We start from the raw sequence: 57,671 nt of genomic DNA, 5'->3' as shown, positions 1-57,671 counted from the left end.
GGCAGGGACGGGTCCGCTTCGCCGGCGGCTTGATGGACGAGCTGATGGCCAGCCTGAATGGCCGGTTGGAACTGGCGCTGTCCGGAGGCCGCCTGGACATGCTGCTGGTAGAGGCGCTGGGCCTCGATGTCAGCGAAGCGCTCATGGCTGCGCTGTATGATGCCGACAAGGTGCCCATGCGTTGTGCCTACACCCGGCTGGATGCGGATAGCGGCGTTGCCGCGGTCGAGCAGTTCTTCCTCAGCACCGCCGACTCGAACATCACCGGCGGCGGGGAGATCGACCTGGATCATGAGCGATTCGATCTGGTCTTCGAGGCGCACCCCAAGGACCCCAGTCTGCCGGCCTCCGACTCGCCGGTCAGGTTGCAGGGCACCATCACCAACCCGCAAGTGGATGTGGTCTCCCGTGAACTGATCGTGCGCGGAGTGCTGTCTGTCCTTGGGGCGCTGGCGGCGCCTCCGCTGGCCATTCTGCCCTGGGTGGAACCGGGGCTTGGGGAGGGAGCCGGCCCCGGCTGTCGACAGGTGCTCGACGCAGCGCACAAGGCGCAGGAGTCGACCGGGCACTGAGCCCACGGAGCGCGGGGCTTCTGTTAAGCTGCAGGGAAGCTGTCCTTGAGCGACGAGGAAAACCGTGTGACCCGGAGCGATACAGCAAACGAGGCCGAACTGCAGACGCTCAGCGAGCGCCTGCAGCATGCCTGCCTGGCGCATTGCCTGTCGGTGACCGCCGCCGAGTCCTGCACCGGTGGCGGCGTGGCCAGCGCGATTACCGATATTGCCGGGAGCTCCGGCTATTTCGAGACCGGCTATGTGACCTATTCCAACGCCGCCAAGACCCGCTTGCTGGGCGTGGCGGAAGCGATCCTCGAGGCTCACGGTGCGGTGAGCCGCGAGACGGTCGAGGCGATGGTCGCCGGGGCCTGTCGCGAGAGCGGGGCCGATGTCGGCGTGGCCATCAGCGGCGTCGCCGGGCCCGGCGGCGGCAGCGCGGAGAAGCCGGTGGGAACGGTCTGGTTCGCCTGGGGAAGCGCCCTTGCGCAGCAGGCCGAATGCCGGCGCTTCGACGGCGACCGCCGGGCGGTTCGCGAGCAGGCGGTACGCGTGGCTCTCGAAGGATTGGTCCGCTGGCTGGAAGCGCCGTGAATGGTTCTCGAGAAGATGGATTTTATCCTCGCCAGGAGTAGGCGAGTGGCGATTTTTTCGTCATAATACTGTCTAGCTATACAGTGATTGGATAAGGCCAGACGATGCTGGCGATGCGAGCCCAGAACCGGGTGTCGCGCCAACCTACACGTGCTATCAGGAGACATTCATGGCACAGGACGATAACCGTTCCAAGGCACTCAACGCAGCGCTGTCGCAGATCGAGCGGCAATTCGGCAAGGGCACCGTGATGCGCCTGGGCGACACGCCACGGGTGACCATGCCGTCGGTATCTACCGGCTCGCTGGGCCTGGACATCGCGCTGGGCATCGGCGGCCTGCCGCTGGGCCGGGTCGTCGAGATCTTCGGTCCCGAGTCGTCGGGCAAGACCACGTTGACGCTGTCGGTGATCGCCCAGGCGCAGAAGCAGGGCAAGACCTGTGCGTTCGTCGATGCCGAGCATGCGCTGGACCCCAGCTACGCCGAGAAGCTCGGCGTCAACCTCGACGATCTGCTGGTCTCGCAGCCGGACAACGGCGAGCAGGCCCTGGAGATCTGCGACATGCTGGTGCGCTCCGGCGGGGTCGACGTGATCGTCATCGACTCGGTGGCGGCACTCACGCCGCGCGCCGAGATCGAGGGCGAGATGGGCGATTCCCACGTCGGTCTGCAGGCGCGCCTGATGTCCCAGGCGCTGCGCAAGATCACCGGCAACATCAAGAACGCCAACTGCATGGTGGTGTTCATCAACCAGATCCGCATGAAGATCGGCGTGATGTTCGGCAGCCCCGAAACCACCACCGGCGGCAACGCGCTGAAGTTCTACTCCAGCGTGCGTCTGGATATCCGCCGCACCGGCTCGGTCAAGCAGGGCGACGAGGTGACCGGCAACGAGACCCGCGTCAAGGTGGTCAAGAACAAGGTGTCGCCGCCGTTCCGCCAGGCCGAGTTCCAGATCCTCTACGGCAAGGGCATCTACCATGCCGGCGAGGTGGTCGATCTGGGCGTGCAGTGCAAGCTGGTCGACAAGGCCGGCGCCTGGTACAGCTACCAGGGCAACAAGATCGGCCAGGGCAAGGCTAACGCCGCGCAGTATCTCGAGGACAACCCTGCGGTCATGGAAGAGATCGAGAGTCAGATTCGCGCGCAGTTGCTGAACATCACCGACGGCAAGCCCAAGGAAGAGCCCGAGGCGCCGCAGGCCGAGGCGGCCGGCGAGGAGCAGGACGACCTGCTTTGATCCGACAAGTGTGACGAATGCGCAGCGAGGAGGAGCGCCGAATCATGTGTGCCGCGCCGGGTGGGGAGTCCACACCCCGTGACGACGCCGTTCGCCTGTTGGCGCGCCGCGAATACTCGCGGGCCGAACTGGCGGGGCGGCTCGCTGCCAAGAATCACGCTGCCGAAAGCATCCAGCAGACGCTGGACGCGCTCGAGGCCGAAGGGTTGCAGTCCGACGCGCGGTTCGCCGAAAGCTTCGTGCGCTCGCGTCTGGTTCGTGGCCAGGGGCCGATGAAGGTGCGCGCCGGGCTCCACGAGCGTGGCATCGAACGTGAGCTGGCCCGTGTGGCGCTCGACGAAGCGCAGGGCGAGACGGACTGGCGCGCGCTGGCCTGCGAGGCGCTGGCCAAGCGCTTCGACGGGCCCGGCGCTACGCCGCGCGAGCGGGCCCGGCGCGAACGTTTCCTGGCCGGGCGCGGCTTCGACTTCGAGCAGATGAAATACGCGCTGGCGCATGCCTGGGATGCGCCGGATTAAGGCGCCGGCGCCGATCCTTCGGGCCTGCGTGATGGCTGGCCACTTCGCCGATCACCGTCGCTGAAGCTCTTCGCGGTGCGCCTTGGCGAAGTTGCACCTTGGCCCCGCCGCGTTGGCGGCTTTGGCACCCTCTGCGGCCTTCTTCCAAGCCTTCCCCTCAGGGCCCCTCCCTTTAGTCCCGCGCTGAACGCGTTATACTAGTGCGCTTGCGACGGCTGCTTGCGACGGCTCGGGACGTCACTTTCCCGCCATTTTCAACACGCCGCCACGACGTTTTGCGAAGACCACGTTCCTAAGCCAGTTGCACGAATGACGGTCGGTCGTGTCCCGCAGCGCCCCAATCACATTGCCACGGGTTTGCCATGAAAAGTGCAGATATCAGACAGGCCTTTCTGACCTTCTTCGAGGAGCAGGGGCATACCATCGTGCCGTCGAGCTCGCTGGTGCCGCACAACGATCCCACCCTGCTGTTCACCAACGCCGGCATGGTCCCGTTCAAGGATGTCTTCCTGGGACGCGACCCGCGGCCCTACGTGCGCGCGACCTCGGCCCAGCGCTGCGTGCGCGCCGGCGGCAAGCACAACGACCTGGACAACGTCGGCTATACCGCGCGTCATCACACCTTCTTCGAGATGCTCGGCAACTTCAGCTTCGGCGACTACTTCAAGCGCGACGCCATCCGCTTCGCCTGGTCGTTTCTGACCGAGCGGCTGGGGCTGCCCGCCGACAAGCTGTGGGTCACCGTTCACGTCAGCGACGACGAAGCCGAAAGGATCTGGAAAGACGAAATCGGCATCGACCCGCAGCGCTTCTCCAAGCTCGACGAGGACAACTTCTGGCAGATGGGCGATACCGGCCCCTGCGGACCCTCCTCGGAGATCTTCTTCGATCACGGCCCCGAGGTCTGGGGCGGGCCGCCGGGCAGCCCCGAAGAAGACGGCGATCGCTACATCGAGATCTGGAATCTGGTGTTCATGCAGTTCGATCGCGACGCCGCCGGCAACCTGAATCCGCTGCCCAAACCGTCGATCGATACCGGCATGGGGCTCGAGCGGGTCGCCGCGGTGCTTCAGGGCGTGCATTCCAACTACCAGATCGACCTGTTCGAGAACCTGCTCAAGGCCGCCGGCGAGATCATCGGTCACGCCGATCTCGAGGCACCGTCGCTGCGCGTCATCGCCGACCATATCCGCTCCTGCGCGTTCCTGATCGTCGACGATGTGCTGCCCTCCAATGAAGGGCGCGGCTATGTGCTGCGCCGGATCATCCGTCGCGCCATTCGCCACGGCCACAAGCTGGGCGCCCGCGAGGCGTTCTTCCACAAGCTGGTCGCCGCGTTGGACGCCGAGATGGGCGAGGCCTACCCGGAACTGCGCCAGGCGCGGGGACGCATCGAGAAGGTCCTGCTCAAGGAGGAAGAACAGTTCGCCCGCACGCTGGACCATGGCATGGGCCTGCTCGAGGCGGCACTCGCTGAACTAAGCGGCGACACGCTGTCCGGCGAGACGGTATTCAAGCTCTACGACACCTACGGCTTCCCCTATGACCTGACCGCCGACATCTGTCGCGAGCGCGGCGTGACCCTCGACGAGGCCGGCTTCCAGCGCGAGCTCGAGGCGCAGCGCGAGCGCGCCCGGGCGGCCAGCCAGTTCGGCGCGGATTACAGCGCGGCGATCGAGGTCGAGGGCGAGACCGCCTTCACCGGCTACGAGCGGCTCGAGGACGAGGCGCGGGTCACCGCGCTGGTCGACGAGTCGGGCAACGCGCTGGCCGCGCTGGAGGCGGGCCAGAGCGGGGTGGTGGTGCTCGACCGGACCCCGTTCTATGGCGAATCCGGCGGTCAGATCGGCGACAGCGGCTATCTCGAGGCCGACGGTATCCGCTTCGAGGTCCGCGACACCCAGAAGCAGGGCGGCCATCATCTGCACCACGGGGTGCTGACGGAAGGGCGCCTGACGGTGGGTTCCGCGGTTGCGCCCAGGGTCGACGCCTCGTTGCGCGCGGCGATCATGCGCAACCACTCGGCGACCCACCTGCTGCACAAGGCGCTCAGGCAGGTGCTCGGCGAGCACGTCCAGCAGAAGGGCTCGCTGGTCAGCGCCGAGCGGCTGCGCTTCGATTTCAGCCACTTCGAGGCGATGAGCGCGGAGCAGCTCGCCGAGGTCGAGGCGATCGTCAACCGCCAGGTGCTGGCCAACGCCGACACGCGCATCCAGCAGATGACCCTCGACGAGGCCAAGGCCAAGGGCGCGGCGGCGCTGTTCGAGGCCAAGTACAGTGACAACGTGCGCGTGCTGACCATCGGCGCCGACGATTTTTCCATCGAGCTGTGCGGGGGTACCCACGTGGCTCGTAGCGGTGACATCGGGGCCTTCCACGTGCTGGCCGAAACCGGCATCGCCGCCGGTGTGCGGCGTATCGAGGCGGTCACCGGCGAGGGTGCGCTGGCCTATTTCCGCGAGCAGGAAGCCCGTGTCACGCGCCTTGCAGAACGCATCAAGGCCAAGCCGGAACAGCTCGAGGAGCGCGTCGAGACCCTGCTCGAGCGCAATCGCACCCTCGAGAAGGAACTCGAGCGGCTCAAGGCCAAGCTGGCCAGCGCGGCGAGCAGCGACATGCTCGGCGAGGCGCGCGAAGTCGCCGGTGTCCGGGTGCTGGCCAAGCAGGTCGAGGGCGTCTCCGGCAAGGAGCTGCGCGGCTTGATGGATCAGCTCAAGAACAAGCTGGGCTCGGGCGTGCTGGTGCTGGGCGCCGCCGATGGCGGCAAGGTCAGCTTGATCGCCGGGGTCACCGACGACCTCACCGGCCGCGTCAGGGCCGGCGAGCTGGTCAACCATGTCGCCGCACAGGTCGGCGGCAAGGGCGGTGGTCGCGCCGACATGGCCCAAGCCGGCGGCAGCGATGCCGCGGCGCTCCCGCAGGCACTCGCCAGCGTTCCGGATTGGCTGGCAGGCCAACTGGGCTAGAATCATCCATCGCTGGGCCGTAACGAACATCGTCCGGCCCTTTCTTATAGGTTCCTGTTTATAGGTTCCTGCTTATGGTCCTGATGGGCCCTTGTAGATATCTGGAACTCACGACGCATTCACTCAACACACTTCACGGATAGACAACCTATGGCGCTATACGTACAGAAGTTTGGTGGCACCTCGGTGGGCTCGGTCGAGCGCATCAAGGCCGTCGCCGATAAAGTCAAACGCTACCGCGACGACGGCCATCAGGTCGTGGTCGTGGTCTCGGCGATGAGTGGCGAGACCAACCGGCTGATCGAACTCGCCGGCCAGATCAACGACGAGCCGACGCCGCGCGAGATGGATATGTTGGTGTCCACCGGCGAGCAGGTCACCAGTTCGCTGCTGGCCATGGCCCTGCACAAGCTGGGCGTGCCGGCGACCTCCTACACCGGCGGCCAGGTGGGCATCCAGACCGACAGTGCGCACACCAAGGCGCGCATCCAGCGCATCGAGACCGATGAGCTGCGCCAGGATCTCGACGAGGGCCAGGTGGTGGTGGTTGCCGGCTTTCAGGGGGTCGACGAAGAGGGCAATATCACCACCCTGGGCCGCGGTGGCTCGGACACCACCGGGGTCGCCCTGGCGGCGGCGCTCAAGGCCGACGAATGCCAGATCTACACCGACGTCGACGGTGTCTACACCACCGACCCGCGGGTCTGCTCCAAGGCGCGCCGCCTGGAGTCGATCACCGTCGAGGAGATGCTCGAGCTGGCCAGCCTGGGCTCCAAGGTCCTGCAGATTCGTGCCGTCGAGTTCGCCGGCAAGTACAACGTCCCGCTGCGCGTGCTCTCGAGTTTCGAGGAGGGCGCCGGCACCCTGATCGTCGCTGATTCAGATGAAGAAGAGGATTCCATGGAAGAGCCGCTGATCTCCGGTATCGCCTTTACCGCCAACGAAGCCAAGCTGACCCTGCTCAACACGCCGGATGTGCCGGGTGTCGCCTCGCGCATTCTGGGGCCGATCGCCGACGCCAACATCGAAGTCGACATGATCGTGCAGAACGTGGCCCCGGCCGGCGATTACACCGACTTCACCTTCACCGTGGCCAAGGGCGACTTCAAGCAGACCCAGCGCATCCTGCAGGACGACGTCATCCCGGCGCTGGGTGGCGGCGAGCTGCGCGGCGACGACAATATCGCCAAGGTATCGCTGGTCGGTGTCGGCATGCGTTCCCATGCCGGTGTCGCTTCGAAGATGTTCCGCGCGCTGTCCGACGAAAACATCAATATCCGCATGGTTTCCACGTCCGAGATCAAGATTTCCGTAGTGATCGACGAAAAGCACATGGAACTCGCGGTGCGTGCACTGCACAAGGCGTTCGGTCTGGACAAGGACGACATCGAAAGCGAGTGAAGCGGGCAGAATGTGCCATGCGTTCTACGCTAGTAGGGTGTAAGGAAACGCAAACGGGTCGCGCGGCTTTCATTCAACGTGGCGATAGGGTTTCATGGCACGCTGAATTTGGCTCAGACAAGCGTATGGCGCATAATCGTGCGCCATGCCTTTTATTGGCTGTAAAATCGCGCGCATCCCGTTGGAAGAACGTCTGAAAGGAGATCAGTCATGCTCATCCTGACCCGCCGAGTCGGCGAGACCTTAATGATCGGCGATGAGATTACCGTCACGGTTTTGGGTGTCAAAGGTAATCAGGTCCGTATCGGTGTAAACGCGCCCAGGGACGTCGCCGTCCACCGCGAAGAGATTTACCAGCGCATCCAGCGTGAGCAGACCGGTAACGACAGCAGCGAGTAAGGGTCAAACGTGTCTGGGAACGCCTTTCAAGCGATTTGATGGGTCGATCCCCATGCCTGTAAGCCCGGTCCGGGGCGTTTGGGAGCGTTGATCACCCGGTACGAGGCCGACCGTCCGCCGAAAAAGACCCTGGCAAGGGTGGACAAGATTCAACAGAAACGGTAACATACGCGCCGTGTTGATGAGGGAGAGGTGGCCGAGTGGCTGAAGGCGCTCCCCTGCTAAGGGAGTATAGGGCTTATACCCCTATCGAGGGTTCGAATCCCTCCCTCTCCGCCATTCAAGAGCTTGAATGCGCCCTCGACACGATCGTGAAGATGCATCTAAGATGCGCCCGTAGCTCAGCTGGATAGAGTACCTGACTACGAATCAGGTGGTCGGAGGTTCGAATCCTCCCGGGCGCGCCATCTTCCCGCCGATAGACGCTCTTTTCTTCGCGTCTATGTTGCGTTCGGCAGCGAATCGGCGAGTTCGATTCAGCCAGCGTGAATCGTACTGCAGGCGAGTATTGCAGACGAAAGAGTTGTACAGCATCGCACCGTTTAGCGCCCGTAGCTCAGCTGGATAGAGTACCTGACTACGAATCAGGTGGTCGGAGGTTCGAATCCTCCCGGGCGCGCCAGATTCCGATCCGCTCTCCCCATCAAGGGAGGGCGGATTTTCGTTCGTAGGACGTTTTTTGGATCGCTTGCCAGAGCTTTTCGAGGCGTTTCCTTCAGGGGTTTCCTTGGCAGCTTCAAGGGTCGTCGACGAGCGTCGCGACCCCGAGCGGTCGTTTCGAGGCGCACTGCCAAGCAGTGCGCCTCTTTTTTTGCTCGTCAGCTCGCCGGGCCGTTCAGTCGACGAACGCCGGCATCGCTGCCGGCGGGGTTTCGGGGGCGGCGTGCAGGCCGGCGAGGAACGGTGCCAGGCGCGTCTCGCGACGCAGCGCCTGGAAACGCCGGGCGGCTTCGCTGTCGCGGCCGCGCATCTGGTTGAGCCACTGCTTCAGCAGCGACACCACCACCTTCTCGGGTAGCTCCTTGCGCTGGCGCTGGGCATACGCGTCGAGAATGTCCGCGCGGCGCTGCCAACCCGTCGCCGGCAGTTGCTCGCCGGTGCGTTGCCAGTGGCGAATACGCGCCGGCAACGCCGGATCGGCGAGCACCGCACGGCCGAGCATCACGTCCTCGCACCCCGACAGACTGCGCGCCTTCCAGTAATCGGCGAGCGTCCAGATGTCGCCGTTGGCGATCACCGGAATCGTCAGGCAATGACGGATGCGCGCGATCCATTCCCAATGCGCCGGAGGGCGATAGCCCTCGTTGCGGGTCCGTGCGTGGACCACCAGGTGGCGGGCGCCGCCGTCCTCGGCGGCCTGGGCGCAGGCCAGCGCCAGGCGCCGATCGGCGAAGCCCAGACGAATCTTGGCGGTCACCGGTATCTGCTCGCCGACCGCCTCGGCCACCGCCGACACGACCCGGTAGACCCGCCGGGGATCGCGCAGCAGCGAGGCACCGCCATCGTGGCGATTGACGGTCTTGGCCGGGCAGCCGAAATTGAGGTCCAGGCCGATGGCGCCCAGGCGCAACGCCTGGCGGGCGTTGGCCGCCAGTGCCTCGGGGTCGGACCCCAGCAGTTGCAGGTGCACCGGCACACCGCTCGGCGTCGCCACCGCGTCCTGGTGATGCGCCTGTCGCTGCTCGGGGTGGAGTTCGGGGCAGTGCTTGTAGAATACCCGCGGCGGCAGTCGTGCATCGACCACACGCACGAACTCGGTCACCGTCCAGTCGAGGCCTTCGTCTCGCGTCAACAGGTCGCGGGTCACGGCATCGATGACGCCTTCCATGGGCGCCAAGCCCAGACGCCCTCGATGAAGTAGATCAACCACAAGAAAGCCCAACCCTGGTGTGATGCATGGAGCAGCCATTCAGCCGGGTATTGTATCAGCCAGGGCTAGACTCCCGACCATAAAGCGGCGGTGATTACGCTTCCAGAAGGGCGACGCGGCCCTTGAGCCGGGCTTCGAGCGCCGTCAGCTCGAGGGGCTTGTCGCTCGGCCAGCCGACGCTGAGCGTGACGCCGTCGCCGGCGTAGTCGGCGGCCTCGACGGGGATGTCATGGCTGGTCAGCCAGGCGCGGGCCTCGGCCTCGCCGGCGAAGTCGACCTTGAGGCGCCGGGTGCATCGCTCGGTGAAGTCCGTGAGCGGCAGGCTGGCGAGCGCCGTCTGCACCGCCTGCGAGTAGGCGCGCACCAGCCCGCCGGTGCCCAGCTTGGTGCCGCCGAAGTAGCGCGTCACCACGCAGCCGATCTGGCCCAGTCCGCTGCCGTCGAGCACCTGGAACATCGGTCGCCCGGCGGTGCCGCCGGGCTCGCCGTCGTCCGAGAAGCCGATCGCCGTCTGCTCGCCGGGCGGGCCGGCTACGAAGGCGCTGCAGTGGTGGCTGGCATCGGGGTAGCGGCTGCGAGCCAGCGCCAGCAGGGCGTCGAAGTCGGCGACCCCGGGAGCGTGGCAGAGCCAGGCGATGAACCGGCTGCGCTCGATTTCGATCTCGGCCTGGTGGATTTCGCCCTGGCCGAGACGCGGAATCGAATAGCGCATCAGGCCGCGATGCTGGGCTGACGCATCACGCCCATCACCAGGCCGAGCACCTGGACGTCGTCGTTCTTCAAATAGATCGGCGGCATGCTGGCGTTGGCCGGCTGCAGGCGAACCCCCGACTTGTCGATATAGAGCTTCTTCAGGGTGACTTCCTGATTGTTGATCATCACCACGGCGGTTTCGCCGTTCTCGGCGCTCTCCTGACGCTCGATGATGATCACGTCGCCATCGAAGATATTGCAGTCGATCATCGAGTTGCCGCGCACTCGCAGGGCGTAGGTGTTGCGGCGCACCATGCGCGAGGGAATCGACACCGTGCTGGCATCGGGGCAGGCTTCGATCGGCAGGCCGGCGGCGACCTGTCCAAGCAGTGGAATCTCGACCAGGTCGGTCGCGTCGACCGCCTCCCAAGCGCCGTCGTTGAGCGGCAGGTTGGGCTGGCGTTGCAGATAGTGCGGTGTGGCGTGCTGCATGACCATCTCCCTCGAGTGCGATGCCACCGGGGCGAAGCCAGAGCCCTGAAGGTAGGACCCTGCGTCCACGGCAATGCGCATCATAGCAAGCCCGACGGGGCGGGCAAACGAACCGCCGACGGCGGGCGTTGAATCACCGCTTGGGCGCGGCCCGGCAGTTCGGTAGACTCACCCGGTTGACCCGTTGGCGTCGAGGAAAACCCACACTCGCATGCGTCTCAAATCGATCAAGTTGGCCGGCTTCAAGTCGTTCGTCGACCCGGTGACCGTGCCGTTCGACAGCAGCATGACGGCGATCGTCGGGCCCAACGGCTGCGGCAAGTCCAACGTCATCGACGCGGTGCGCTGGGTGATGGGCGAATCCTCGGCCAAGACGCTGCGCGGCGAGTCGATGACCGACGTGATCTTCAACGGCTCCACCGGGCGCAAGCCGGTGGGCCAGGCCTCCATCGAGCTGTTGTTCGACAACCGCGACGGCAGCATGGGCGGGCCCTACGCCCAGTACGCCGAGATCGGCGTCAAGCGCGTGGTCACCCGCGACAGCCAGTCGAGCTACTTCTTCAACGGCCAGAAGTGCCGGCGCCGCGACATCGCCGATCTGTTCATGGGTACCGGGCTGGGGCCGCGCTCCTACGCGATCATCGGCCAGGGCATGATCTCGCGGCTGATCGAGGCGCGCCCCGAGGAGCTGCGTTCGACGCTGGAGGAAGCCGCCGGCATCTCCAAGTACAAGGAGCGGCGCCGCGAGACCGAGAACCGCATGCGCCGCACCAAGGAGAACCTCGAGCGCCTCGACGACATTCGCGAGGAGCTCGACAAGCAGCTCGAGCGCCTCAAGCGCCAGGCCGAGGCGGCGCGGCGCTATCAGACGCTCAAGCAGCAGGAGCATCGCCTCAAGGGCGAGCTGGCGCTGTTGCGCGCCCGCGCGTTGCGCGTCCAGCAGGGCGAGCAGGAAAACCGCGTGCGCGAACTGGAGATTCAGGTCGAGCGCGAAATCCTCGGCCAGCGCCAGTGCGAGAGCCGGCTCGAGGAGTCACGCCAGGAGCACGACCGCCTGGCCGAGCAGCTCGAGGCGCATCAGGCGCGCTTCTACGAGACCGGCGCGGCGATCGCCCGGCTCGAGCAACGCCTCGAACACGCCCGGCACCAGGAACAGCAGCTGGCCCGCGAGCTCGAATCCGCGCGGCGCGAACTCGGTGAGCTCGACGAACTCGGCGAGGTCGATGCCGAGCGTCTGACGCGGCTCGATGAGCGCCTGGAAACCCTGGGCCCCGAGCAGGAAGAGACCGCCGAGTCGCTGGCCGAACTCGAAGCGAGTCTCGACGAGGCCGAAGCGAGCTACCAGGAGGCTCAGCAGCGCTGGGAGCGTTTCAACGAGGCGGATCGTCAGGCGTCCCACGACGCCGAGCGTGCCCAGGACCGGGTGCGCAATCTCGAGCGGGGCCTGGAAGCGCTGGGCGGCGACTTTCAGCGGCGCCGCCAGCAGCGCGACGAACTGCCCGATCAGCGGGAACTGCGCGAACGTTGCGAGACGCTCAACGAGCAGCTTGCCGAGATCGATCTCGAGCTCGAGGCACTGGAGACCCGCCGCGACGCGACCCAGGCCGCCCGCGACGCCGATCGCGAGGCGCTGCGCGAGCAGGAGGCCGCCCGCGAGGAGGACCGCCAACGGCGCAGCCAGCTACAGGGCGAGCTGGCCTCGCTGGAGGCGCTGATCGCCGCCAGCCTCGACGATCAGGACGCCGCGCTGGATACCTGGCTCGTCGAGCGCGGCCTGGCCGAGGCCCCGCGACTGGCCGAAGGGCTGCGTGTCGCCGACGGCTGGGAACGTGTGGTGTCCTGGGTGCTGGCGTCTTGGCTCAATGCGCGCCTGCTGCCGGAACTGCCACGCCAGGCACTCGGCAGCGCTCCCCCAAGCGGCGAGCTGGCGCTGGTCGAGGGTGTCGCGAATGATCCGGCGGCCGTCGCCGGCACCCTGGCCGCCCATGTCGAGGGCGCCGGGGCCGCCGCGGTGATGCTGGCGCGGATTCGCTGTGCCGGGGATGCCGGCGAGGCCTGGGCGCTGCGCGCGTCGCTGGCCCCGGGCGAGAGCGTGCTCAGCGCCGATGGGCTGTGGCTGGGGGACGGCTGGGCGCGCTATCTGGGTGTCGCCGACGGCGGCGACGGCGTGCTCGCCCAGCAGCGTCGCCGCGACGCGGCCAGTCTCGAGCTGGAAAGGCTGGAAGCGCGGCTCGCCGAGTGCGAGCAGCGGCTCGGCGAACTCCAGACGCGCGACGCCGAGCATGAACGGGTTCTGGAAGAGGCCCGCGTCGCCGAGCGCGATCTCGCCCAGCGGCGTCAGCAGGCGGCACTCGCCGAAGGCAACCTCGCTTCGCGGCTCGAACACGTCGACGCCCGTGCACGAGAACTCGACGAGGACATGGCCAACCTGCAGGAGCAGCGCGAGACTCGGGCGCTCGAACTCGAAGAGGCCCGCGAGCATTGGCAGGCGGCGATGAGCGAACTCGAGGACAGCAGCCAGCGCCGCGAGACCCTGGAGCGTCAGCGCCGCGACGCCCGGGAGGCGCTCGCCGCCCAGCGTGCCCGGCTGCGGCCGCTGCAGGAGCGCTCGCAGCAACTGGCGCTGGAGCATCAGCGGCTGACCACCGAGCGTGCCGGGCTGGCCGAGCAACGCACGCGCAGCGCCGAGACGCGCGCCCGGCTCGAGGACAAGTGCGGCGAGCTCGAGGCCAGCCGCGAGACGCTGCGCGAGCCCGAGGCCGAGGAGCGCGAGCAGCTCGACGAACTTCTCGACCGGCGCGCGCGCGAAGAGCAAGCCCTCAACGCTTGCCGCGACGAGGCGCAGCAGCTCGGCGAGCGGCTGCGCGAGACCGAGGCGACGCGCCAGCAGCACGAGCGCAATCTCGAGGGCATCCGCCATCAGTTGGAAGAGGGGCGCATGCAGGTGCAGGCGCTCAAGCTCAAGGCCGACGCCCAGGACGAGGCGCTCGTCGAACTGGGCTACGCTGATGCGGACGCGCATGCGCTGGCCGAGACGCTCGACCCCGAGGCCACCGAGTCGGCCTGGCAGGCGCGTCTCGAGGAGGCCACCGACAAGGTGCGCCGGCTGGGGGCGATCAACCTGGCGGCGATCGAAGAATATGACCAGCAAGCGGAACGCAGGGACTATCTTGAGGGTCAACATGCCGAGTTGAGTGAAGCGCTCGAGACCCTCGACCGGGCGATTCGCAAGATCGATCAGGAAACGCGGACCCGATTCAAGGAAACTTTCGAGCGGGTCAACGAGGGGTTCGGCCAGCTATTTCCGCGGGTTTTCGGTGGCGGTGCGGCCTGGCTGACGCTGACCGGCGAGGATATGCTGGAGACCGGAGTCGCCATCATGGCGCGTCCGCCGGGCAAGAAGAACAGCACCATTCATCTGCTCTCGGGGGGCGAAAAGGCATTGACCGCATTGTCGCTGGTGTTCGCCATCTTCCAGCTCAATCCGGCGCCTTTCTGCATGCTCGACGAAGTCGATGCTCCACTCGATGATGCTAATGTGGGGCGCTACGCGAAGCTGGTTAAGGATATGTCCGAATCGGTTCAATTCATCTACATTACCCACAACAAGATCGCCATGGAGGCTGCCGAGCGATTAATGGGCGTGACCATGCAGGAGCCGGGCGTGTCGCGTCTGGTTTCGGTGGGTGTCGAGGAGGCCGCAGAGCTTGCCGATGCATGAAAAACTTGCAGTCAATGCCGCAATGCATTAACAACGCAAAAGACCAACGATAAACAGGCAGAATTGAAGGGCGGTTGCACTGGGCTGAGGAAAGAGTTGACTTTCTAAATAAAGTGGCCTTTTTTTTAGCAATCGCGCTATGCTAGTGACGAACTGGACATCAGGCATGGCGCCTTAGCAAACAGGCAAGACGACCCATGGAACTAAGAGAGTGGTTGATCATCCTCGGGCTGGTATTGGTAGCAATCATCGTCGTCGACGGTGTGCGTCGCCTGCAGCGCCAGCGTAAAGTCCCTCGCCTCGACGAGGTGCCGAGCGGTGCGAGTGAAGAAAGCGGTGAGGCGCTCGACCCCGATGAGGCGGCGCGTCGGGCCGAAATCAATTGGGAGCTGCCCAACGGCGGGGCAAGGGTCGTCAGGCCGGCTGCGCAGACCACGGTCGAGCCGAAGCCCAAGTTACAGCGCCAGGAACATCCCGGGCCCTCCAAGGTCTTTGCGCGGATGAGCCGCTCCGGCGAGCCGGACGAAAGCACGGCGCGTAGGGAAGACCAGCACCAGCAGGCGTACCCGGAAGCGGGTCGATACGCAGACGAGCCAGCGCCCGCTGTCGAGAATGGCGCACCGGCATCACGGCGCGAGCCGAGCATGAATGTGGGGGCGGCGAAAGCCACCGACAACGCTCAGCCACGTCGCACCGTCGACGAGACGGCGGCGCGCGACGAGCTGCCGACCGATACCGACAGCACGCGTGGCAAATCGGGCATGGCTGCCGCGCTGCGCTCCGGCGGTCAGCGCGTCTCGCAGTCGATGCAGCGCATGACCTCGGCGTTTCAGCGTCACGAGGCCGCGCCCACGCTGCATGACGAGCATCATGAGCCGACCCTGGGCGGCGAAGGTACGCATGCCGAGCCGCGGAGCGACGAGCTGCGCGAAGAAACCCATGAATTTGCCTTCCCGCGCTTCGCCGACCAGCGCCTGGAGCCGGTGGGCGCAACGGCCCGCGAGGCCGAGGATGACGGCTACGAGGCTGAACGCGAGGCCGTCGCCAGCCGCAGCATGCCTGGCGAGGAAGCGCCGCGTGACGACGTCGTGACGGCGCATCCGGTGGTCGAGAAGGCCCAGCGTCATCACGTCAGTGCACAGCGTGCCCGCGAGACGCTGGCGCATTCCGACGAGATCGTCGTGATCAGCGTCATGTCGCGTAACGAGGAGGGGTTTGCCGGTACCGCCCTGCTCAACCTGATGCTCGCCTGCGGCCTGCGCTATAGCGAGATGGGCATCTTCCTGCGCTACGAGACCGAGGACAGCGAGAGCGAGTTGCAGTTCGCGATGGTCGATGTGGTCAAGCCGGGTACCTTCGACCTCGACACCATGGACGACTTCAGCACGCCGGGCGTGACCTTCCTGATGCCGCTGCCGGGCGCACGTGATTCGGCGGCCGCCTTCGAGGCGATGGTCGAGACGGCGATGGTGATCGTGCGTAACCTGGGCGGTGAGTTGAAGGACGAGAATCGCAGCGTGATGACTGCGCAGACCGTCGAGTTCGCCCGCCAGCGGGTTCAGGAATTCGAGCGCCGCTACCGGCTGCACCGCTCTCACGCCAACTGAGATACTGTCTCTCCCTTCTGCGAGCCCCTGACGGGGCTCTTTTTTTACGTAGCTGGTTTGCCATGCTTTCGCTGCCGGCTCTGTCGGGCTCGCTTTTCCCCAGGCCGCACGCCACTTACACTCTGATTTTTGCCGCACCGAGACCGCGCCTGTCATGAGTCAGACCGATCCCCAATTGCTCGACGAAATCAACCGCCTGCGCAGTGAGCTCGACGACGCCAACTATCGCTACTACGTTCTCGACGATCCGGAACTCACCGATGCCGATTACGATCGGCGTTTGCGGCGCCTGCAGGAGATCGAACAGGCCCACCCGGAACTGGTGACGCCGGATTCGCCGACCCAACGGGTCGGCGCCTCGCCGGCGGAAGGCTTCGCCGCGGTCGAGCACGCGGTGCCCATGCTGTCGCTGGACAACGCCTTCGACGAGGACGAGATCGTAGCCTTCGCCAAGCGCCTCAATGATCGCCTGGAGCGTAGCGACGACGATCTGGCATTCTGCTGCGAACCCAAGCTGGACGGCCTGGCGGTGTCGCTGGTCTACGAGCAGGGGCGGTTCGTCAGCGGCGCCACGCGCGGCGACGGACGCACCGGCGAGGGCATCACCAGCAACCTGCGTACGCTGCGCTCGATCCCGCTCAGGCTGCGTGGCAAGGACATTCCCGAGCTGCTCGAGGTGCGCGGCGAGGTGTACATGAGCCACTCCGGCTTCGAGGCGCTCAATCAGCGCGCCCGCGAGGAGGGCAGCAAGGTCTTCGCCAACCCGCGCAACGCCGCCGCCGGCAGCCTGCGCCAGTTGGACTCGCGGATCACCGCGCGACGCCCGCTGGAATTCTGCGCTTACCAGGCGGCGCGCATCGACGAGGACCAAGCGGCCGCCACCCACTCGGCACAGATGAAGCGTCTGCGCGACCTGGGATTTCGTACCAGCCCGGAGCTTGCGGTCGTCAAGGGCGGCGCAGGCGTGCTCCACTATTGCCGGACCCTGGGCGAGAAGCGCGAGCGGCTCGATTACGATATCGACGGGGTGGTGCTCAAGGTCGACGATCTGCGAGCGCAACGCGAACTGGGCTTCGTCGCCCGCGCGCCGCGCTGGGCCATCGCCTTCAAGTTTCCCGCCCAGGAACAGGCCACACGCCTCAACGACGTCGAGTTCCAGGTCGGGCGTACCGGGGCGATCACTCCGGTGGCGCGGCTCGAGCCGGTCACCGTCGCCGGGGTCACGGTCTCCAACGCCTCGTTGCACAATCAGGACGAGATCGCCCGGCTGGGGGTGATGATCGGCGACACCGTGGTGATCCGCCGCGCCGGCGACGTGATTCCCCAGGTGGTGAAGGTGGTCGTGGGCGAGCGTCCCGACGACGCCCGCGAGATCGCCTTTCCCGATCACTGCCCGGTGTGCGGCTCCGAGGTCGAGCGGATCGAGGGCGAGGTGGCGATCCGCTGTCCGGCCGGGCTTTACTGCGCGGCCCAGCGCAAGGAGGCGCTCAAGCACTTCGCCAGCCGGCGGGCGCTGGATATCGACGGGCTCGGCGACAAGTTGATCGATGCGCTGGTCGAGCGCGGCTGGGTCAAGACACCGGCCGAGCTGTTCGCGCTCAGCGCCGGCGACCTGGCCGAGCTGCCGCGGATGGGCGAGAAATCCGCCGACAATCTGGTCAGGGCCCTAGAGCGGGCCAAGCGCACCACGCTGCCGCGCTTCATCTACGCGCTGGGCATCCGCGAGGTCGGCGAGGCCACCGCCAACAACCTGGCACGTCATTTCGGCACCCTGCAGGTGTTGATGGACGCCGACCAACCGGCGCTGGAGGCGGTCGCGGATATCGGCCCGATCGTCGCCGCGCACATCCATGCCTTCTTCAGCGAGGCGCACAACCGCGAGACGGTTACTCAACTGCTCGCTGCCGGGTTGAGCTGGCGCGAGGAGGCGGTGGCCGAGCGTCCGCAGCCATTGGCTGGCCAGAGCTGGGTGCTCACCGGCACGCTGGAGAACCTGACCCGCGACGAGGGCAAGGCCCGCTTGCAGGCGCTGGGTGCCAAGGTCGCCGGCAGTGTCTCGAAGAAGACCGCCGCGGTGGTCGCCGGCGAGGCCGCCGGCAGCAAGCTGACCAAGGCCGAGGAACTGGGCGTCGAGGTGCTCGACGAAGCGACCTTCCTGGCACGACTCGACGAATGGGAGCAAGGCTGATGGGCGAGCGATTCATCGAAGTTCCGTATCGCATGCTGCCGGGCGAGACGCTGGACGCGCTGCTCGAGACCTACGTCACCCGCCAGGGCTACGATACCACCGACACCGGCGAGGGCATGCGCGGCTGGGTGGCCGAGCTCAAGCGTCAGCTCGAACGCGGCGAACTGCTGATCGCCCACGATCTGCAGACCGAAACCACCGAGGTGATGACGCTGGCCCAGTGGCGCGCCTTCGGCCGCGACCTGGCCGACGACGAGGAAGACTAGCTGGCTACGCGGGAGCCGCAAGATAGGAGGGGCTCCGCTGCGCCAAAGTCACCTCGTTTTTAACTGCGCTGCCCTTACAGGGATCTCGCTGCATGTTGCGATGCAGCACTCTGTTTCCTAGAGTGAGAGGTCGAGCCGTCGCAATGACGGCACTTATCGCCAACGACGGGGTCGATTCGTTACCGTCTCGTCAGGGGGCAACATGCCACGAGCCATGAATATCCTGGTGTTGCAGGGCGGCGGCGCGTTGGGCGCCTACCAGGCCGGCGTCTACCAGGCGCTTCACGAAGCGGGCATCGAACCGGACTGGGTGGTGGGCACCTCGGTGGGCGCGATCAACGGCGCGCTGATCGCCGGCAATCGCCGTCAAGACAGCCTTGCCCAGCTAAAAGCGTTCTGGACGCGCATCGCCCAACCCGGCTACAGCCGGGGCGCCGCGCTGGAAAGCTACGAGGCGCGCGCCGCCAAGCTCATGGCGCTGACCTCGGGCGTGCCGGGCTTTTTCCGGCCGCGCCCGCCGTGGCTGATTCCCTATACCCATAACATCTGGGGCGTCCCGCCGAGCTTCTACGACATCGCGCCGCTGCGCGAGACCCTGGAGGAGCTGGTCGACTTCGAGCGTCTGGGCACCCGCGACTTGCATGACGGCACACGGCTGAGCGTCGGCACGGTGAATATCGCCAAGGGCTCGATGCGCTATTTCGACAGCCAGTACGACACCCTGCGAAGCGAGCACATCCTCGCCAGCGGCGCCTTGCCGCCCGGCTTTCCGCCGGTGTGGATCGACGGCGAAGCCTACTGGGACGGCGGGCTGTGCTCCAACACGCCCATGGATTACGTGGTTGAGAACGAGCGGCCGGGCAGCGACATGGCGGTCAACTGCTACGTCGTCGATCTGTGGAGCCCCGAAGGGCCGGTACCCGAGACCATCACCGACGCCATGCTCCGCGAGAAGGACATCCAGTATTCGACCCGTGCCGGCCACAACCTGCACTTTCTCAAGGCGCTCAATCGTCAGCGCCAGGCGATCAGGATGCTGGGCCGACACCTGACCGAGGAAGCGCGGCAGCGTCCCGAGATCCAGGAGTTGCTGGAGCAGACGCGCCGTTCGCCGGTCAACATCGTGCGATTGCTGGCGCCGGTTCGCGAGCGTGAAACCGCCCAGAAGGACATCGACTTCTCCTACGCCACGATCATGGAGCGCTGGCGACTGGGCCAGCGGGACATGACCCGCGCGCTGGAGATATGCCCCTGCCGGCGCGACCCGGTCAGCGATGACATCGGTGCCCACGTATGTAGCTACCGCAGCCGGCAGGACGGCGAATTGGAAGACATGACCGATGTCCCTTACGTTTGAGGCCGTTGCCAAGCCTTTTTGGCTGGCGCTAAGTTACTAGCTTCAGTGAAGCGATGCCGGTGGCGTCGCTTGCCTATCAGACAGGCCGTCAACGGCCGCCAGGTGATCGACCAAGGAGAGAGCGCAATGTCACAGCATCCGGCACAGGACCGCATCCACAACAAGGTGGCGCTGATCACCGGCGCCGCCAGCGGGATCGGCAAGGAGATCGCCAGACTGTTCGCCCAGCAGGGCGCCAAGGTGGTGATCCTCGATCTCGACCACGAGGCGGCCGAGGCGGCGGCCCGCGAGATCGCCGAGCAGGGCGGCACGGCGCTCGGCGTGGCCGCCGACGTGACCGACGAGCAGCAGGTCGAGGCCGCCTTCAAGCAGACCGTCGACACCTACGGGCGGCTCGACGTGATGATCGCCAACGCCGGTTCACAGCACGTCGAACCGATTCACAAGCTCTCCTACGATGCCTGGAAGAAGGTCACCAACATCCAGCTAGACGGCAGCTTCCTGACCACCCGCGCCGCCTTCCGCCAGATGATGCAGCAGGAAAGCGGCGGCTGCCTGCTCTACATGGGCTCGGTGCATTCCCACGAGGCCTCGGCGATGAAATCGCCCTACGTCACCGCCAAGCACGGCCTGCTGGGCCTGTGCCGGACCATGGCCAAGGAAGGAGCGGCCTACGGCATCCGTTCCAACACCATCTGCCCGGGCTACGTGAAGACCCCGCTGGTCGAAAGACAGATTCCCGACCAGGCGCGCGAGCACGGCATGAGCGAGGAGGAAGTGGTCGAGAAAGTCTTCCTCAAGGACACCGTCGACAAGCAGTTCACCACCCTCGCCGACGTCGCCGAGACCGCGCTGTATCTCGCCACCTTCCCCTCCAACGCGCTGACCGGCCAGTCGATCGTGGTCAGCCACGGCTGGTTCATGCAATAACGCCTCGCTGCGGTCCCGTTCACGCCTCGGGCGGGACGTTGCCGCGCACCAGATCGGCGATCAGTCGCCGGCCGGGATGCAGGTGATCGGCGAGTTCGCGCGCCACGGGCAGCGGCTCGTCGCAGATCCGCGAGGCGATCAGCTCGGCGCACAGCGGTGCGCTGGCCAGCCCCCGCGAACCATGCGCGGCGCTGATCCACAGCCCCGGATGATGAGCGCCGGGCGTTTGCGGTACGCGTCGCGCGTCCCTGGCCAGCGACGCGTAGTCGCTTTGCCAGCGGGGCGCATCCGGTACCGGTCCGGCGTAGGGCGTCTTGTCGGGGCTCGCCGCGCGCACCGCGGCGCGCCCGCCGAGTTCGCCCGGCGTCAGCCGTGCGCCGGCTCTTTCGAGCGCCGCTACGAAGCCCGGCAAGGTCCGTCGGAGTTCGGCCAGGTTCGCCGCATGCTCGTCCTCGCGCAGCGCGGCGTCGTCCTCGTTGGGCACGAAGCTGGCGCCGAAGCTCAATATGCCGTCGCAGGCCGGGGCCACGTAGCCGCCGGCGCAGACCACGCGTTCCAGCGCGGGGCTGCCCGGCGGCAATGTCACGCTTGAGAGCTGGCCGCGGATCGGTTGCAACGGTAGAGCGGCGCTCTGGTCGAAGCGGTTGGCCTGCGTCGCCGTGGCGATCACCACCTGATCGGCGACGAGTGCCTCGCCGTCCGCCAACTGCAAGCGCCAACCCGATGCTTCGCGTCGCAGGGCGTCGACCGCGGCGCGCTTGAAGGTGACACCCGGCGTGGCGGCCAATGCCTGGCACAGCGCGGCGGGGCGAACCCAGCCGGCCTGGGAATAATCCAATCCGCCATGCGCGAGGGCCAGACCGTCGCTCAGCCCGGCGCGCTCGCTGGCCTGTCGTGCAGTTAGTCCCTCGACCACCGTCGCCGGCAGCGCGTGATTGGCGAGAAAGCGCTGTTGGCGGCGCGTCTCGCGCTCATTGGTCGCCAGTTGCAGCACGCCGCAGTCCTGCCATAACCGACGCTGGGGATCGATCTCGGCGAGCCAGCGCCGACTATGCAGCAGCCCGGCCAGGTAGACGCGACTCTGACGGTTGGTCTCGGCGGCCAGCTTGACGTACAGCGCGCCCTGGCGATTGCCCGAGGCCCCGGCACCGGGCGCCTCGCGATCGAGCAGGGTGACCCTGATGCCGCGCCGCGCCAGGGCCTGGGCGACGCAGCCGCCGGCCAGGCCGGCGCCGATCACCGCGACGTGCCGAGCATGCTGGGGCGGTGGTGGCAGGAACCAGGGCGTTAAGCGGCGCCTGTCGTCATCCATGGCAGGCGCCTGGAGCGTGGCGACGAGCATCTCGCGCTTGCGCCCGAAACCCGGCGCCTTGCGCCAGGCGAAGCCGGCGGCGGTGAGCCCGCGCTTGACGACCCCGGCGCAGGTGAAGGTGGCCACGCTCGCCGCCGGACGGCTCGCCAGGGCCATGGCCGTGAACAGCTCCGGCCGCCACATCTCGGGATTCTTGCTCGGCGCGAAGCCGTCGAGGAACCAGGCATCGACGCGGCCGTCGAGCTGCGCCAGGCATTCGGCGCTGTCGCCGAGATGCAGGTCGAGCACGACGCGCTCGCCGAGCCATAGCCGATGTACGCCGCTGACCGGCTCGGGCCATTGCTCGAGCAGCCGGCGCGCCTTGGGCGCGAGATCCGGCCAGGCGCTCAGTGCGCGCGCCAGGTCGTCGCGGGCCAGCGGGAAACGCTCGGTGGAGATCAGATGCAGGCGGGCCCCGGTCGGCGCATGGGTCTCGAAGCAGGCCCAGGCGCACAGCAGGTTGAGCCCGGTGCCGAAGCCGGTCTCGCCGATCACGAACGGACGCGATTGCTGCCAGTCGGCGAAGCGCCGCGGCAGGTCGTTGCCGGCGATGAACACGTGCTCGGTCTCGGCGCGACCGTCGTGGCGCGAGAAGTACACGTCGCCGAAGCGGCTGGAATGCGGCGCCTCGCCGATGTCGTCGACCTGCCAGGTGAGCTCGGCCGGGGTCAGCGCGGTGAGTGGCGAGAGCGGGCGGGCAGGATCATCGGCGCTTCGCGGCACGGTCGCACTCCTTAAGCGAGCTGGTCTGAAACCAGTTGGTCATTATTTGATCGATCTTGGCGAGACGGCGTGGCCATTGCCAGTGCGCCGGGTGTCCGCCGTCTCTTAACAGGGTTTTCCACAGCGACTGTGCAAAAAAGGGCTGTGGAAAACCGTGCCGTGGAAAAATGTGCCCTCCTGGGGTTTTTCCTTCAAAAGCAAGGCGCTGGCCAGGGTTCGTCAGTCATGTCGTTGAACCGGATGGGCAGCGCCGTGTTCGGCCATGGCCGCCGAGGCGTTTTTATTCCCGGCCGAATCCTGGCCTGTCCGGCAGGCTGCTGGATCAGGGCAGGACCTTCTTGAACGGCTTGACGATCACCTTGGCGTAGACGCCGGCGATTGCGTACGGGTCGGCATCGGCCCAGGCCTGGGCGTCCTCGAGGCTGTCGAACTCGGCGACCACCAGGCTGCCGCTGAAGCCGGCGTCGCCCGGGTTGTCGGCGTCGACCGCCGGATGCGGGCCGGCCAGCACCAGGCGGCCCTCGTCGCGCAGCTTCTCGAGCCGGGCCAGGTGGTCGGGACGCGCCGACTGGCGCTTGTCCAGGCTGTTCTTCACATCTTCGCTGATGATGGCGTAGAGCATTGGGTTCTCCTTGTTATTACGAACGGGCTTGTCATTGCGGGCTGGCCAGGTAGCGGCGCAGATAGAAACCCTGGGCAATGATGAACGCCAGGGTCAGTCCGAGCATGCCGAACAGCTTGAAATTGACCCAGGTGGCTTCGTCGAAGGTCTTGAAGACGTAGACGTTGAGCAGCGCCATGGTGGCGAAGAACACCACCCAGGCGAGATTGAGGCGCTTCCAGGTCGCCACCGGCAGGCTCATGGCGTGGCCCATCATGCGCTCGATCAGCGTCTTGCCGCCGAACAGCGGCGCGGCCAGGAAGGCCAGCGCGAACAGCCCGTTGACCACGGTCGGCTTCCACTGGATGAACGCCGGGTTGTGGAATATCACCGTCGCCCCGCCCAGTACGACCACCAGCGCCAGGGTCACCAGCTGCATCTTCTCGACGCGCTTGTAGCGCCAGCGGACGAAGCCGACCTGGGCCAGCGTGGCGGGGATCAGCACCAGGGTGGCGAGCACGATGTCGCCGCTGAAATGGTAGACCGCGAAGAAGATCGCGATGGGCAGAAAGTCGATAAGCAGCTTCATGGCAGGAGTCCCGTGTGGCGCAGGCCGAGTTGGCGTTGACCCGTTGCGAAGGGGCGCGCACCATAACCGGCCTTATTCTGACAAAGACGCCTGTCGGCGTCATGCCCATGATCGCACTCTCCGATTCGCTCGAGGCCATTACCGGCGTCGATCTGCACATGCACTCCACCGCCTCCGACGGCGCATTGCCGCCCGCCGAGCTGATGGCGCTATGCCATGGCCGCGGCCTGAGTCACGTGGCGCTGACCGATCACGATACCGTCGCCGGGGTGGCCGAGGCCGCCGCGGCTGCCGATCGGCTGGGATTACGCCTGCTCGCGGGCACCGAGCTCTCGGTGCAGTGGCGGGGCGTTACTATCCACGTGCTGGGCTATCTGCCCGCCGGCGTGCAGGGCTCGCTCGTCGAAGGGCTGGTGGCGCAGGCCGAGGCCCGCGAACAGCGCAGCGTCGAGATCGCCCGGCGGCTCGAGGCTATCGGCCTGGACGACGCGTTGGCCCGGGCGCGAGCCTGCGCCGCGAGTGAGCGCCCACTGGGGCGGCCCGATTTCGCCCGTGCGCTGGTCGAAGCCGAACTGGTGCCCGACATGGCCGCGGCGTTCAAGCGCTATCTGGGTGCCGGCAAGCGCGGCGACGTCAAGATGCACTGGCCGTACCTCAGCGCGGCGATTAGCTGGGTGCGTGACGCCGGCGGAGTGGCGTCGCTCGCCCACCCGCTGCGTTATGGACTGACCCGCCGCAAGCGTGGCCTGCTGCTCGACGACTTCGCCGCCGCCGGCGGCGAGTCGGTGGAGTTGATCAGCGGCTTCCAGAACCCGGACCTGTCCAGCGACCTGGCACGCCAGCTCAACGAGCGCGGCCTGTACGCCTCGCTGGGCAGCGATTTTCACTTCCCCGGCGGGCCGCTGGCACCCGGCAGCATGAGCGCCGCGCCGCGCACCACGGTCGCGCCGCTATGGCGTCACCCGAGGCTGAGTGCCTTTGCCGCGTAAGGGCAGGGCCGCCGCGTCAACCGGCCTGCTAGTCTGGCAGTAGCCGGGTGTGCTGTGATCGTCCGCTGCGCTATGTCGCGACCGGCCGCTGCGATATGTTTTATTCGTTCGTCATCCGTTCCAGGGGAGGTGCCATGACCCAATTCTTTCAGATTCACCCGGAAAACCCGCAGAAGCGGCTGATCGATCAGGCCGTCAAGATCATCAAGGATGGTGGCGTGATCGCCTATCCCACCGACTCGGGGTATGCGCTGGGCTGCCACCTTGGCGACAAGAAGGCCATCGAGAAGATCAAGTGGCTGCGCTCGCTGGACGACAAGCACAACTTCACGCTGGTGTGTTCGGACCTGTCCGAGATCGGCACCTACGCCAAGGTCGACAATGCGGTATTCCGCCTGCTCAAGAACCAGACCCCGGGCGCCTATACCTTCATCCTCAACGCCACCAACGAGGTGCCACGCCTGCTGTTGCACCCCAAGCGCCGCTCGATCGGGGTGCGCGTGCCCAATCATCGCATCACCCATGCGTTGCTCGAGGCGCTCGGCGAGCCGCTGATGAGCGTCACGCTGATTCCGGTCGGCGAGGAGCTGCCGATGACCGATCCCGAAGCGATTCGCGAGCGCTTCGGCGCGCATCTCGACCTGGTCGTCGACGGCGGCGCCTGTCATCTGGAGCCGACCACGGTGGTCGACCTGCGCGAACTGCCGCCGACCATCGTACGTGAAGGGCGCGGCGACACGGCACCGTTTACCGCCTAATCGCTCGCCCCCTGTCCGCTCGAGCGATCCGCGCCGTGCTCGTGGAGCGGGTCCTGGGTCTCCTCGTCGAGCCAGGTGCCGCAGCGTCGGCAGTAGCGGGAGTCGTGCTCGTGATGATCGAGACCGCATCCGGGACAGGCCTCGTTGGAGTAGCGCTGCTCGCGCAGTGAGCGAATCACTTCGGCGGAGAACACCCCGGTGGGTACGGCGATAATCGAGTAACCGGTCAGCATGACCATCATCGAGATGAACTGCCCCAGTGGGGTGACCGGCGTGACGTCGCCATAACCCACCGTGGTCAGGGTGACGACGCCCCAGTAGACGGCCTTGGGAATGCTGGTGAAACCCGCTTCGGGGGGCTCGATCAGGTAGATCACGCTGCTGAAGATGATCACGATCATCAGCACGGCGAACAGAAACAGCAGGATCTGATGCCAGCTGTTCTTCAGCGCATCGACCAACAACCGCCCTTCGCCGACGAACTGCATCAGCCGCAGCACGCGGAAGATGCGCAGCACGCGCAGTAGCCTGACCACCAGCAGTGACTGGCCCCAGGGGAACAGCAGGGCCAGCCAGGTGGGCAGGATCGACAGCAGATCGATCACGCCATAGAACGACGTCAGATACTTGAAAGGGCGTTCCAGGCAGTAAAGGCGTATCGCCAGTTCCAGCGTGAATAGCAGCGTGAACGCCCACTCCGCTTCGTAAAAAAGCGTGCCGAAGGCGTTGTGGTAGCTGGCGACGCTATCCAGCATGGACACGGCCACGCTGGCCAGGATCGTCAGTATCAGGACGATATCGAAGCCCTTGGCCAGCCGGCTGTCCGACTCGAAGATGACCTGGAAGATCTTCGTGCGCAGGCCTACCTTGGCTGGGCGTAAAGAGGACAATATCGCTCTCCTGTAAAAATGGTATCACTCATCGAAACGCTGCTTGCGTAACTGCCGGCACCCGGACTGCGCGTTCGAAGGCAGGCGGCTATTTTTTCCAGAACGTGGGCGTAAACAGAACGATCACAGTGAGAATTTCCAGGCGTCCCATCAGCATCCCGACGCATAGCAGCCATTTTGCCGCGTCGGGCAGGGAGGCGAAGTTTCCGGCCGGCCCGATCACATCGCCGAGCCCGGGGCCGACGTTGGAGACGGCCGTTGCCGCCCCCGAGAGCGCGGACACCATATCGAGCCCCAATATGGCCAACCCGAGGGCGAGACCGGCAATGGTCAGGAAGAAGAAGAACGAGAACGCGATGACCCCCCTGATCACTTCATCCGGCAAGCGCCGACCATTGTAGCGTTGGGGAAAGGTCCCGTTCGTGTGCACCAGGAAACGCAACTGGTTCGTCAGCATGACCTGGCCGATCTGGAAGCGGAATATCTTCATGCCGCCACTGGTCGAGCCGCTGCAACCGCCGATAAAGGTCAGATAGAAGAACGCGACGATGAATAGTGCGCCCCAGGTCGTATAGTCGTCAGAGGCGTAGCCCGTCGTGCTGACTATGGAAATCACGTTGAAGGTGACTTGCGTCAGGGCCGTGAAAGGCTCCGTGCCCTGGATGACCCTGTAGCCGGTGAGAATGCCTATGGCGATCAGCAATAGGTAAAACAGGCCTTTGACCTGCTGGTCCTGCCATAGGACGCTCTTGGTCTCACGCAGCGCGCGTATGAACATGACGAAGGGCAGTGAGGCGCAGAACATGAATAGCGAAGCCAGCCAGAGTATCTGAGGCTGCTGGCTATAGGCGCCGAAAGACGCATCGGTATTGGCAAAGCCGCCCGTGGCGACCGTCGTCATGGCATGCACGATGGCATCGAGGGGAAGCATGCCGGCAAGCCAGTAGGAGATCGTCACGATACCGGTAAAACCCAGGTAGATGGCTCCCGAGGCCTTGGCGATCCCGCCTGCACGCGGCATCACCTTGTCCGACCAGTCGGACGATTCCGTCTGGAACAGGCGCATCCCGCCGACCTTCAGGAAGGGCAGGATGGCGATCGCCATGACGATGATGCCGATGCCTCCCAGCCACTGCATCATGCCTCGCCAGAGCTTCAACCCATCCGATAACCCATCGATGCCCACGACGATGGTCGAGCCCGTCGTGGTGATGGCTGAAACTGACTCGAATACGGCATTGGTAAAGGATAGGTAGGGCGTGCCGAGGATGAAGGGCAGGCTCGCGAAGCTGGATATCACCACCCAGCTCAGGGTGGTGAGGACGAACATCTGGCGGGGCTGCAACTCGATGGGGATGCCGCGCGTAAAGACCAGCGTGGTCAGCGAAACCGCCAGGATTATGCCTATCGAAAGCGCGAAGGCCCAAGCTTCCAGGGACCCTTCGAGCGCCAATAGCACCAAGGGAGCCAGCATGAATAGCGCCAGCACCAAAAGCAGTATGGCCAATATCTTTGCCACGGGAGAGATATTGTAAGCCGCTTTCAAGGCGCGCCGTCGAGTCAGGCTAGGCAAATTCAATCTCCTGGTTGGGAAGTCGCATGGGCTGCTCGCTGAGGGATCAGGTCAAAAATAGGTTATTTGTACTTGCAGCAACCGCTCGACTTCCCGCATGCGCCGCTTGTCGATGAGGAAGAGAATCAAATGATCGTTGGCCTCTATGACCGCATCGGTATGGCCCATGATGACCTCGTCGCCGCGAACGATGGCGCCGATGATCGTTCCGGCGGGTAGCCGAATGTCGCCTATCTTGCGGCCAACCACTTGCGACGAACCCTCATCGCCATGGGCGACGGCTTCGATGGCCTCGGCCGCGCCACGGCGCAGCGAATGGACCTTGGCGACGTCGCCACGGCGGATATGCGTCAATATGCTGCCGATCGTCACTTGCTGCGGCGAGATGGCGATGTCGATCTTGTCGCCCTGGATGAGGTCGACGTAGGCCGGGTCGTTGATCAGGGTCAAGACCTTCTGTGCGCCTAGCCGCTTGGCAAGCAGCGACGACATGATGTTGTCCTCGTCGTCGTTGGTCAGCGCGCAGTAGATATCGCAGTCGTCGATGTTTTCCTCGACGAGCAGGCTTTTGCGCGTCGCGCTGCCATTGAGCACCACCGTCTCCGTGAGGCGCTCGGCCAGCCCCCGACAGCGTTTCTCATCGATTTCTATCAGCTTTACCTGATGATTGCCTTGCAGTTTGTTCGCGAGACGCTCACCGATGTTGCCGCCGCCGGCGATGATGACGCGGCGATAACCCTGCTCCTCCTTGTGCAGCTCTCCCATGATCGCCTGGGTGTCTTGGCGGGAGGCGATGAAGAAAACTTCGTCATCCGTTTCGATCACGGTGTCGCCACGTGGGGAGATGCCTTCGCCGCGCCGATAGATGGCGGCTACGCGTGTGTCGACGCTGGGTAAATGGTGTTTCAGGGAAGCCAGTTGTTTGCCTACCAGGGGGCCGTCCTGAATGGCCTTGACGGCCACGAGCTGTACTTTGCCCTTGGCGAAATCGAGCACCTGCAAGGTGCCGGGAAACTCGAAGAGCCGGTGAATGTTATCGGTGACGAGCTGCTCTGGGCTGATGGTGACATCCACGCGTATGGCTTGTTCCGAGAATAGCTCGGTGCGGGCGAGGTAATCGTTGTCGCGCACGCGGGCTATCTTGGTCGGCGTGCTGAATAGCGTATGGGCGATCTCGCACGCCAGCATGTTGACCTCGTCGGAGTTGGTGACGGCGATCAATAGATCCGCATCTTTACACCCCGCTTTCTTGAGAACGCTGGGGTGGGAAGCCTTGCCCTCGATGGTGCGTATATCCAATCTCATGTTGAGATCGTTCAAGTTGCTGGAGGCGATATCGACGACGGTAATTTCATTACCCTCACGCACGAGGTACTCCGCCAAGTTGCTGCCAATCTGACCCGCACCAAGGATAATGATCTTCATAAATCGTCCTAAACCACTCGCTTTAGCATGACGCAGCCCGTCCCGGGCATGCTCTCACAGGTCTCATCCCGAACGCACCGCCTGGCGGGCGGCTCAGCGCGCGTCCAGCGCGGCGAGCAGGGCAAGGCTGTGCTGGCCGAACGAGGGCGTCAACCACTGCGGCTCGTCGAGGGCCGCGGCGAGCCGGCGAGCCGGCTGGCGTATCGCCGTGGCCAGGCCCGTATCCTCGGCGAGCGAGGCAAAGGCCTCCCGGGCCCGCGACAGGCCTTCGCTCTCGCCACCTTCGCCCAGCGCATCGAGAGCGGCGATCGCCCGATCGCAGCGTTGTCGCGGCGTGGCGGCGCGCAGCTCGGCGCCACTATTTGTTGTTATTGCCGGCCAGTGGCCAGTGCACAGCGCCGCACCGCGGGCCGCCTTGCTGGCATTGGCCGGGCGCAGCGCCACCTCCTCGGCGAGCGTCTCGGCGAATCGCCACAGGACGCTCGGCGCGCCCCGCTTGAGTTCCAGTTCCAGCTCGTCGATGGCCACTCGGTGAGATCCGGCGCGGATCTCACCCTGGTCGAGGGCGACCTCGATCGCCGTCTCGGCGTCTTCGACAAGCCAGCTGGTGCGCGCGAAATCGGTGGCGAACCGCGGCTCGAGGGCGAGCAGGACGTCGCGGCCGAGCGCCTGCATCGGCGCCAACGCTTCGAGCCCGGCAAGGTCGAGGACATGCTCGCTGACCGGCCATTCCCACTCGCCGCGCGAGGAGAGCCCGCCCGAGCCCTCGCCGGCGGTCTTGAGGGTCTGCAGTATCCGTTGCGGGGTGCGGCGCAGGCGCAGCGCCACGCGATGGCGCTCCAGCTCGCCATCGGGAGTGTCGTAGTAGGTATTGGTCAGCGTTTCGTGCCTTGCGCTGAGTCCGGCGAGGCGTGGATGGGCGGCGAGCCGCTGGGCACCGCTTTGGCCCAGGGCCAGCTTGAGTTCGATTTCCTTAGCCATCGTGACGCTCCCTTGCAGTGCAAGCGGTTAATTTTTCATGACGTTGCATGTTGCAATCACTATACTGACGCCGCCATTTCTAACCGACGAATGATGCTCATGGTGACTTCCAACCCCTTCTCGTCGTTGTTCGGGCGATCACCGTTTCAGCCGTTGCTGGCTCACATCGTCAAGACCAGTGAGTGCGCCGACCAGCTGTTGCCCTTCTTCGACGCCTCTCAGGCCGGCAACTGGGAGGAGGCCGCCAAGTATCGCAAAGCGGTCACCGATCTCGAGCACGACGCCGATGTGCTCAAGACCCAGTTGCGTCTCAACCTGCCCAATACCCTGTTCCTGCCGGTGTCGCGTTCCGACCTGCTGGAATTGATCAGCGTACAGGACAAGATCGCCAACAAGGCGCGGGACATCACCGGCATCATGTTGGGCCGTCGCATGACGGTGCCTGCCGACATGGCCCAGCCGATGCGCGATTACCTGCGTACCGCCGTGGCAACCGTAGCGCAGGCGCGCAAGGCGCTGGAAGAGCTCGAGGACCTGCTCGAGTCCGGCTTCGGTCGCAACGTCTCCGACGTCATGCATAACCTGATCCGCGAGTTGCACGATCTCGAGCATCAGGCCGACAACCAGGAGGTTGCCATCCGTCGCCAGCTGTTCGATCTCGAAGCGCAGCTGCCGCCGGTGGATGTGATGTTCCTCTACAACATCATCGACTGGATTGGCGATCTCGCCGACCGCGCCGAGCGCGTCGGCAGCCGTCTGCAAATCCTGACTGCACGCTGAGGCCACGGCGCTCCTCGCGCACTGGTCTCGCTTCACGCCACCAAAAAGAACACGTGCCTATGTCTATCATTGCGCAGTACGGCGACGTATTCATCATCCTCGCCTGCATCTTCGGTTTCTTCATGGCCTGGGGGGTCGGCGCCAATGACGTCGCCAACGCCATGGGAACCTCGGTCGGCTCCAAGGCCATCACCATCCGTCAGGCGATCCTGATCGCGGTGGTCTTCGAGTTCCTCGGCGCCTGGCTGGCCGGCGGGCAGGTCACCGAGACCATTCGCAAGGGCATCATCGATCCCGCCCTGTTGACCGAGGACCCGCAGCTGCTGATCTACGGCATGCTGGCCTCGCTGTTGGCCGCCGGGTTGTGGCTGATGATCGCCTCCGCCCGCGGCTGGCCGGTGTCGACCACCCACTCGATCGTCGGTGCGATCGTCGGCTTCGCGGTCGCCGGGCTGGGCGTCGATGCGGTGGGCTGGTCCAAGGTCGGGCAGATCGCCGCCAGCTGGGTGGTGTCGCCGCTGCTGGCCGGTACCATCAGCTTCGTGCTGTTCCGCTCGGTGCAGATCCTGATCTTCGAGAACCGCGATCCGTTCGCCGCGGCCAAGCGCTACGTGCCGGGCTACATCTTCCTGGTCGGTTTCATCATCGCCATGGTCACGCTGGTCAAGGGGCTGTCGCACGTCGGCCTCGACCTGAGCTTCGGCGAGAGCCTGCTGATTTCGATCGCCATCGGCGTTGCGATCATGGTGCTGGGGATCTTTCTCGAAAACCGCGTCAATCGCGACAAGAAGCGCCGCGGCGACAGCTTCGGCTTCTCCAGCGTCGAACGGATATTCGGCGTGTTGATGATGTTCACCGCCTGTGCCATGGCCTTTGCCCACGGTTCCAACGACGTCGCCAATGCCGTCGGCCCGCTCGCTGCGGTGATCAGCGTGGTCCAATCCAACGGCGATGTCGGCGGCGCCGCGGTACTGCCCTGGTGGGTGCTGGTGCTGGGCGGCGGCGGTATCGTCGTCGGCCTGGTGACCTACGGTCACAAGGTGATCACCACCGTGGGCACCGGCATCACCGAGCTGACGCCGAGCCGCGGTTTCGCCGCGACGCTGGCGGCGGCCACCACCGTGGTGCTGGCCTCGGGGACCGGTCTGCCGATTTCCACTACCCATACGCTGGTCGGCGCGGTGCTCGGCGTGGGGCTGGCGCGCGGCATGGCGGCGCTCAACCTGCGGGTGCTGGGCACCATCGTCATGTCCTGGCTGATCACGCTGCCGGCGGGCGCGCTGCTGGCGATCCTGTTCTTCTTCATGTTCAAGGGCATGTTCGGCAGTTGAAGGCTCGCGCATGACGTCACTCCCAAGGCCTTCAATGGGTAAAATGAGGCGGGGCTCTCCAGAGTCCCGCCTTTTTTGAGCGTCTGATATAGTCGCTGTCTATCCGCCATGCACGCCATGCGTGGCCGTTTCCCACTTCCGCCTCCGGGGGCCCGGCTTGAACACGCGCTTTCCCTTCGTCGACTGGTTCCGCAATTCGTCGCCCTACATCAACGCCCATCGCGGGCGTACCTTCGTCATCCTCATCGAGGGCGAGGCGATGGCCAACGGGCGCGGCGAACAGCTGATCCAGGACCTGGCGTTGCTGCACACCCTGGGCGTGCGGCTGGTGGTGGTCTACGGCATCCGCCCGCAGGTCGGCGAGGCGCTCGACGCGGTGGGCATCGTGCCCGAGCGTCACGCCGGTCGCTGGGTCGCCGATCACGCGATCATGCGCTGCGTGGAGCGTGTCGCCGCCGAACAGCGGCTGTGGCTCGAGGCGCGGCTGTCGTTGGGCCTGCCCAATACGCCGTTGCACGGCGTCGAGCTGACCGCGGTATCGGGCAACCTGGTGATGGCCAAGCCGCTCGGCGTGCGCGCCGGCATCGACTTCGATCACAGCGGCGAAGTGCGCCGGGTGCGCGCCTCGGCCATCGAATCGCTGCTCGACCGTGGCACGCTGGTGGTGCTGCCGCCGCTGGGCTTTTCCAGCACCGGCGAGGTGTTCGATCTCGATGCCGCCGAGGTGGCCCAGCAGGCCGCCGTCGCGCTCAAGGCCGACAAGCTGATCCTGCTCGGCGAGGCCGACGGCCTGCACGACGACAGCGGGGCGTTGCAGCGCCAGCTGACGCCGGGCGATGCCCAGCCGCTCATGCAGGCGGCGGCCCCCGGCAGCGAGCTCGCCCGCCACCTGGCGGCCGCCTGCGAGGCGGCGCGGCATGGCGTGGCACGCACCCACCTGATCTCCTGGCACGACCACGACGCGCTGCTCGGCGAGCTGTTCACTCGCGACGGCGTGGGCACGATGATCACCCAGCATCGCTACGAGCAGATGCGTCCGGCAGGGCTTGGCGACATCGCCGGCCTGCTCGAACTGCTGCGTCCGCTCGAGGAGCGCGGCATGCTCGTGGCGCGCTCGCGCGAACGCCTCGAACACGAAATCGACGACTACCTGGTCATCGAGCGCGACGGCATGATCATCGGTTGCGCGGCGCTGCATGCGTTCAGCGACGCCGCCATGGCCGAGCTGGCCTGCGTCGCCGTGCACGACGATTACCGTGGCGGTGCGCGGGGGGCGTTGCTGCTCGCCGAGATCGAGCGTCGCGCCAAGCGCGACGGAATCGCCGCGCTGTTCGCGCTGACCACCCACACCGCCCATTGGTTCTTCGAGCACGGCTTCGGGCTGGCGGATATCGAGTCGCTGCCGCCGCTACGCCGCGAGGCCTATAACCACGCCCGCAAATCGAAGATCCTCGTCAAAAGCCTGAAATGAGCCCATTTTCGGCGCCAATTCAGCGCTTGGGATCTACCTGCATGACATCGGCCATAGCGGTTTTTGACCAGACTGTTGCTAAAAAGATACGTGCTAAGTTTATGAATTTAAAAGGATGTTCATGAGAGTTCTTGAGCGTGTCCGCAATCGGAGACAATTAGCGCTGTGCAAGAGGGCATCTTGCCGGTCCTTCATGATGACGGGCTTTCGATGGTCTAATTTTTAGTTTTTAAGTAGTTGAAATTTAAGGATTGTTAGTTTTTCTGGCACACCCTTCGCAATAATATAGGGCGAGCAAACGGGAAGTGGTTCAACGGCTCGATCCACTACCCGACCGGGCTCCAGGCGGTCTTACACAACCCTGTGCCGAGACCGCCAACCGCCCGGTAGCGTCTGCTCCACGCGATGTGTGACTTAGGTTGCGATGAGACGGGTACTGCTAGAAAGCAAGGATGTGTACCTGTAGGGCAAGGATGCCCAGGCAAGGATGCCACTCCCCCCAACGGGGGACATATTGACGGCGCGACGCCCAGGCGGCGCGTCAACCGGACGAAACCAGGCGGTTCGCCGCCAAAGTGAGATTGCAGTCCCTGGCAGACTCAAGGCAATTTCACGGTTTCGGGCTCCCTCGGGGAGCCGACTCCGAGTCCTCATGAGTGTTTGGCCAGGCGGACGATCATGAGTGCTCACTTGACCCTTCAGTTCCCTGCGTACCTTGGGCCGGCCTTTGCCGGCCCTCTTTTTTTGTATCACGGGTGCCTCACCGCTTACCCGAACGGTAACTCTGTTATGCTGTGCGGAGAGAATGAATGACGCTGACCTTCTTTCTGCATAGAACTGTTTCCATGACCTCCCAGGTCTCGCGCCGCTGGCGCCCACGCTCGCTATTGCAGCTCGTATTGCTGGCCTTCCTGGTCGTGATGCTGCCCCTCGCCGTCCTGATGTTTCAGGCCGGCGAAGTCTTGTCGGAACTCTCGCAACTGGCCAACGTCAGTGCGCGCCAGGCCGTCGACCAGACGCGCCGTGCCCGTGAGCTTTCCAACCTGGCCGTGGAGATGGAGCGCAGCGCCCGCCAGTATGCGGTCGTCGAGCAGCCCGGCCTGATGGAGATATTCAGCGACAAGGCCGAGGCATTTTCCAAGCTGCTCGCGGAGCATCAACGCCTGCTGCCCGGCAACTCCGACCTGATCGCGTTGCGCCAACAGCTGGATTGGCTCGCCGGGCTTCCCGCGCTCACCCCCGAGGAGGTCAGTGCGGAGCTCGACCGGTTCTCCAGTTTCGCCGTGCATACCGAGGCGTTGCGCGAGGCTACCAACCGCCAGATCGACAACCGGATCGAGTCGATCAGCGCCCGGGCCGGCGAGGTCCAGCGGCGGCTATGGCTGCAGACCGCGGCGCTGGTCTCGGCGAGCCTGCTGTTGATGCTGCTGTTCACCTGGCTGATCATTCGCCCGATCCGCCAGCTCGAGCGGCGCATCCTCAGCCTGGGCAGCGGGACGGAGCCGCCTCTGGCGCACCATATCCAGGGCCCCGCCGAGCTGGTCAGCCTGGGTGAGCGGCTCGATTGGCTGTCGGCCCGGCTCAACGAGCTCGAAGCCCAGAAGCAGCAGTTCCTGCGTCATATGTCGCACGAACTCAAGACGCCGCTGGCCAGCGTCCGTGAAGGCACGGCGCTGCTCAGTGACGATGTCGCCGGCGCGCTGACGCCGCGCCAGCGCGAGATCGTCGAGCTGATCGATGCCAGCGGCGAGGAGTTGCAGACGCTGATCGAACAACTGCTCGACTACAATCTGCTCCAGCACAACCAGGGGGTGATCAACGAGCGTTTCGACATCGCCACGGTGATCAAGGAAGTGCTCGCCAAGCATCAGCTGGCGCTGGAGAAGAAGGGCATGCAAGTCATCGCCCACCACCAACCGCTGGAGTGGCGCGCCGATCGCAGCCGCACCATGCGCATTCTCGACAACCTGGTGTCGAACGCCATCGCCTACGGCGAGGATGGTGGTGACCTGGAGGTGCGTGCCCAGCGCCGTGGCCGTACGCTGGCGATCGAGGTCGCCAACAGCGGCGAGCCGATCGCCGACGAGGATCGCGGGCAGCTGTTCGATGCTTTCTACCAGGGCCGGGCGCGACGCAAGGGCGCGCTGAAAGGCTCCGGTATCGGCCTGTCGGTGGCCGCAGATTGTGCCAAGGCCCAGCATGGGACTCTCACGCTTAGTGACGACGACCCGCTCGATGTATGTTTTCGGCTGACGCTACCGTGGGACGCCGAAGAGGGCAACGAGATCAATACGCCGCAAGCCAGGCTCACAGCGGCAAGTAACGACGCAAGGAACTGATTAATGAAGCATTCGATACTCGTGGCCAGCCTGCTGGCCGTTTCACTATTGGCTGCCGGTTGCCAGCAACTGTTACCGCAGCACGACGAGCCCCTCGATACTGCGGCCAACCAGTGCCTGTCCGAGATACCCAGCCTCGAAACCAATGGATGCCTGCTCGAATCGTGGGTCGCTTTCGGCCTGGCCGCCCAGCGTGGCGACGTCGTGTGGCGTGAGAACATCCTGGCCGAGCTCGACGGCGATACCGCGCGTCAGCGCCTGGCCCGCGCGGTGGTGCTGTCATGGGCCGAACGCGAGCGCTGGAAGGATGCCTCGGAAATCTACAAGGCCGACCTGGCCGCCGCGCCCAGCCAGTTGCAGCCGTTGCTGCGCCAATGGCTCAACGGGCTCGAGGGCCGCCGCGCGCTGGTCGACGAGATCGCCGCCAGCAAGAGTGCGCGCAACCGGGCAATTCAGGAACGCGACGCGTTGGCCGAGAAACTCGACGCGCTGACGGCGATCGAACAGAGCATAAATTCGCGCCAGCAGTAGCCGAGCCCCGCCGAGGGCGGTTGGCGCCATGAACCAAGCTTTTCCTGAAAAGTCGACGAGCACTTTTCAGCGAGCGGAGGAGCGACACCGTGAAGCACGCAGCCCATATCCTACTGGTGGACGACGACCCCAGCCTGCTCAAGTTGCTGGGCATGCGTCTGGAGAGCCGCGGTTACCGGGTGACCACCGCCGATAGCGGTCGCCAGGCGCTGGAGTGCCTGGAAGAGGCGCGTCCCGACCTGGTGCTTTCCGACCTGCGCATGGACGAAATGGACGGCATGGCGCTGTTCCAGCAGTTGCAAAAGCGCGTTCCCGGCCTGCCGGTGATCATCCTCACCGCCCACGGCTCGATTCCCGACGCGGTCAGCGCCACCCGCCAGGGCGTGTTCAGCTTCCTGACCAAGCCGGTCGACCGCGACGAGCTGTTCGCGGCGATCGACGACGCCCTGACCCAGACTCCCGGCCCCAGTGTCGAGGGCGATGACGCCTGGCGTTCGGCGATCATCACCCGCAGCCCGCACATGGAGAAGGTGCTCGAACAGGCCCGCATGGTCGCCGGTTCCGACGTCAGCGTGCTGGTCACCGGCGCCTCCGGCTCGGGCAAGGAGCTGCTCGCCAGCGCCATCCATCAGGCCAGCTCCCGGGCCGGCAAGCCGTTCGTCGCCATCAACTGCGGCGCGCTGCCCGAACAACTGCTGGAAAGCGAGCTGTTCGGCCACGCCAAGGGCGCCTTCACCGGCGCGATCAGCCAGCACGAAGGGCTGTTCCAGGCCGCCGACGGCGGTACGCTGTTTCTCGACGAGATCGGCGACATGCCGCTGCCGCTGCAGGTCAAGCTGCTGCGCGTATTGCAGGACCGCCAGGTACGCCCGCTGGGTTCGACCACCTCGATCCCCATCGACGTGCGGATCATCTCAGCGACCCATCGCGATCTCGACCGGGCGATGGCCGAGGGCGACTTCCGCGAGGATCTCTACTACCGCCTCAACGTCGTCAACCTGCGCCTGCCGCCGCTCAAGGAGCGCGCCGAGGACGTGCCGCTGCTCGCCAAGCACCTGGTCACCCAGGCCGCCGCGCGCCACAAGCCGTTCGTCAAGGGCTTCTCCTCCGAGGCGCTCAACCTGCTCGCCGGGAGCGCCTGGCCGGGCAACGTCCGCCAACTGGTCAACGTGGTCGAGCAGTGCGTGGCGCTGACCAGCTCACCGATCATTCCCGAGGCGCTGGTTTCCCAGGCGCTGGCCGCCGAGGAGAACGCGCTGCCCTCGTTCAACGACGCGCGCGCCGGGTTCGAGCGCAGCTACCTGATCAAGGTGCTCAAGATCACCGAAGGCAACGTCACCCAGGCGGCGCGCATCGCCGGGCGCAACCGCACCGACTTCTACAAGCTGCTGGGCCGGCATTCGCTGGAACCCAGCGCCTTCAAGCCCGGCGCCGACACCGAGCAGCTCAGCCAGGCCTGAGCGCTCATATTGGAGAAGTGAGAAAGCCGCCAGCCGAAGACCGGACTGGCGGCTTTCTTGTGGGTGCCACCCGAAGGCCGCCACGCCAACGGTTAACCCTTGCGCAGGCGCCGCTTAACCTCGAGCTTGAGACGCCCCTCGCCGAGCCGCGCGGTCAGCGTCTGGCCCGGCTGGGTGTCGGCGGCGCTGCGTATCACCTGGCGGTTGTCGTCCTCGAGGATCGCATAGCCACGCCCCAGCACCGCCAGCGGGCTGACCGCCTGCAGTTCGCGGGCCAGCGCGCCGAGCCGCTGGCGGCGCTGTTCGAGCTGGCGCGGCAGGGCCTGGTACAGGCGCTGTTGCAGGCCGTCGAGCTGGCCGCGAGCGCGGGCCACGCGGCTCGACGGATCGTAGCCGGCCAGCCGGCGTTGCAGGTGGTCGACACGTACCCGTTCGCCGCGCAGGCGCTGATCCATGGCGCGACCCAGGCGGCTTTCGAGCTGGGCGAGGCGCTGGCGTTGCTGGGCCAGCCGCTCGCCGGGATGGCGCAGCCGCGCGCGCAGATGATCCAGGCACTGCGCCTCGCGCTCCAGGCGCGAGCGCTGGCAGCGCAACAGGCGACGTTCGGCATCCTGCAGGCGCCGGCGCAGATCGCGCTGGTCGGGCACCAGTTGCTCGGCGGCGGCGGAGGGCGTGGGCGCGCGCACGTCGGCGGCGAAGTCGGCCAGCGTGGTATCGACCTCGTGGCCCACCGCCGCCATCACCGGCAACCGCGAGTGGAAGATCGCCCGCGCCAGGTGCTCGTCGTTGAATGCCCACAGGTCTTCCAGGCTGCCGCCGCCGCGGGTCACCAGCAGCGCATCGAAGCCTGGCCCCTCCGGCGCTTCGGCCAGCCGGTTGGCGATGGCGATGGCGCGGATGATCGCCGGCACCGCCTCCTTGCCCTGTACCGGCACCGGCAGCAGCGTCACCGGCACCAGCGGCCAGCGCGCGGCGAGCACCGCCAGCACGTCGCGGATCGCCGCGCCGCTGGCCGAGCTGATCACCGCCAGGTGGCGCGGCGGGTAGGGCAGCGGGCGCTGGTTGGCGAACACCCCCTGGGCGTCGAGCTGGCGCTTGAGCCGCTCGAAGGCGGCGAGCAGCGCGCCCTGGCCGGCGGGCTGCACCGCCTCGACGATCATCTGGTAGTCGCCGCGCGGCTCGAAGATCGACACCTTGCCGCGCAGCCGTACCTGGTCGCCGTTGTTGAGCGGCGCGGTGAAGCGCGCGCGGTTGCGAAACAGTGCGCACTTCAGCTGGGCGCGGTCGTCCTTCAACGTGAAGTAGACGTGCCCCGAGGCCGGCCGCGCCACGCTGGAGACCTCGCCCTCCACCCAACAGTCGCCGAAGCTGCGTTCCAGCAGCATCCGCGCCTGGCGGTTGAGCTCGCTGACCGAAAGGGTCGGGGTGCCGATATCGTCCATCGCGGGCCTCGCAAGATCGGGCAGGTGTGGGGAAGGGCAGTCTAGCATTCTGGCTACGAGCTACGAGCTACGAGCTACGAGCTACGAGCTACGAGCTACGAGCTACGAGCTACGAGCTACGGCATTACCGCTATCAGGAATACTTTTTTTCCTAACATGCCTCCCGCACTCACCCCGCCAGAACGCGTAGATCAGGGCATCAGGCCAACCGAACCGGAGGTGTTGCCATCAGCGGAACCACAGTGCCGTCATCGGCGTGAAGGTGACGAACAATAAAACGACGAACATCGCCAGCAGGAACCACTTGCAGTAGCCCATGACCTCCTCGATCTTCATTCCCGTGGTCGAGCAGACGGTAAGCAGCACGCTGGCCACGGGGGGCGTCTGCTGCCCGATACCCAGATTGAGGCAGACGATGACCCCGAAGTGCACAGGGTCGATGCCCAGATCGGTCGCCATGGGCAGCAGCAGCGGCACGACCACGATGATCGCCGCGCTGGCATGCAGGAACATGCCCAACAGCAATACGAAGACGTTGATGATCAGCAGGTTGAGGATGTAATTATCGGTGATGCCGCCCAGGGCGCTGGCAATCTGCTGGGGCAACTGCTCGTTGGCCAGATATTGGCCCAGGATGGCCGAGCCCGCGACGATCATCATCACCACGGCTGTCTGCCGGCCCGAGGTTACAAGCAGGGACCAGATGATCCGGTAGTCCAGGTCGCGCGTCACGAAAAGGCCGAACAGCAGGGCGATCATGACGCCGATTCCGGCGGCTTCGGTGGGCGTATAGATGCCGGCGATAAGGCCGCCGACGACGATCACCGGGATGGCCAGGGGAATCAGCGCCCGCTTGAAGGCGGTGCCCAGGGCCTTGATCTGAAAATTGCCCTCACGCGGATGCTGTTCACGGCGGGCGAACAGCCAGGAGGTCACCATGAACGCGGTGGCCAGCAGCAGGCCCGGCACGATGCCGGCGATGAACAGGTCACGGATCGAGGTATTGGTGGTCACCCCATACAACACCATGGGGATCGACGGCGGAATGATGATGCCCAGCGTCGCCGAGACGGCGGTGATGGACGCGGCGAAGCCCTTGGGGTAGCCGCGCTTCTCCATCTGGGGCACGAATATCTTCGACATCACGGCCGCATCGGCCACCGCGGAGCCACTCATTTCCGCCATGAACATCGAGGTCATGACGTTGATATGGCTCAGGCCACCGCGCATCCAGCCCACCAGGGACGCCGCCAGGTCGATCAGGCGCTGGGCGATGCTGGTCGCGCTCATCAGCTCGCCCATGAGAATGAACAGGGGAATCGCCAGTAGCACCAGCGAGTTGGTCCCCGAGAAAGTCTGCACGGGAATCATCAGCAAGTTGATGTCCGCGATCCACATCGAGACCGCGGCGGTAATCATCAGGGCAAACCCCACCGGGACCCCCAGCAGGATAATGCCGAACAGCATCGCCACTACGCCCCAGGCCATCAGACGTTCCTCCAGCGTTGAATAAGTCGAGCGCTCAGGGCCACTACCATCAAAGCGCTGGCAATGGGCAGCACGCTCATGAACACGCCCTGCGCGATGGGCAGCGTTTCTATCGAGCGTCCGCCGACGCGATCGATCATCTGCCACGATTTCAGGCCGAGCAGCACGAAGAACCCGATGACCGCCAGGTCACCGATGACCTGGATACCCCGTCGAAGGAGTGGCGGAAAAGACTCGACCAGCATGTCGAAGGCGATATGGCCCTCCTGCCGGGCCGCGAGATAGGCGCCCAGGAAGGCGATCCATACCAGTAGAAATCCCGGCACCTCATCGGCCCACACCAGGCCGGAGCCGAGTACATAGCGGTAAAAGACGTTCAAGCAGACGGCGATGGTAGTGAGGGCCACCAGGGCCCCCACGACGGTCTCGACCAAACGATCCAGATATCTCAGCATCGTTTCGACTCCAGCGGTCACGACGATTCAGCGGTCTGGCGCACGATCTTGAGCCAGTCATCGCCATACTCGTTCACGTAGTTCTCGTAGACGGATTCGACCTTGTCGCGGAACGGCGCCAAATCGACATCGTTGATCTTCAGGGAATCGCGCATGGCATCGAGATTGGATTGCTCGATCTCGGCGGCCTGTGCGTAGGCATCGTCGCGCATCTCGTCGGCGACCTCGCTGAAGACGGTCTGCTGCTCGTCGGTGAGCGAGTCCCAGAACCTCGGGGAAGCCAGCAGGAAAGACGGCGTGTAGACGTGACGGGTCAGGGAAAGATAATCCTGTACCTCATACATCTTCTGGCCGTAGAAGCCGTAGGTGGCGGCCTCGGCGCCGTCCACCACGCCCGTCTGCATGGCGGTGAAGGTTTCGCCCCAGGCGATCTTGGCCGGTACGGCCCCCAGCGAGGCGAAGATCTGCTGGCGGAAGTCGCCGCCGGAAATCCGGATCTTCATGCCATCCAGGTCGGCGGGCGTCTCTATGGGGTGGCTGGAATTGATGATGTGGCGAAAACCGTTCTCGTAGATACCCACCACCTTGGCGCTCATGTTGTCCTCGATGGTCTCGACCAGTTCTTCTTCCAGTCCGGCGGCCATGGCGCGCTGGACGTTCTCGCGGTCTTCGAACAGCCACGGGAGATCGAAGAAGCCGAGCTTGTCGTCCACTTTCAAGACGCCGGAGGCGACGTTGACCATCTCGATGGTGTCGAGTTGAAGTTGGTCGATGAGCGCCGACTCCTTGCCGAGCTGCCCGTTGGGATAGAGCTCGAAGGTGAACTCCCCGGGGAGACGCTCCTCGATGCGTTCGGCGAACATTTCCACCTGCTTGGCCAGTGGCGATTCGGCCGACACATGGGTGGCGATTCGGACCTCTTGCGCGGCATGAGCATGCACGCTCAGGGCGAGCAGCCCCATGCCCGCGATACCGGACAGGGATACGGTCTTGTTATTGATCATGTCGTGGCTCCTTGGGGAGTCATTTGGGAGAGGGCGGTGGCGCCTGGCGCCATCGCCTAGCGGATATCGAAGCTGTAGTGGAACAAGTCGAGCCGGCCACGGCTCAACCGCCACTCGAGCGGCTTTTCGTCGTAGCCTCTGGCCAGGCGCGCGATTTCGATGACCTGTGTCCCGGGCTCCAGCCCCAGGTGGCGGGCCGCGCCTTCCGGGGCGGGCCCGGCGCAAAGGGTGTCGGTGGCGCGAAAGACAATCTCGGCACAGGCCCGCTCATAGAGGGGGTAAAGCAGATCTCCCCACTCCTCGGTGGGCAGGTTCAGCAGGGGTGAAAAGCGCTCGCCCGGCAGGTAGATCACCTCGTGCAGCAGCGCCAGCTCGTCGACGCGGCGCACCCGCTCGATCTCGATCAGCGGGCTGCGTTCCGCCACCTCGAGGTGACGCGCGATATCGGCCGGCGCCGGCAGCTCGCGAATCCCGATCAGCTCGCTCTTGGGGTGAAGTTGCACCCCTTCGCGATCCGTCAAGCGGAAGAACCGGGCGAGCGAGTGGCTGAAATCCGCCCGCCGTACGAACGTTCCCCGGCCATGTTGGCGCTCCACCCAGCCGCGATCGACCAGCATGTCGATCGCCTTGCGGGCCGTACCCGGCGCAACGCCATGCGATTGCGAGATGCTCATTTCGGAGGGCAGTAAATCGCCCGGCTTGAGGCTGCCCTGTTGAATCTCGCTCAGCAGGGACTGGTAGATCCGGTAGTAGCGCGGGCTGCGCGTCTCGTCTTGCTGGGAGTCGGCTTGCATTGGTATGTGCTCTGATGTACTTATGGTCTTATATAAGTGTAGATATGTATGACACTCTTAATCTCCGTGCACAACCCGGATTAGACCAATGTCTAAAATTGTCGATACCCACGCCCACGTCTTCACCCACCAGTGCCGGGTGGCAAAGAAGCCACGCCACCGCCCCAGCTACGAGGCGCCACTGGAGCGCTACCTCGGCTTGCTGGACCGCTTCGGAATCGCCCAGGGCGTGCTGGTCCAGCCCAGCTTCCTCGGCACCCACAACGAATACCTCATGGAGTGCCTGCGGCAGCAGCCCGGGCGACTGAGGGGCGTGGCGGTTCTGGACCCCAGCGTCACGGATGCGACCCTCGAGGCGATGACGTCGCTGGGGGTAGGGGGGACACGCCTCAACTGGATCGGGCGAGGTGTGGATGAACTTAGGTCACCGGAGTGGAGTGCCCTGTTCTCGCGGCTCGAGTCACGCGGCTGGCACGTGGAGATCCAGGCGGAGGGCGACACCCTGCTGGAGATTCTCGACCTTCTGGACACGCGAGACCTGGCGCTGGTGATCGACCATTTTGGCCGCCCCCAGGCCAATGCCTGGCGGGACCCCGTCATCGATCGCCTGTGCGCAGAGGGCGATGACAAGCGCTACTGGGTCAAGTGTTCAGCGCCGTATCGCAGCCGCAGCGACGGTCTCGTCGACGTGAGCAAGCGACTGCTGGAAGAACTGGGGTCGCACCGGTTGATGTGGGGCAGCGATTGGCCCTGGACGGAGCATGAACATCTCTACAGCTTCGAACAGGCCCTGCACGATGCCGAGCGCTGGATCCCCGCCGCTGACCTGGCCACGGTCATGGGCGAGACGCCGCGACGGTTCTATGGCTTCGATGGCTAGTGCCGAATGATAAAAAGGCGAACGATAGCTTTCCTGCATCGCGGCAGTCGGCAAGATTCATTGTTAACTGGCTAATCGTTTCCTAGACTTTGGTCTACCTCAGCGAGCCACCGTGGCTCGCTTTCGTTTTAGACCTGACGTCATCGCTAAAAGGAGTTCACGACGTGGCTTCGTTATTCGAACCGTTCGATCTTGCCGGCACCCGCCTGAACAACCGCATCGTCATGGCGCCGATGACCCGCTCCCGTGCACCGGAGGATATCCCCACGGAACTGGGCGCGCTCTACTATCGCCAGCGCGCCAGTGCCGGGCTGATCATCTCCGAAGGCACGCCGATCTCGCGCCAGGGGCAGGGGTATCTCTACAACCCGGGTATCTTCGGCCCCGACCAGCTCGCCGGCTGGGCCAAGGCGACCCGCGCGGTGCATGAGCGCGGCGGCGTCTTCTTCGCCCAGATCTGGCACGTCGGGCGCGTCTCGCACACTACCGTGCAGGTTGCCGGCGCCTCGCCGGTCGGCCCCAGCGACAAGCCTGGTGGCATGGCCTTTGGCTACAACGAAAATGGCCAGCCGGACATGCTGAAGGCAAGCCAGCCTCGCCGGCTCGCAACCCGGGAAGTAAAGGATATCGTGCGCGATTTCGCCCAGGCGGCGGTCAATTCACGCGAGGTGGGCTTCGACGGCGTCGAGATCCATGGCGCCAACGGCTACCTGTTCGAGCAGTTCCTGAATCCCGGCGTCAACGACCGCGACGACGAATACGGCGGCTCGCGGGAAAACCGCTGCCGGCTGCTGCTGGAAGTGGTCGACGAGGTAAGCAAGATGATCGGCGCCCGCCGTGTCGGGGTGCGTCTCTCGCCGCATGGCACGCTGTTCGACATGCCGGAGTACGACGACAACGGCGAGACCTACCTCCACCTGGCGCGTGAATTCAACAAGCGCGGCCTGGCCTACGTGCACCTGCACGACCAGGGCGGCCAGGGCATGGCGCCGATGCCGCGCGATTACCTGCGCCAGTTCCGCGACGTCTACAACGGCACGCTGCTGCTCGCCGGCAACCTGGACCAGGCCGAGGCGCAAAAGCTGATCGACGAGGGCACCATCGACCTGCCGGTATTCGGTCGCCCGTTCACGTCCAATCCGGATCTGGTGGAGCGCATGAAAAACGGCTGGCCGCTGGCGGATTTCGATCCGAATACCTTCTACGGCGGCGATGCCCGCGGCTACGTGGACTTTCCTACCTACGCGGAAGAGCAGGCACGGCGTGAGCGCGAGAAGATGCTCAAGGAAAAATCCTGATCAGCGATTGAGCATCGGGAGTAACGGCTCGAAACCACACTGCCGAGCAATAACGCCGTGTAGCAACGAAAACGCCCCGGTCCGAAGATCGGGGCGTTTTCGTGTTGGGCCACTCTGCCTGGCGGTAAGGCGGCTTCTTCGAGCAATGTTTCCTAGAGAGTGAACTCCGGGTTGGGCGATCCCGGCGCCGGGCCCTCAAGCGCTGTGACCACCTGATCCAGCATGGCCGTGATCTCGCGGCCTAGGAAGTCGGCAAATCGGGGGTTCCTTATCGTTCGGTCGACGGTTTCGGCAGGTAGGAAGCGGGTCATTTCGTCCTGAAAGGCCGTACCGGACACAATGCCGACCAGGCGTGATTGCATATCCCTGGCTCGGTCAGGGTAGTGCTCTACGGTATAGTCCTGAATCTTGCGCTTAATGAGCTCGACATCGGGAGACGCCCCTTGCTGCTTGAGCCATGCCAGGTCCCAGATGTCACGATGCCGCACGTATTTCTTTGTGTTGATCAGCGAGATCAATTTGTCCGCCATGATTTCATCTAGGCTTTCCGTCTCGACCAGCAAGTCATCGTAGCCATCCGGCAGAAAAGGGTAGTGGACCTGGATTGCATGCGCCTCCCGCGTATATGCAGGAATGCTGGCCACTTCCAGTTTGATGCGCTGTTTAGGAATGTCCTTTCGGGCCGGCGCCGTGACTACGGAAACCTGCCACTTGTCGACGCGAATATCCCCGTAGCCGGGTTCTTCCCGCAGTTGCTTCGGTTCCTTGACGCTGACCTCGAGCTGATAGCGATTGCTGACGTAATCCTCGACACATGCGCGGATGCGCGCCAGATCCTGGCTGCAGAAATCCCAGCCGCCGGCGAAATCCAGGTCTTCGCTAAAGCGCGGTGAGCCCTGACACAAGCGAAGAGACGTTCCTCCCTGAAAGGTCAGTCCATCCAGAAGCCGTTCCCGCTCGAGAGCGAACAGGATATCGAGATGCAGTAGCTCCTTCTCGATGACCGGGCGCATGGCAATACGACCGGGCTGGGACATCGCTCGAGCGACCAGCTCGTCGAAGTTGGCGCGTTCAGTGTTCATACGGCAGGCTCGCTTGGTCGACAAGGTGAGTATTGCGCCCGACACGCTTGAGATCGTCCCAGGCAGCCTGGGGTGTCGCCAGCCGCAAGGGACGCCCTACATCGCGCATCCGGTCGAGCAGTTGGGGAATGGACCGTTTGGTGTGGGTGAACTCGATGGTGCCATAAGGGGTGCGATACTCGCCCTTGCGGCCGGTGGTCATTACCGTCAGCCGATCGACAGGGATTTGTGAGATCGCACCATACTCCGAGAGTGCGGATTCGAGGCTGACATAACTGTACTCGCCACGGCGCATCGCCTTGGCGATTCTTTCGAGCAGGTCGGCGTCCTGGTGCCGTGACAGCTTGTAGACGTACACGCCACGGCTGGCTGCCTCGAGCAGGCCATACCGACGTAGTCGATTGATCCCTTCCTGCAGGGTCTTTGGGCTGTCTTCGGGGAAGATCTTGGCTAGGTCCGAGAGGGTAAATACATAGCGATGTTGACGGTCCCAATCGTCGAGCCGGGCGCGAGCGGTGATCTGATCCATTAAGTACACACCAAGACTATCTATAGGTAGTGTATGTGTACACTTATGGCGTGACAATCAGATCATGGAGCCCAAACTGCCGTGCCACCGCTATCGGGAATGCCTTTTCTCCTGGTACGCCTCCCACAAGAACCCGCTCCACAGGCCAGCTACAGGCAAGAACCTGTGGGAGCGAACTTGTTCGCGATTAGATGGCCGCCCGGACCGCCGCGCCACGAGCAATCGACCACGCCACGTTGAGTGAAAAACGGCCGAGGTTTATAATGGTCGATTAACTCTCCAACGCCCCGTCTCCCACCATCTGCTCATTGGGTGTTTCCGATATGCTACGTATGGCGCAAGAAGCTCTTACGTTCGACGACGTATTACTCGTTCCCGGCTACTCGGATGTCCTGCCCAAGGACGTCAGCCTCAAGTCCCGCCTGACCCGCAACCTCACGCTCAACATCCCGCTCGTCTCCTCCGCCATGGACACCGTGACCGAAGCCCGGCTGGCGATCGCCATGGCCCAGGAAGGCGGTATCGGCATCATCCACAAGAACATGTCGATCTCGGCCCAGGCCGCCGAAGTGCGCAAGGTCAAGAAGCACGAGAGCGTGATCGTCAAGGACCCGGTGACCGTCGCCCCGCAGGCCAAGCTGCAGGACCTGCTGGCGATGGCCGACGAGTACGGCTATTCCGGCTTCCCGGTTGTCGAGGGCGAGACCCTGGTGGGCATCGTCACCGGCCGCGACATGCGCTTCCAGCCGGATCACAGCGACCACGTCGAGGCGATCATGACGCCGCGCGACAAGCTGGTCACCGTGCCCGAGGGCACGCCGCTGGACGCCATCAAGGCCAAGCTGCAGGAAAACCGCATCGAAAAGATCCTGATCGTCGATGACGCCTTCCGCCTGCGCGGGCTGGTCACGGTGCGCGACATCGAGAAGGCGCGCACCTATCCCAACGCCGCCAAGGACGCCGACGGCCGCCTGCTGGTCGGCGCCGCGGTGGGCACCGGCGCGGAAACCGCCGAGCGCATCGCCGCGCTGGCCGAGGCCGGCGTCGATGCGGTGGTGGTCGACACCGCCCACGGCCATTCGCGGGGGGTCATCGAGCGGGTGCGCTGGGTCAAGGAGAACTTCCCCGACATTCAGGTGATCGGCGGCAACATCGCCACCGCCGACGCGGCGAAAGCGCTGGCCGAAGCCGGCGCGGATGCCGTCAAAGTCGGCATCGGCCCCGGTTCGATCTGCACCACGCGCATCGTCGCCGGTGTCGGCGTGCCGCAGATTACCGCCGTCTCCAACGTCGCCGAGGCGTTGAAGCCCTATGACATTCCGCTGATCGCCGATGGCGGCGTGCGCTTCTCCGGCGACCTGGCCAAGGCCGTCGCCGCCGGCGCCAGTACGGTGATGATCGGCGGCCTGCTGGCCGGCACCGAGGAAGCCCCGGGCGAGGTCGAGCTCTACCAGGGCCGTACCTACAAGGCCTACCGCGGCATGGGCTCGATGGGCGCGATGTCGCAGAGCCAGGGCAGCGCCGACCGCTACTTCCAGGACAAGTCCGAAGGCGCCGAGAAGCTGGTGCCGGAAGGCATCGAAGGCCGCGTGCCCTACAAGGGCATGATGAGCGCCATCGTCCACCAGCTGATGGGCGGGCTGCGCGCCTCGATGGGCTACACCGGCTGCCGCACCGTCGACGAGATGCGCACCAAGCCCGAGTTCGTACAGATCACCGGCGCCGGCTTCGCCGAGTCCCACGTGCACGACGTGCAGATCACCAAAGAGGCTCCTAATTACAGAGCTGGCTGACCAGCCCCAAAAATAGATAAAGAAGAAGGAAGAGATAAGAGGGAAGAAACGGCTTCTCCCTTCATCCTTCCTTCTTCTACCTTTTGTCCCTTCTCGTTTCTCTGGCGGTGGCCCCCTTCATGACCGACATTCATGCCCACAAGATCCTGATCCTCGACTTCGGCTCCCAGTACACCCAACTGATCGCGCGCCGCGTGCGCGAGATCGGCGTGTATTCCGAAGTGCGCGCCTTCGACATCACCGAGGAGGAGATCCGCGAGTACGCACCCAACGGCATCATCCTCTCCGGCGGGCCGGAATCCACCGTCGCCAGTGGCTCGCCGCGCGCCCCGCAGTGCGTGTTCGAGCTCGGCCTGCCGGTGCTGGGCATCTGCTACGGCATGCAAACCATGGCTATGCAGCTGGGCGGCCGGGTCGAGGGCTCCAACAAGCAGGAATTCGGTTACGCCCAGGTCAGGGTCGACGGCGACGACGACCTGCTCGGTGGCATCAAGGACCATGTCGACCACGACGGCAGCGCGCTGCTCGACGTGTGGATGAGCCACGGCGACAAGGTCGCCGAAGCGCCCGAGACCTTCAATATCACCGCCAGCACCCCGAGCTGCCCGATCGCCGCCATGACCTGGCCGGAAAAGCGCTTCTACGGCGTGCAGTTCCACCCCGAGGTGACCCACACCCTGCAGGGCCAGCGCCTGCTCGAGCGCTTCGTGCTGAGCATTTGCCAAGCGGAGCGCCTGTGGACCCCGGCCAAGATCATCGAGGACCTTTCCGCCCGCGTGCGCGACCAGGTCGGCGACCGCCACGTGCTGCTCGGCCTCTCCGGCGGGGTGGACTCCTCGGTGGTCGCCGCGCTGCTGCACAAGGCGATCGGCGACCAGCTGACCTGCGTGTTCGTCGACAACGGCCTGCTGCGCAAGGACGAGGGCGAGCAGGTGATGGAGACCTTCGCCCGCCACATGGGCGTGCGGGTGATCCGCGTCGACGCCGAGGACGAGTTCCTCGGCAAGCTCAAGGGCGTGGACGACCCCGAGGCCAAGCGCAAGGCGATCGGCAACACCTTCATCGACGTGTTCGACCGCGAAGCCGCCAAGATCGAGGGCGTGGACTTCCTCGCCCAGGGCACCATCTACCCGGACGTGATCGAATCCGCCGCCAGCAAGACCGGCAAGGCCCATGTCATCAAGTCGCACCACAACGTCGGCGGCCTGCCCGAGACCATGAAGCTCAAGCTGGTCGAACCGCTGCGCGAACTGTTCAAGGACGAAGTGCGCAAGCTCGGCCTGGAACTCGGCCTGCCCTACGACATGGTCTACCGCCACCCCTTCCCGGGGCCGGGCCTGGGCGTGCGCATCCTCGGCGAAGTGAAGAAGGAGTACGCCGACATCCTGCGCGAAGCCGACGCCATCTTCATCGAGGAGCTGCACCACGCCGACTGGTACCACAAGACCAGCCAGGCCTTCGCCGTGTTCCTGCCAGTGAGATCGGTCGGCGTGGTCGGCGACGGCCGCCGCTACGAATGGGTTATCGCCCTGCGCGCGGTGGAAACCATCGACTTCATGACCGCAAGATGGGCGCACCTGCCGTACGAACTGCTGGAGAAGGTCTCGAACCGCATCATAAACGAGATCAGCGGCGTCTCCCGCGTGACGTATGATGTGAGCAGCAAGCCGCCCGCGACGATCGAGTGGGAGTGATCAAGTTTGTGAGAAATGTCTTACAAAAACCGCCTTGTGGCGGTTTTTTGTGAATAGGCATGATTATTAGTGTCGGTGTCATTGAATTTCATCAGTGCTGGGTTTTGAATAGTAGGTTGTAAAGAGTTTTCTATGAATTAAATTATTGGCCCCATAATGTATCGCTTAATGGTCTATCTTTTTGATGTTTTGAGCGAGGGGTAGGGGGTTAGTGATGATAAGGTTCATGAGGGGGGAGTATGCCTGTTGCGGAGGTTGAGGTAGAGTCGCTTTCAAACTTGGTAGAAGAGGTCTTGATAAAGAGCAGGGAGATGCCTTCAGATCGTTTTTTTTGGTTTAGGGGGTTGCCGAAAAAAAGTTACTCTTTGAAGCCCGGGTTGCTTAGAGATAATAAGAGCTACGAAGCTGTTAGGGAGAGGGAAGAAAGGCTTCTTGCTAGATTTAGGCAAAGAAGTATAGCGTACTGGAAAGACGGATATAACCAAAGTTTTTGGGATCAGCTTTTTTCTATGCAGCATTATGGTCTTCCTACTAGGCTGCTGGATTGGAGTGAAAATTTAATGGTCTCTGCATATTTTGCTTTGCAGTCCAGAGGGGCTGAAGATGATGCGAATGGGGATCCACCTGTGATTTGGTGTGTCGATCCAATTGAATGGAATAGGGGTACACCCTCTCTTTCAGGATATGGTGAAACTATTCATGTGCTTACAACGGTAAGTGAAGAAATTGAGAGCTATGAGCCAATGTCTCCTAGGAGACAGGTGAAGTATCCTGTTGCAATCTTTGGAACTCATAACTCCGAGAGGATAGTTGCGCAGCGTGGAACATTTTTTGTCTGGGGTAACTCTACCGATTCTCTAGAGGAGTTTTGTGAGGGGGACGTGACTGCCAACATGACAAGATATGTTTTAAGTGGAAGTCCAGCTTCGTACTTTAGGGATCTTCAGAGTTTAGGTTTTACCGAAACGATGGTTTTTCCAGAAATGTCGTATTTGGCGGAAGAGCTCAAGAGAACAGAGGGGTGGCGTATATGACTGAGAAAAGCTCTGAAAGGCTTGATAAACAAATAGAAGAGGCTAGGATGTCCGTCTCCGCAGATGGATACCCTATGAGTATTGGTGAGCTAACCAATATGTATAAAGAAGGGGAGCTGATAATTCGACCTGCCTTTCAAAGGTTTTTTCGCTGGAATGAAGTTCAGAAATCAAACTTAATTGAGAGTATTATACTTGGCATACCTATCCCTTCCGTTTTCGTGTCTCAGAACGATGAAGGAAGATGGGAAATCGTAGATGGTTTGCAAAGAATCTCTACTATTCTTGAGCTTCAAGGCGAGCTCCTTGATCCAAATGGTAAAAAGCTTCCGCAATTAATTATGACTGGTACGAAGTATCTGCCAGACCTTGAAGGGTGTAGTTGGGACTCTGAACATATAGATAAAAGCTTATCCAATGCGCATCGCCTCGATTTCAAAAGATCGAAAATGGACTTAAAAATAATAAAAAGAAGTTCTTCTAAGGACGCAAAGTACGATCTTTTTCAGCGGTTAAATAATTATGGTGCTCGTCTTTCACCACAAGAGGTTCGCTCGGCTCTTTTAGTCGCAGTGTCTCCTGAGTTTTATGAGTGGCTTGAGAGTCTTACTAGGGATGAAGGATTTTCAACGTCAGTTCAGATATCTGATAGATTGATTGAAGAGCGCTATGATTTAGAGCTTGTTCTTAAGTTTTTTGCGCTATGTATGTTTGGAAGCGAGGATTTAACTCTGAGCAAGTTGAGAGATTTTAATTCTGTTCTAGATGATTTCTCAGTGAAGCTGGCGTCTGACTTTCCGAACAATAAATATGAGCTAGAAGATCTTTTTGAAAATACGTTTGCAATCATAAGTGATTCCCTTGGCGCTGACTTCTTTAGGAAATGGGATAATGCTAGAGGGGAGTTTCGAGGTGCATTTCTCAATACCGCTTTCGAGATTTTTGCTGCGGGAATTGGTTTTAATGTGAGGGAGGGAAATAAGTTGGCAGTGGATTTTGGAGATATTGTTAAAAGATTTTGGAGTGAGCCTGGGATGCAGTCAGGATTTGCAACAGGTAAATCGACTGAGTGGAGGCTGGCAAGGTATGTTCCTATGGGTAGGGAACTGTTGAAAGGCTAATATTGTTTTAAAGTGGTGAGATGGGGTGTAAATTTTAAAAATCTTGTCTCGTAGCAAGCTGGACATATTGTCCGTAAATTGTAAGAGGCCGCTGTGATTTTGTCATTGGCGGCTTCTTTTTCTATTTCTCTGCTTGGGCATTTAACTTTACTTATGGCTGGACGGGTGTGTACTTACAGTGTCTGCAGTGGCAATATTCATCTTACATACGCTCCCGTGGACCTCTATAGTTAAGCAGTGTTTGTAATGCCCCTCTGGTTTCTGCACTTTAAGCGACTAATGCTGGGTGTTCTCGGCTTGACCACTCGTACAGGTATGTTACCCAAGCTATCTTTCGAAGCGGGCGTCTCAAGGGCGCCCGCTTTCGTACTGGCCTCACCTTCAAAAGCGATCGACGCGGAACGGGGCCATATCCACCTCAGGTTCTTCACCATCCATCATCTGGGCGAGCAGTTCGCCGGTGGCCGGGCCCAGGGTAAAGCCCTGATGGCCGTGGCCGAAGGCGAGCCATAATCCTGCCTTGTCGGGGGCGGGGCCGATCACCGGCTTCATGTCGGGCAGGCAGGGGCGGGCGCCTTTCCAGGGCTGGCTGTCGCGACGCCTGCCCAGCGGGAACAGCTTGCGTGCCACCTTCTCGGCGGCGCCCAACTGCTTGTACTGGGGTGGCGAGTTCAGGTCGGCAAGCTCGGCGCCGGTGGTCAGGCGAATCCCGGCACGCATCGGCTCGAGCAGGAACCCCTTCTCGGCATCCATCACCCAGTGGTTGAGCTTGGCCTCGTTTTCGGCGGAGTAGTGCATGTGGTAGCCGCGTTTCACGAACAGTGGCACCTTCATGCCCAGCCTCACCAGCAGTTCACCGGTCCAGGGGCCCATGGCCACCACGATATCCTCCGCCTCCAGAGCCCCCTCGCTGGTCTTGACCTGCCAGCCGCCCTCCACCTGGAGCACGTCTTCGACGCTGGCCTGCTTCACCTGGCCGCCCTGTTCGGCAAAGCTGCGGGCATAGGCTTGCACCAGGCCGCCGGGGTCCGAGACCATCCAGGGCTGCGTCCAGTGGATCGCCCCGATCAGCCCCTTGCCTAGATGCGGCTCCTTGGCGTAGAGCGCCTCGGCGTCCAGCACGTCATACTCGACCCCGAAGCGCTCGTGATTCTCTTGGGCCACTTGCTGGCGTTCCTCGAACGCCTCGCGGGTGCGGTAAAGCTCCAGCCAGCCGCCCTTGCGTACCAGTGCCTCGGCGCCTGCGGCTTCAATCATCGGCGCGTGGGCCTCCTGGCAGCGCATGATCAGCGACGCCCACTCGCGCACGATGCGCGCGTAGCGCTCACCGCTCGAGTTCAGCCAGTAGTCCAATAGCGGGCCCGCCGCGCTCATCATGCCGGTGGGGCGGTAGCGGATGTCCACCTGGCGATTGGGCAGCACCCGCAGCAGGGTGCCGATATCGCGCGGGAAGGCGTAGGGGCGCACTGCCTCACGCTGGATGATGCCGGCATTGCCGAAGGAGGTCTCGAGCCCCGGCTCGCGGCGGTCCACCAGCGTGACGTCATGGCCGCGACGCACCAGGTGCCAGGCCACGGATACGCCGACCATGCCGGCACCCAGAACGATGATATTGCGGGCCATGAAGGTCTCCCTGCCGATGGTTACGGAAAGCTCCGCCGCGAGGCAGAGCCGTCATGCAAGGGAGTTTATCAACACTTCCCATAAAATCGGCTATTTGCTGATAATTAAGATTTTAATTCTGTATTTTGGAGATAATGCCGAGTATTTGATCAGAAACATGGTTATGAAAAGGATTTGTTTTCGTAGCTGCTTCCTGAAGCCCTGCACGTGCCATTACCGAAGTGTCGAGGCGTTGCACAGCTGACCGCCATAGCCTGGGCACTAGTGTGACGGGTGCTCAACGCGGCGACGCTGATCTATTCGCACAAACATCCAACTGAGCCGGATGAAAAGACTTAGGGCCGCTAGCCTAGGCGCCCTTAGCGCGTTGTGAGCTTGGTGGCGCGGCTACACTTCAGTCTGCGCACCATGGTTGGGGCAGCTCTTCCTCCTGGCGTATAGCCGCGCGGACAAAGGCGGTCGGGGATTGGCCGAGCACCTTGCGAAACATGCTGGAGAAGGCGCCCGGGCTGTCGTAACCGAGTTCCAGCGCGGTTCGTGTAACGGAGCTACCGGATAGCAGCCTGGGGAGGGCGGCCATCAGGCAGGCCTGCTGGCGCCATACTGCGAACGACATGCCGGTCTGCTGACGGAACAGGCGATTGAAGGTGCGTTGACTGCGATGCAGTTGCCGCGCCCAGTCCTCGGGCAGGCTACGGATATGCGGCTGGCCGAGAAACTCCTTGCACAGGCTGGCGAGCTGAGAATCTTGGGGCAAAGGAGCAAACAGCGGCAACGCCGGAGCCAGTTGCAGTTCGTACAGCAGGAGCTGGGCGAGGGCGCCATCGCGACCGCTCTCGTCATAGAGCGCGGGCATGTTGGCGGAGGCCAGCAGTAGGTGATGCAGGAGCGGGGGCACGACCAGCACCTCGCAGGTGGGGGAGGAACGCGGAGCCGCGAGAGGCTCGATATACAGGCTGCGGGTACTGACGCCGTTCATCCGTACCCGGTGGCGCTTGCCCGCAGGCAACCAGACACCGCTGTAGGGCGGCACCATCCAGGTGCCGTCATCGGTGTCGACTTCCATCAAGCCCGTCATGCCGTAGAGAAACTGGCCGCGGCGATGAGTGTGAAAGTCGAGCAGGGTGCCTGGAGTGTAGTCGGTGCCGATGGCCACGATGGGCCGGGCCACATGATCCACGTCCGCCAGAGGGATATTGCGCATTTGTCCTCAGCGTGGCCGAAATACAACGATTATTGGCCAACTGGCGAACGTCGGCCACCCCTTATCGGAATATCGTTCCTGTCGTTGAGTTCCATCAGGAGAGTTCCGGTGTATAGCGTATTGCTTCTCTGCGGCGGGTTGGCTGGCGTGACGACCGTGCTGTTCGGTTTCGGTGGCGGTTTCGTCGTGGTTCCCTTGATGTACACCTTGCTGATTACCGTCCATGGGCCGGATAGCGAGACGGGTCTGGCGGCCATGCATATCGCGGTAGCCACCTCGACCGCACTGATGATCTTCGCTGCCTCCCTGTCGACATGGCGTCACCATCGGCGACGGACCGTGCAATGGCATCTGGTGCGTCCGCTGGTCGGCTATATCGCCATTGGTGCCGTGCTCGGCGCGGCAGCGGCAGTGTCGTTGAGTGGGGACTGGGTGCGCTGGGTGTTCATCGGCTATCTGATGATCACTATTGCGGATGCCATTCTGCGGCCCGGTTTCCTGCATCAGGTGGGTCGCGATGTGCGCCCCATGGGTCGCCTGGTGACGGCGATGACCGGTACCTTCATCGGCACTGTCGCCGCGTTTTTGGGTGTTGGCGGGAGCGTGATGACCGTGCCGCTGATGCGCCGCAGAGGGGCTAGCATGACGTTGGCCACTGCGATGGCCAATCCGTTGTCGCTGCCGATGGCGGTGAGCGGCACCGCGACTTATGTGTTGCTGTCGGCCAGCGATACCGCTTTGGGCGCCTGGTATGCGGGGTATGTGGACCTGCGTGCCTTGTTGGCGCTAGCGGTGGGGTCATGGCTCGGTATCCACCTGGCATCGCGATGGATCGGGCGCATTCCCGATCGCATTCATGCGGGGGTGTACCTGTTATTGCTGACGGTGGTGCTGGTGGTGATGGTCGTTATGAACTGAATCATACCGCCTGCGACGATCGCCCCTTGGGCTTACGCCTGTTATGCCAGCGTCAACAAAGTCATGATCAACGACCGTTAGCGGCCAGTACTGCCGCGAGGCCGTCTTGTAGATCCTTGACGAAATACTCGGGAACCTCCAGCGACGGAAAATGCCCCCCGGTTTCAGGCGTCGTCCATCGGACGATTTGCCGGTACCGCTCCTGTGCCCAAGTACGTGGACACTTCTCGATGTCGCGCGGATAAATGGTGATCGCCGACGGGACATCGACCCGAAGCTCAGGGTCGAGCGCGTTAACACCGCCGTGGCTTTCGTAGTAGATGCGGGCCGCCGATGCCCCGGTCCGCGTCAGCCAGTACAAAGTTACATCATCAAGAATGCGATCTCTGGAAATCGTCTCGAACGGGCTATCTTCGGTATCTGTCCACTCGGCGAACTTGTCGAGAATCCAGGCAAGAAGCCCGACTGGCGAGTCGACAAGCGAGTAGCCGATAGTCTGCGGTCGGGTCGCTTGTTGTTTCGCGTAAGCTGAGCGGTGGCGCCAGAAGTCGTGGGTTTCCTCGGCCCATTTGCGTTCGTCCGCCGTCAGCCCGTCCGTTGTCAATCCAGGCGGTGCCTGCGCGAGCACTGTGTGGATGCCAAGAACGTGCTCCGGGAACCTGCCGCCGAGGATCGTGGTAATCACACCTCCCCAGTCGCCGCCGTGGGCTGCGAACTTGCTGTA

The 57,671-nt window shown here is 63.9% G+C and carries 48 protein-coding genes and 3 tRNA genes (2 of these 51 running past the window's edge); 31 read left to right on the top strand and 20 right to left on the bottom strand.

Annotated elements, in window-relative coordinates:
- The 10 genes from R6258_RS10390 to R6258_RS10345 all read left to right on the top strand — a co-directional run.
- On the top strand, nt 1-572 hold the 3' portion of the coding sequence (locus tag R6258_RS10390) for an AsmA family protein (protein WP_318449890.1). It extends 2,341 nt beyond the left edge of the window; the window shows 572 of its 2,913 coding nt (coding positions 2,342-2,913); its start codon lies beyond the left edge, outside the window; its stop codon occupies nt 570-572.
- A gap of 99 nt (nt 573-671) precedes the next feature.
- The gene (locus tag R6258_RS10385) at nt 672-1,148 is read left to right on the top strand and encodes a nicotinamide-nucleotide amidohydrolase family protein (protein ID WP_318449956.1); all 477 of its coding nucleotides are present in this window, start codon (nt 672-674) and stop codon (nt 1,146-1,148) included.
- A gap of 169 nt (nt 1,149-1,317) precedes the next feature.
- Complete coding sequence (gene recA / locus R6258_RS10380; RefSeq protein ID WP_318449887.1) at nt 1,318-2,388, top strand: recombinase RecA; 1,071 nt, start codon at nt 1,318-1,320, stop codon at nt 2,386-2,388.
- A 44-nt stretch (nt 2,389-2,432) separates the two neighbouring features.
- Nucleotides 2,433-2,906, top strand: coding sequence for a regulatory protein RecX (locus R6258_RS10375; protein ID WP_318449885.1), 474 nt, complete (start codon nt 2,433-2,435; stop codon nt 2,904-2,906).
- Nucleotides 2,907-3,268: 362 nt separating this feature from the next.
- Entirely contained in the window at nt 3,269-5,872 is a 2,604-nt protein-coding gene (alaS, locus tag R6258_RS10370) for an alanine--tRNA ligase (protein ID WP_318449883.1), read from the top strand.
- Between the two features lie 150 nt (nt 5,873-6,022).
- Entirely contained in the window at nt 6,023-7,273 is a 1,251-nt protein-coding gene (locus tag R6258_RS10365) for an aspartate kinase (RefSeq protein WP_318449880.1), read from the top strand.
- A gap of 210 nt (nt 7,274-7,483) precedes the next feature.
- A complete protein-coding gene (gene csrA, locus R6258_RS10360; protein WP_318449878.1) occupies nt 7,484-7,672 on the top strand; it encodes a carbon storage regulator CsrA in 189 nt (62 codons plus the stop codon).
- A 186-nt stretch (nt 7,673-7,858) separates the two neighbouring features.
- Nucleotides 7,859-7,951, top strand: a tRNA-Ser gene (locus R6258_RS10355).
- A 51-nt stretch (nt 7,952-8,002) separates the two neighbouring features.
- A tRNA-Arg gene (locus R6258_RS10350) sits at nt 8,003-8,079 on the top strand.
- 138 nt (nt 8,080-8,217) lie between these two features.
- Nucleotides 8,218-8,294 (top strand) — tRNA-Arg (locus tag R6258_RS10345).
- Between the two features lie 213 nt (nt 8,295-8,507).
- On the opposite strand, the gene R6258_RS10340 is transcribed toward R6258_RS10345, so the two are convergent.
- The 3 genes from R6258_RS10340 to lexA all read right to left on the bottom strand — a co-directional run bounded on the left by R6258_RS10340 (nt 8,508) and on the right by lexA (nt 10,727).
- Nucleotides 8,508-9,500, bottom strand: a complete 993-nt coding sequence (locus R6258_RS10340; RefSeq protein ID WP_318449953.1) for a tRNA-dihydrouridine synthase family protein — start codon at nt 9,498-9,500, stop codon at nt 8,508-8,510.
- Between the two features lie 136 nt (nt 9,501-9,636).
- Nucleotides 9,637-10,254, bottom strand: a complete 618-nt coding sequence (locus R6258_RS10335; protein ID WP_318449875.1) for an IMPACT family protein — start codon at nt 10,252-10,254, stop codon at nt 9,637-9,639.
- Complete coding sequence (gene lexA / locus R6258_RS10330) at nt 10,254-10,727, bottom strand: transcriptional repressor LexA (protein WP_318449874.1); 474 nt, start codon at nt 10,725-10,727, stop codon at nt 10,254-10,256. Before lexA ends, R6258_RS10335 begins: the two co-directional genes overlap by 1 nt.
- 211 nt (nt 10,728-10,938) lie before the next feature.
- Between lexA and smc the strand changes: the two genes are divergently transcribed.
- The 6 genes from smc to R6258_RS10300 all read left to right on the top strand — a co-directional run bounded on the left by smc (nt 10,939) and on the right by R6258_RS10300 (nt 20,796).
- Complete coding sequence (gene smc / locus R6258_RS10325; protein WP_318449872.1) at nt 10,939-14,448, top strand: chromosome segregation protein SMC; 3,510 nt, start codon at nt 10,939-10,941, stop codon at nt 14,446-14,448.
- A 197-nt stretch (nt 14,449-14,645) separates the two neighbouring features.
- Nucleotides 14,646-16,055 (top strand): cell division protein ZipA, encoded by a 1,410-nt coding sequence (zipA, locus tag R6258_RS10320; RefSeq protein WP_318449870.1) that lies wholly within the window; start codon nt 14,646-14,648, stop codon nt 16,053-16,055.
- A gap of 154 nt (nt 16,056-16,209) precedes the next feature.
- Nucleotides 16,210-18,243 carry an NAD-dependent DNA ligase LigA gene (gene ligA / locus R6258_RS10315; protein WP_318449868.1) on the top strand — a complete coding sequence of 678 codons (2,034 nt, stop codon included), beginning with the start codon at nt 16,210-16,212 and terminating at the stop codon, nt 18,241-18,243.
- Nucleotides 18,243-18,509, top strand: coding sequence for a YheU family protein (locus R6258_RS10310; protein ID WP_318449866.1), 267 nt, complete (start codon nt 18,243-18,245; stop codon nt 18,507-18,509). The genes ligA and R6258_RS10310 overlap by 1 nt, the downstream gene beginning before the upstream one ends.
- Nucleotides 18,510-18,711: 202 nt before the next feature.
- Nucleotides 18,712-19,866 (top strand): patatin-like phospholipase family protein, encoded by a 1,155-nt coding sequence (locus tag R6258_RS10305; RefSeq protein WP_318449863.1) that lies wholly within the window; start codon nt 18,712-18,714, stop codon nt 19,864-19,866.
- Between the two features lie 126 nt (nt 19,867-19,992).
- A complete protein-coding gene (locus R6258_RS10300; RefSeq protein WP_318449861.1) occupies nt 19,993-20,796 on the top strand; it encodes a 3-hydroxybutyrate dehydrogenase in 804 nt (267 codons plus the stop codon).
- 19 nt (nt 20,797-20,815) lie between these two features.
- Here the strand turns inward: R6258_RS10300 and mnmC are convergent, their stop codons facing one another.
- The 3 genes from mnmC to R6258_RS10285 form a co-directional block, all read right to left on the bottom strand.
- Nucleotides 20,816-22,870 (bottom strand): bifunctional tRNA (5-methylaminomethyl-2-thiouridine)(34)-methyltransferase MnmD/FAD-dependent 5-carboxymethylaminomethyl-2-thiouridine(34) oxidoreductase MnmC, encoded by a 2,055-nt coding sequence (mnmC, locus tag R6258_RS10295; RefSeq protein ID WP_318449859.1) that lies wholly within the window; start codon nt 22,868-22,870, stop codon nt 20,816-20,818.
- 322 nt (nt 22,871-23,192) lie between these two features.
- A complete protein-coding gene (locus tag R6258_RS10290; protein ID WP_318449857.1) occupies nt 23,193-23,492 on the bottom strand; it encodes a YciI family protein in 300 nt (99 codons plus the stop codon).
- Nucleotides 23,493-23,523: 31 nt separating this feature from the next.
- Nucleotides 23,524-24,060: a septation protein A gene (locus R6258_RS10285; protein ID WP_318449854.1), complete on the bottom strand. Its 537-nt coding sequence runs from the start codon at nt 24,058-24,060 to the stop codon at nt 23,524-23,526.
- Nucleotides 24,061-24,167: 107 nt separating this feature from the next.
- Here R6258_RS10285 and R6258_RS10280 point away from each other — a divergent pair, with 107 nt between their 5' ends.
- Both R6258_RS10280 and R6258_RS10275 read left to right on the top strand, forming a co-directional pair.
- A complete protein-coding gene (locus R6258_RS10280) occupies nt 24,168-25,049 on the top strand; it encodes a PHP domain-containing protein (protein ID WP_412176371.1) in 882 nt (293 codons plus the stop codon).
- Nucleotides 25,050-25,183: 134 nt separating this feature from the next.
- Entirely contained in the window at nt 25,184-25,807 is a 624-nt protein-coding gene (locus tag R6258_RS10275) for an L-threonylcarbamoyladenylate synthase (RefSeq protein ID WP_318449850.1), read from the top strand.
- Here R6258_RS10275 and R6258_RS10270 read toward each other — a convergent pair.
- From R6258_RS10270 to R6258_RS10255, 4 genes are all read right to left on the bottom strand, one after another.
- Nucleotides 25,804-26,697 carry an ion transporter gene (locus R6258_RS10270; RefSeq protein ID WP_318449847.1) on the bottom strand — a complete coding sequence of 298 codons (894 nt, stop codon included), beginning with the start codon at nt 26,695-26,697 and terminating at the stop codon, nt 25,804-25,806. The two genes, R6258_RS10275 and R6258_RS10270, sit on opposite strands and share 4 nt — an antisense overlap.
- Nucleotides 26,698-26,785: 88 nt before the next feature.
- Nucleotides 26,786-28,270: a TrkH family potassium uptake protein gene (locus tag R6258_RS10265; protein WP_318449845.1), complete on the bottom strand. Its 1,485-nt coding sequence runs from the start codon at nt 28,268-28,270 to the stop codon at nt 26,786-26,788.
- Nucleotides 28,271-28,321: 51 nt separating this feature from the next.
- Nucleotides 28,322-29,695, bottom strand: a complete 1,374-nt coding sequence (gene trkA / locus R6258_RS10260) for a Trk system potassium transporter TrkA (protein WP_318449843.1) — start codon at nt 29,693-29,695, stop codon at nt 28,322-28,324.
- A 93-nt stretch (nt 29,696-29,788) separates the two neighbouring features.
- A complete protein-coding gene (locus R6258_RS10255) occupies nt 29,789-30,676 on the bottom strand; it encodes a CYTH domain-containing protein (protein ID WP_318449841.1) in 888 nt (295 codons plus the stop codon).
- Nucleotides 30,677-30,775: 99 nt separating this feature from the next.
- Here R6258_RS10255 and R6258_RS10250 point away from each other — a divergent pair, with 99 nt between their 5' ends.
- The 6 genes from R6258_RS10250 (at nt 30,776) to glrR (ending at nt 38,588) form a co-directional block, all read left to right on the top strand.
- Entirely contained in the window at nt 30,776-31,456 is a 681-nt protein-coding gene (locus R6258_RS10250; protein ID WP_318449839.1) for a TIGR00153 family protein, read from the top strand.
- A gap of 59 nt (nt 31,457-31,515) precedes the next feature.
- Complete coding sequence (locus tag R6258_RS10245; protein ID WP_318449838.1) at nt 31,516-32,787, top strand: inorganic phosphate transporter; 1,272 nt, start codon at nt 31,516-31,518, stop codon at nt 32,785-32,787.
- 157 nt (nt 32,788-32,944) lie between these two features.
- The gene (gene argA, locus R6258_RS10240) at nt 32,945-34,258 is read left to right on the top strand and encodes an amino-acid N-acetyltransferase (RefSeq protein WP_318449836.1); all 1,314 of its coding nucleotides are present in this window, start codon (nt 32,945-32,947) and stop codon (nt 34,256-34,258) included.
- An 809-nt stretch (nt 34,259-35,067) separates the two neighbouring features.
- Nucleotides 35,068-36,597, top strand: a complete 1,530-nt coding sequence (locus tag R6258_RS10235; RefSeq protein ID WP_318449835.1) for a HAMP domain-containing sensor histidine kinase — start codon at nt 35,068-35,070, stop codon at nt 36,595-36,597.
- A 3-nt stretch (nt 36,598-36,600) separates the two neighbouring features.
- Entirely contained in the window at nt 36,601-37,128 is a 528-nt protein-coding gene (locus R6258_RS10230) for a hypothetical protein (RefSeq protein WP_318449832.1), read from the top strand.
- Between the two features lie 89 nt (nt 37,129-37,217).
- Nucleotides 37,218-38,588: a two-component system response regulator GlrR gene (gene glrR / locus R6258_RS10225; protein ID WP_318449830.1), complete on the top strand. Its 1,371-nt coding sequence runs from the start codon at nt 37,218-37,220 to the stop codon at nt 38,586-38,588.
- Between the two features lie 92 nt (nt 38,589-38,680).
- Here glrR and xseA read toward each other — a convergent pair whose 3' ends face one another.
- The 5 genes from xseA to R6258_RS10200 form a co-directional block, all read right to left on the bottom strand.
- A complete protein-coding gene (gene xseA, locus R6258_RS10220; protein WP_318449827.1) occupies nt 38,681-40,030 on the bottom strand; it encodes an exodeoxyribonuclease VII large subunit in 1,350 nt (449 codons plus the stop codon).
- Nucleotides 40,031-40,258: 228 nt separating this feature from the next.
- Nucleotides 40,259-41,518, bottom strand: coding sequence for a TRAP transporter large permease (locus tag R6258_RS10215; protein WP_318449824.1), 1,260 nt, complete (start codon nt 41,516-41,518; stop codon nt 40,259-40,261).
- Nucleotides 41,518-41,973, bottom strand: coding sequence for a TRAP transporter small permease (locus tag R6258_RS10210; protein WP_318449822.1), 456 nt, complete (start codon nt 41,971-41,973; stop codon nt 41,518-41,520). Before R6258_RS10210 ends, R6258_RS10215 begins: the two co-directional genes overlap by 1 nt.
- 17 nt (nt 41,974-41,990) lie before the next feature.
- Nucleotides 41,991-42,977: a TRAP transporter substrate-binding protein gene (locus R6258_RS10205; RefSeq protein ID WP_318449821.1), complete on the bottom strand. Its 987-nt coding sequence runs from the start codon at nt 42,975-42,977 to the stop codon at nt 41,991-41,993.
- A gap of 56 nt (nt 42,978-43,033) precedes the next feature.
- Nucleotides 43,034-43,771 carry a GntR family transcriptional regulator gene (locus R6258_RS10200; protein ID WP_318449819.1) on the bottom strand — a complete coding sequence of 246 codons (738 nt, stop codon included), beginning with the start codon at nt 43,769-43,771 and terminating at the stop codon, nt 43,034-43,036.
- An 88-nt stretch (nt 43,772-43,859) separates the two neighbouring features.
- Here R6258_RS10200 and R6258_RS10195 point away from each other — a divergent pair, with 88 nt between their 5' ends.
- Nucleotides 43,860-44,651: an amidohydrolase family protein gene (locus tag R6258_RS10195; RefSeq protein ID WP_318449816.1), complete on the top strand. Its 792-nt coding sequence runs from the start codon at nt 43,860-43,862 to the stop codon at nt 44,649-44,651.
- A gap of 164 nt (nt 44,652-44,815) precedes the next feature.
- On the top strand, nt 44,816-45,949 hold the full coding sequence (locus tag R6258_RS10190) for an alkene reductase (protein WP_318449814.1): 1,134 nt from the start codon (nt 44,816-44,818) through the stop codon (nt 45,947-45,949).
- 152 nt (nt 45,950-46,101) lie between these two features.
- On the opposite strand, the gene R6258_RS10185 is transcribed toward R6258_RS10190, so the two are convergent.
- Both R6258_RS10185 and abiEi read right to left on the bottom strand, forming a co-directional pair.
- A complete protein-coding gene (locus tag R6258_RS10185; protein ID WP_318449812.1) occupies nt 46,102-47,031 on the bottom strand; it encodes a nucleotidyl transferase AbiEii/AbiGii toxin family protein in 930 nt (309 codons plus the stop codon).
- The gene (gene abiEi, locus R6258_RS10180; RefSeq protein WP_318449810.1) at nt 47,021-47,560 is read right to left on the bottom strand and encodes a type IV toxin-antitoxin system AbiEi family antitoxin; all 540 of its coding nucleotides are present in this window, start codon (nt 47,558-47,560) and stop codon (nt 47,021-47,023) included. Before abiEi ends, R6258_RS10185 begins: the two co-directional genes overlap by 11 nt.
- 323 nt (nt 47,561-47,883) lie before the next feature.
- Between abiEi and guaB the strand changes: the two genes are divergently transcribed.
- The 4 genes from guaB (at nt 47,884) to R6258_RS10160 (ending at nt 53,202) form a co-directional block, all read left to right on the top strand.
- Nucleotides 47,884-49,353, top strand: coding sequence for an IMP dehydrogenase (gene guaB, locus R6258_RS10175; protein ID WP_318449808.1), 1,470 nt, complete (start codon nt 47,884-47,886; stop codon nt 49,351-49,353).
- Between the two features lie 119 nt (nt 49,354-49,472).
- Nucleotides 49,473-51,047 carry a glutamine-hydrolyzing GMP synthase gene (guaA, locus tag R6258_RS10170; RefSeq protein WP_318449805.1) on the top strand — a complete coding sequence of 525 codons (1,575 nt, stop codon included), beginning with the start codon at nt 49,473-49,475 and terminating at the stop codon, nt 51,045-51,047.
- Between the two features lie 239 nt (nt 51,048-51,286).
- Complete coding sequence (locus tag R6258_RS10165) at nt 51,287-52,081, top strand: FRG domain-containing protein (protein ID WP_318449803.1); 795 nt, start codon at nt 51,287-51,289, stop codon at nt 52,079-52,081.
- Entirely contained in the window at nt 52,078-53,202 is a 1,125-nt protein-coding gene (locus R6258_RS10160) for a DUF262 domain-containing protein (protein ID WP_318449802.1), read from the top strand. The genes R6258_RS10165 and R6258_RS10160 overlap by 4 nt, the downstream gene beginning before the upstream one ends.
- A 381-nt stretch (nt 53,203-53,583) precedes the next feature.
- Here R6258_RS10160 and R6258_RS10155 read toward each other — a convergent pair whose 3' ends face one another.
- Both R6258_RS10155 and R6258_RS10150 read right to left on the bottom strand, forming a co-directional pair.
- Nucleotides 53,584-54,825, bottom strand: a complete 1,242-nt coding sequence (locus R6258_RS10155) for an FAD-dependent oxidoreductase (RefSeq protein ID WP_318449800.1) — start codon at nt 54,823-54,825, stop codon at nt 53,584-53,586.
- A gap of 394 nt (nt 54,826-55,219) precedes the next feature.
- Entirely contained in the window at nt 55,220-56,029 is an 810-nt protein-coding gene (locus R6258_RS10150) for a helix-turn-helix transcriptional regulator (RefSeq protein WP_318449799.1), read from the bottom strand.
- Between the two features lie 108 nt (nt 56,030-56,137).
- Between R6258_RS10150 and R6258_RS10145 the strand changes: the two genes are divergently transcribed.
- On the top strand, nt 56,138-56,947 hold the full coding sequence (locus R6258_RS10145) for a sulfite exporter TauE/SafE family protein (protein WP_318449798.1): 810 nt from the start codon (nt 56,138-56,140) through the stop codon (nt 56,945-56,947).
- Between the two features lie 67 nt (nt 56,948-57,014).
- Here the strand turns inward: R6258_RS10145 and R6258_RS10140 are convergent, their stop codons facing one another.
- Nucleotides 57,015-57,671, bottom strand: the 3' portion of a protein-coding gene (locus R6258_RS10140) for an epoxide hydrolase family protein (protein WP_318449795.1). 528 nt of this gene lie beyond the right edge of the window; 657 of the gene's 1,185 nt are visible here — the last part of the coding sequence; the start codon falls outside the window, past its right edge; the stop codon is at nt 57,015-57,017.

Origin of the sequence: Halomonas sp. HP20-15 (assembly GCF_033446685.1) — a bacterium.
Taxonomy (GTDB): domain Bacteria; phylum Pseudomonadota; class Gammaproteobacteria; order Pseudomonadales; family Halomonadaceae; genus Modicisalibacter.
Note: the sequence above shows the minus strand (reverse complement) of the source record. Positions and strands in the feature narration are given on the sequence as shown.

Excerpts from the sequence above, each read along its gene's own strand:
- recA (WP_318449887.1), top strand. The coding sequence starts at position 1,318 with ATGGCACAGGACGATAACCGTTCCAAGGCACTCAACGCAGCGCTGTCG.
- R6258_RS10375 (WP_318449885.1), top strand. The coding sequence starts at position 2,433 with ATGTGTGCCGCGCCGGGTGGGGAGTCCACACCCCGTGACGACGCCGTT.
- alaS (WP_318449883.1), top strand. The coding sequence starts at position 3,269 with ATGAAAAGTGCAGATATCAGACAGGCCTTTCTGACCTTCTTCGAGGAG.
- R6258_RS10365 (WP_318449880.1), top strand. The coding sequence starts at position 6,023 with ATGGCGCTATACGTACAGAAGTTTGGTGGCACCTCGGTGGGCTCGGTC.
- csrA (WP_318449878.1), top strand. The coding sequence starts at position 7,484 with ATGCTCATCCTGACCCGCCGAGTCGGCGAGACCTTAATGATCGGCGAT.
- R6258_RS10340 (WP_318449953.1), bottom strand. The coding sequence starts at position 9,500 with ATGGAAGGCGTCATCGATGCCGTGACCCGCGACCTGTTGACGCGAGAC.
- R6258_RS10335 (WP_318449875.1), bottom strand. The coding sequence starts at position 10,254 with ATGCGCTATTCGATTCCGCGTCTCGGCCAGGGCGAAATCCACCAGGCC.
- lexA (WP_318449874.1), bottom strand. The coding sequence starts at position 10,727 with ATGCAGCACGCCACACCGCACTATCTGCAACGCCAGCCCAACCTGCCG.
- smc (WP_318449872.1), top strand. The coding sequence starts at position 10,939 with ATGCGTCTCAAATCGATCAAGTTGGCCGGCTTCAAGTCGTTCGTCGAC.
- zipA (WP_318449870.1), top strand. The coding sequence starts at position 14,646 with ATGGAACTAAGAGAGTGGTTGATCATCCTCGGGCTGGTATTGGTAGCA.
- ligA (WP_318449868.1), top strand. The coding sequence starts at position 16,210 with ATGAGTCAGACCGATCCCCAATTGCTCGACGAAATCAACCGCCTGCGC.
- R6258_RS10310 (WP_318449866.1), top strand. The coding sequence starts at position 18,243 with ATGGGCGAGCGATTCATCGAAGTTCCGTATCGCATGCTGCCGGGCGAG.
- R6258_RS10305 (WP_318449863.1), top strand. The coding sequence starts at position 18,712 with ATGCCACGAGCCATGAATATCCTGGTGTTGCAGGGCGGCGGCGCGTTG.
- R6258_RS10300 (WP_318449861.1), top strand. The coding sequence starts at position 19,993 with ATGTCACAGCATCCGGCACAGGACCGCATCCACAACAAGGTGGCGCTG.
- R6258_RS10290 (WP_318449857.1), bottom strand. The coding sequence starts at position 23,492 with ATGCTCTACGCCATCATCAGCGAAGATGTGAAGAACAGCCTGGACAAG.
- R6258_RS10285 (WP_318449854.1), bottom strand. The coding sequence starts at position 24,060 with ATGAAGCTGCTTATCGACTTTCTGCCCATCGCGATCTTCTTCGCGGTC.
- R6258_RS10280 (WP_412176371.1), top strand. The coding sequence starts at position 24,168 with ATGATCGCACTCTCCGATTCGCTCGAGGCCATTACCGGCGTCGATCTG.
- R6258_RS10275 (WP_318449850.1), top strand. The coding sequence starts at position 25,184 with ATGACCCAATTCTTTCAGATTCACCCGGAAAACCCGCAGAAGCGGCTG.
- trkA (WP_318449843.1), bottom strand. The coding sequence starts at position 29,695 with ATGAAGATCATTATCCTTGGTGCGGGTCAGATTGGCAGCAACTTGGCG.
- R6258_RS10255 (WP_318449841.1), bottom strand. The coding sequence starts at position 30,676 with ATGGCTAAGGAAATCGAACTCAAGCTGGCCCTGGGCCAAAGCGGTGCC.
- R6258_RS10250 (WP_318449839.1), top strand. The coding sequence starts at position 30,776 with ATGGTGACTTCCAACCCCTTCTCGTCGTTGTTCGGGCGATCACCGTTT.
- R6258_RS10245 (WP_318449838.1), top strand. The coding sequence starts at position 31,516 with ATGTCTATCATTGCGCAGTACGGCGACGTATTCATCATCCTCGCCTGC.
- R6258_RS10235 (WP_318449835.1), top strand. The coding sequence starts at position 35,068 with ATGACGCTGACCTTCTTTCTGCATAGAACTGTTTCCATGACCTCCCAG.
- R6258_RS10230 (WP_318449832.1), top strand. The coding sequence starts at position 36,601 with ATGAAGCATTCGATACTCGTGGCCAGCCTGCTGGCCGTTTCACTATTG.
- xseA (WP_318449827.1), bottom strand. The coding sequence starts at position 40,030 with ATGGACGATATCGGCACCCCGACCCTTTCGGTCAGCGAGCTCAACCGC.
- R6258_RS10215 (WP_318449824.1), bottom strand. The coding sequence starts at position 41,518 with ATGGCCTGGGGCGTAGTGGCGATGCTGTTCGGCATTATCCTGCTGGGG.
- R6258_RS10210 (WP_318449822.1), bottom strand. The coding sequence starts at position 41,973 with ATGCTGAGATATCTGGATCGTTTGGTCGAGACCGTCGTGGGGGCCCTG.
- R6258_RS10205 (WP_318449821.1), bottom strand. The coding sequence starts at position 42,977 with ATGATCAATAACAAGACCGTATCCCTGTCCGGTATCGCGGGCATGGGG.
- R6258_RS10200 (WP_318449819.1), bottom strand. The coding sequence starts at position 43,771 with ATGCAAGCCGACTCCCAGCAAGACGAGACGCGCAGCCCGCGCTACTAC.
- R6258_RS10195 (WP_318449816.1), top strand. The coding sequence starts at position 43,860 with ATGTCTAAAATTGTCGATACCCACGCCCACGTCTTCACCCACCAGTGC.
- R6258_RS10185 (WP_318449812.1), bottom strand. The coding sequence starts at position 47,031 with ATGAACACTGAACGCGCCAACTTCGACGAGCTGGTCGCTCGAGCGATG.
- abiEi (WP_318449810.1), bottom strand. The coding sequence starts at position 47,560 with ATGGATCAGATCACCGCTCGCGCCCGGCTCGACGATTGGGACCGTCAA.
- guaB (WP_318449808.1), top strand. The coding sequence starts at position 47,884 with ATGCTACGTATGGCGCAAGAAGCTCTTACGTTCGACGACGTATTACTC.
- guaA (WP_318449805.1), top strand. The coding sequence starts at position 49,473 with ATGACCGACATTCATGCCCACAAGATCCTGATCCTCGACTTCGGCTCC.
- R6258_RS10165 (WP_318449803.1), top strand. The coding sequence starts at position 51,287 with ATGCCTGTTGCGGAGGTTGAGGTAGAGTCGCTTTCAAACTTGGTAGAA.
- R6258_RS10160 (WP_318449802.1), top strand. The coding sequence starts at position 52,078 with ATGACTGAGAAAAGCTCTGAAAGGCTTGATAAACAAATAGAAGAGGCT.
- R6258_RS10155 (WP_318449800.1), bottom strand. The coding sequence starts at position 54,825 with ATGGCCCGCAATATCATCGTTCTGGGTGCCGGCATGGTCGGCGTATCC.
- R6258_RS10150 (WP_318449799.1), bottom strand. The coding sequence starts at position 56,029 with ATGCGCAATATCCCTCTGGCGGACGTGGATCATGTGGCCCGGCCCATC.